The sequence below is a fragment of the Sphingobacteriales bacterium genome (assembly GCA_016719635.1).
Taxonomy (GTDB): domain Bacteria; phylum Bacteroidota; class Bacteroidia; order Chitinophagales; family JADIYW01; genus JADJSS01.
The window spans coordinates 115,344-165,157 of sequence record JADJYT010000009.1; the positions used below are offsets into that span (position 1 = coordinate 115,344).

The window sequence follows — 49,814 nt, forward strand, 5'->3', positions numbered from 1 at the left end:
GGTTGAACTGCCGTACATCCGTCCAGTTTTTGGTGCCGGATACCTCGCAGGAGATTTCATATTCCTCAATGAGTTCTTTGTATCGTTTGAAGTCGGATGCTTCAGCGGCTTTCACATATTCGGTCTCTAAGGTCAATCCTTTTGCATAATCACGGCTGGCCTTTGCTTTCTCTGCTTCGGCTGCCTCGGTCAGGTTTTTCTTGGCCAGTTCCTTTTCACCTTTTTCCTTCAGTTTTTCAATCTTCTCTTCTAGCAACACATCAGCGCGATATCTTTTTTTGGAATCCTTATTGTCGATTAAAGGATCGGAAAAGGAATCCACATGGCCACTGGCTTTCCAGGTGGTCGGGTGCATGAAAATGGCGGCATCGATTCCCACGATATTTTCGTGCATCTGTACCATGCTCTTCCACCAGTATTCTTTGATGTGATTTTTGAGTTCTGCACCAAACGGGCCGTAGTCGTATACAGCGCCTAAATTGTCATAAATCTCACTCGATGGAAAAATAAATCCGTATTCCTTGCAATGCGAGACGATTTTCTGTAGGTTTTCAACTTCAGCCATAATGGGCAAAGATAAGATAATGTGCCCATTACTCAATACGGAAAAATACTAAGAGTTGGTTAAGAAATACCATAAATCACGTATTTACATTATATTTAACTGGCATTTAATTTGATTAGAGATTAAAAACAGACTTTATGAATGCAAAAGCTCCGCTTCTTTTCCTGTTATTGTTAAGCTTGCTCTACGCCCGTGCACAAACCGATTACAAAACTAGCACAAAACATAAAGATGGTTTGGTAACTATTTATTACACTAAAAGCATTCCGGCGACATCAATTTACGGTACGGCTGCTTCCATTTCCAGATACGGACTGATGGAGGAAAAGACCAAAAAAATCATCCTTCCGATGAAATATATTTCTGTTTTTTCATCGTACGAGGAAGGACTGTATATCGTACAGGATTCGTCGGAAAAACATGGATTATTTTCTTCCAGGGATAATAAGTTCCTGGTAGAACCATCGTACAGTAAATTTGATATTTTCAGCGAAGGACTTTCCATTGTTCAGCGGAAGGTTGGGAGCGGCTACAGTTATGATTATTATTACGGAGCCATCGACAAAAATGGCAAAATGGCAATACCGGATACTTTTTCATTTTTAGGGAACTGCAGGGATGGGCTGTTGAATTTCAAACAAGACAATAAGTACGGATATCTCGACAGGCAAGGTAAGGTAGCCATTCCTGCCGTGTATGTTAATGCATCAAATTTTGCAAATGGTCTTGCTCCGGTTCAGTCAGCTGAATATGGGAAATACGGGTATATAAACTCGGCCAATAAAATGGTGATTGAACCCAAATATGTCTTTGCAGACGGTTTTTACGAAGGGTATGCCACTGTTTATGCCGAACGGAAGTTTTACAATATGAAAGGAGGGAATGTAAATACTAATAAGATAGGCCTGATTGACACCAAAGGGAATGAGGTGATTCCCCCTATTTATGAATCAATATCGTTAAAGAAGAAAGGAGGGCTCTTTGTGGTGAGTAAAGAAGGGAAAGAAGGCTTGATTGACAGTACCGGAAAGATGATCTTGCCGGCAGAGTACAAAGATGTCGGAGAATTTTATGATGGGATTGCAAAAGTCGAGAAGACTTCGGGTATGTATGGGGTCATAAATACCAAAGGAAAATTCATGCTGCCTGCTGATTATAAAGAAATCTCTTTTCTGTATTCAAGTGAAGGTTTTTATGCAAAAAAAGATGGAAAGTATGCGGTGTATAATAAAGATATGAAAGTTATAATACCGGCAGATACGGCTAAGAGAGTGCTGGTAAATAAGAAATCCATCGCTTTTATCTTTAGTGACTTCGTAAAGGTGTATGATATCAATGGAAAATTTAAAAAATTGATTACCCAGGAAAATGTTGATATCTACGGAACCACTTACTTCAGCAATGATGATTCCATAAGAGTGCCTTACTTCAAGGTAATCAGTTTGACAGACATATTGACAAAATCCACCCGGAAATTAAACGTAAGCGATGTGTCTGATTTTAATGAAGAGGGCATATTCGTAGGCAAGAATTCTAAATACAGTTTTTATGATTATACAGGCAAAAAGCTGTTTGACCGTTCTTTTGAGAATATAGTCAATTTTTCTGAAGGTATCTGCGGATTGCAGGAAAGTGCTTACAGCAAGCCATATTTAGCGGATAAGACACTGACTAAAATCGCGGAACTGACCACCGTCTATTATGGTCCGTATTCTGAAGGACTGGCTATGTCAAAAAGTCAATATGGCGGCACCGTGTATTATCTGGATAAAACGGGTAAGACACAGTTTTCTGTGTATGCAAATGAAGGGGAGGCTTGTAAAAATGGAAGGATAAAAATTAAGAATTCCGCCAATAAATATTATTTTGTAGATAAAAGCGGAAAAACGATTAACTCAAGTACATATGATGAACTGGGTGATTTTTACGAAGGATTGGCAGGTTTTAAGGATAATAACAAAGTGGGTTATATCGATACATCCGGAAAGGTGGTTATTGCAGCCATTTATGATGAAGTAAGCAATTTCTCTAATGGTGTGGCGATGGTAAAATCGAATAATGAATATTTCCAGATTGATACAAAGAGAAGAGCCCTGAATACGGCTAAGTATCACGGAGCTGCCAACCCAGGTAACGGTACTTTTCCCGTTAAGAATGATTCAAAGTGGGGATTGATAGACAATAAGGGGAATACTATTATAGATTTTAAGTATGATGAAGTAAGGCCGATGGCTGAAAATCTGGTATGGGTAAAAAAAGATAAAAAGTGGGGCTTGTTAACTGCTTCCGGAAATTCTGTAACGGCTTTTGAATACGACGGCTGTACTGATTTTGAAAACGGGTATTCAAAGATTCTCAAGAATAATAAAATCGGCGTAGTGGATAAATTCGGAAAGATGGTGCTTCCTGCAATATATGATAATGTTGGAAAAATATATAAGGGTGCTGCTGTCGTTATCAGAAACAACGGAAGCAATACCTATTCTGTAAAATAAAACCCATTTTAGAACAAGTTTCGAAAAAGTATCCGAATGTCTTTAAAGGGCGTATACTCCTTAGCATAGATGATATGCAGCTTCTCTTTGATGGATTCATTCTCTGACGGGATTCCGCCTGATACGACAAAGACAGCGTTCTGTAAGGGAGGTAGTTGACGGCTGCGTTCCGTATTGATTTTTCTGTCATAGCCTATCCATGTTTTTTTATTTGCTAAAACAGCTATGCAGTTGCTGAGAAAGGAAATTCCCCTTTTTAAGAAAAGAACCAATACCGGATACGAAAGTACGCATGTTATTGCAACAGAAACATCAAACAGCCTCTTCATTCGCCGGTATAGTGGTTTGTTTAAATTGTATCCGATATCAAACGTATACAAATCCCCGGCAGTATCTTTAGAATTGCTTCCGATAATCGAATCCCCGGAGGCAATCTTATATTCCACCCTGCCACCCATCCTGCTCATGGCGCCTATGATGGTCTGGGTACTTACAACATTGCTGCAAAAAATAATTTCCTTCACGTCAAAGATGGAAACCATTTCTTCCATTGTTTCGGGAATGCCCAGGAATTTATCCGATTGGCTGTCTTCCCTGGCACCGCTCAGAAATCCAATATACTTTCTGTCCAGTCCGGTGTGTTGAATGAAATTCCAGACGTCCTCAGCGTCTTTTCCGGTTCCAACAACAATCATGTTTTTAATATCAGAAAAATACCCGGACGTATCCCCGTTAATAGCTCTGTATGTCAGCCGTATAAGGAACAGCAGCAAAAAATTGGTGATATATCCGACCACAATGATGCCTCTGGATGTGCGTAAAAATTCCGGAAAGAAGGCATACAAAATGGATATGATCAGTGTGCCGAGACTGAGGCCTGTTAATAAGCGCAGCCATTTAGCATTCTTGTCATAGACGCCGTTCAGCCACATGGCAAAAAGCCAGGCTGCCACATAAATCGGAGTGTTTATATAAAAATATGTGAGAGGGAAAGTAACGCGATCCTGTACCCGGATATAATTCTCCCATATAAGCTGTAATGCATACAGATTCGCAGTGATTAAAATCATATCCAGAACCGGTGCACCGATTCTCTCGAGCAGTTGCTGCAGAACGGCAAAAAAGGCTCGGATGTAGATGGCGATATGTAACAATAGGGTGAGCAGTTTTCCATTCGTGCCGCTTACATGCTTCCCGGCGAAGATGAGCATGGCATTGTAAAACACCCGTACATAATTTAAGCTCCCTTTTTTGGTGCTTTCTCCTTTGAAATGAATGATGGACGTATCGGCAAAGTAATAGTTTTTATAACCGGCCTTCTTTATTCTGTAGGATAAGTCTATATCTTCCCCGTACATAAAATAGGCTTCGTCCAGAAGCCCCGTCTTTTCTAGCACACATCTGCGCAACAACAGGAAGTCACCTGACAATACATCCACTCCATGTGTCTGGTTGTGGTCTAGATAGGTTAAGTGATATTGGCCGAAAAGTCTGGACTTTGGAAAAATCTTCGCCATGCCGCTCATCTTTGCGAAAGCTGCCATAGGTGAAGGGAATCCTCTCTTCGACTCAGGCAGGAAATGACCGGTGCCGTCATACATCTTTACACCCAGTCCTCCGGCATCGGCATGGGTATCCATAAAATCTACGCATTGCTGCAGCGTATCTTCCTGTATGATAGTATCGGGATTCAGCAGTAATATATATTCGCCGCTTGAAATTTTTATAGCCTGATTGTTGGCTCTTGAAAATCCTGTGTTTTTTGTATTGGTAATGACGTGGACTGCAGGAAATTTTTCAGAAAGCATCTTCAGTGAATCATCCGATGAATGATTGTCTGCTACAAGAATCTCATAATCGAAATTCGCCCTGGACTTGTAAACGGATTGAATCGCCTGTTCCAGAAAGTATCGGACATTATAGTTTACTATGACAATGGATAATTTCATTGACGCGGGATACTGGATAATTTGCTGCACAATATACTTAAAAACCCGTAAAGGCTGTTACCACCAAGGGGTTGTCAGTGGTTCTTCATGTAGTTCTCATAGGGAAGGCGTGCCTGAATAGAGCGTGCCAGCGTAATTTCATCTACATACTCCAGTTCACCGCCAAAAGCGATACCCCTGGCTATGGACGTGATTGTAACTTCAAACTTGGATAATAACTTGGATAAGTAGAAGATGGTAGTATCGCCGTCAATGGTAGGGTTGAGCGCCATAATGATTTCCTTGATTTCCCCTGATTCCAGGCGTTTTACCAGACTCTGGATATTCAGCTGTTCTGGACCAATGCCATCCATCGGGGAAATCAACCCTTCCAGTACATGATACAATCCGTTATAGTGACGGGTGTTTTCAATGGCAATGATATCCCGGAAATTCTCCACGATACACACCACGCTCTTGTCGCGGTAGCCTCCTGAGCAGATACTGCAAATCTCTCCGTCCGATACATTATGACAGACTATGCAAAATTTGATATCCTGTCTCATCTTTAAAACGGATTCTGTAAGATATTTCGTATCCTGCACATCATGCTGCAATAAATGCATCACCAGGCGAAGGGCGGTCTTTTTGCCGATACCCGGCAAGGTGGCAAACGCATGAACGGCATCTTCTATCAGCTTTGAAGGGAATTGCATGGTGCAAAAATAGCAATTAGTCCACAGTCCGCCGTTTATCGTCCATAGTTTTTTTATTTTATGTTGAATAATCTCTTTATTTTTAGAAATTGGTAACAACTACCAGCCACTTAAACAGAACTTATGTCCTCGTTAGTAATACTGTCCTGCATTGTTTTGTATTTTCTGATGCTGATTTTCATTGCTTACTTTACTGGAAAAAATGCCAACAGCGCATCTTATTTTGTCGGCAACAAGCAGTCGCTGTGGTTTGTAGTGGCATTCGGATTAATTGGCGATTCTCTCTCCGGTATCACCTACATTTCTGTGCCGGGTTCTGTAAAAGCGGCCAATTTCAATTACTTCCAGATGGTACTGGGCTACGTTATCGGCTATTGGACGATTTCTTATGTGTTATTGCCATTGTACTATAAAATGGAATTGACTTCCATTTATACCTATTTAAAAAACAGGATCGGTCCCGTCTCTCAGCGAACGGGTGCATTTTTCTTTATTCTGTCCAGGGTGATTGGTGCAGGAGCCAGGTTGTTCCTGGCATCCATTGTGCTGCAACGGTTTGTGTTTGATGCTTTTGGTGTGCCATTTCCGGTAACCGTTGCGATAATTATTTCCTTAATGCTTTTATATACCTATAAAGGCGGCATAAAAACACTGGTTTGGACAGATATGATGCAGTCTACATTTCTGCTGTCCGGGGTAATATTATCTATTCTTTTTATTGCCTCGCAACTGAATCTGTCATTTGGCGGAATAATAAACAGCATAAAAGATTCTGAATACTCTCAGGTGTTTTTTTGGGACTGGAAAGCCAAGAATTATTTCTGGAAACAATTTTTGGGTGGAGCTTTCATAGCTATCTGTATGACAGGCCTTGACCAGAACATGATGCAGAAGAACCTGAGTTGCAAAACACTCCGGGAGGCACAGAAGAATATCAATGCATTCAGTATCATCGTTGTTTTTGTAAACATGCTTTTCCTGGCGCTGGGGGCTCTGCTTTACATCTATGCCTCCACCAGAAATATTGCCGTGCCTGAACGCGGAGATGAATTATTCCCGTTTCTGGCATTCAACCACCTGGGAGCATTTGCAGGGCTTGTATTTGTAATCGGCTTAACGGCTGCTACGTTTAACAGTGCTGACTCTGTTTTAACGACACTGACCACTTCCTTTTACATCGACTTCCTTGGGAAAGAAACGGATGATGCACATGACCATAAGCGATTGAGAATTCTGATTCATATCGGTTTCGCTGTATTCTTATTTTTAGTGGTTTTGCTATTCAGTTTATTGAATGACCAGTCGATGATATTTACTGTTATGGATATTGCAGCAATTACGTACGGACCATTGCTGGGTTTGTTTGCTTTTGGTATTTTGACTAAACGTCAGCCTAATGATAAATTCGTTCCGCTAATCAGTATTGTCAGTGCAGGATTTTGCTGTTTTTTATATCTTTCCACCAAAAGTAAAGCGTCCTGGCTTAATGGCTATGCAATTGGACAGGAATTGCTGATAATAAACGGGTTAATAACATTCATAGGCTTATGGATAAGCAGTAATCCGGGTGTTAAAATAGGTTGCAAAGCGGTAAAGCACTAAATAAAAACGACTAATTGTTAGTATCTTTACAAGTCGTACCCCTGCCAATTTATTGTTACCAATCAATAAGATGGCTGAAAATGTGTTTAAAATAAAAGAGGAAAGTATGTCATTAGAAGATTTTAAGAAAAAGAGGCCTTTTAAACAAAGAAACTGGACACAGGTAAATGCGTCCAACAGCTGGAGTATGTTTCGCATTATGAGTGAATTCGTCGATGCGTATGATAAGATGGATAAGATTGGTCCGTGCATTTCCATCTTCGGCTCGGCTCGCACTAAACCGGATAACCCGTATTACCAGTTGGCGGTAAGGGTGGCAGAACGTTTGTCAGAAGAAGGGTATGGTGTTATCACCGGCGGCGGTCCTGGTATCATGGAAGCCGGAAATTTAGGTGCTCAGAACAAAGATGGGAAATCAGTGGGCTTGAATATCGAGTTGCCGTTTGAGCAGGGTCACAACCCGTATATCGACCATGATAAGTTGATCTCACACCATTACTTTTTTGTGCGCAAAGTGGTGTTTGTAAAATATGCGCAGGGGTTCGTGTACCTGCCCGGCGGCTTTGGTACGTTCGATGAATTGTTTGAAGTCATGACACTGGTTCAAACGAAAAAAATCGACCGGGTTCCGATTGTTCTGATGGGTGCTTCTTTCTGGGCGGGAATGCTGGAATGGATGAGAACGGAAGTGTTGAATAATCAACATAACATTGGTGAAAACGATTTCGACCTGTTTTTAGTAACGGATGATGTGGAAGAAGCGATTACCTATATCAATAACTTCTACGCTGAACATGATTTGGCACCAAATTTCTCTTAGTTAAGATCTCATGCAAATAAAAAGTTTGCAATACTACAGCACATTGTTCTTATGGACAGTATGCTGCTTTTCTTTTTCACAGGACAAGGCATCTGCTTTTTCCAAACCCATGAGCCTGCCGTTCCACCTTGCGGGTTCGTTTGGTGAGCCGCGTCCCGATCATTTTCATTCCGGTATAGATATCAAAACCAATGGTGTGGAAGGGGAGCCTGTTTTCAGTATATACGACGGATATGTTTCCCGAATCAAAGTGTCATCCGTTGGCTACGGAAAGGCGATTTATATTACACATCCGAACGGTTATACAAGTTTGTATGCACATCTTGGCAGATTCAGTGATGTCATAGAAAAATTTGTGCACGGACAGCATTATGCAAAAAAACAACCCGAATTTGATCTCTACCCGGATGCAGGAACGTTTAAAGTGAAGCAAAATGATACCATCGCTTTTTCCGGAAACACGGGCGGCAGCACAGCTCCGCATCTGCATTTTGAAATAAGGGACTCCAAAACAGAACATGCCCTCAATCCGTTGGATTTTTATCCAAAGAATTTTTACACGGATACAATTCCCCCTCAGCTAAATAAAGTAAAGTTGTATACGTTTAACAGCCGTTACTATGAAGCACAAACGGATGTATTGCCATTGAAACGGTCAGAAAATTTCCTGACGACAGATGCTCCGATTGTTATTGACAAGTATAATTTCTTCTGCCTGTCGCTGGAAGGTTTTGACAAGCAGGATACATCAGAAAATAAGAATGGCATTTATAGAATTCAAATGTTTATAAACGATACGGTTTTGTTTGGATACACGATGAATACTATAGATTTTGACAAAACGAGGATGTGTAATGCGTTTGTTGATTATCATGAAATGATGAATGACAGTGGATACTTTTATAATTGCTGCCAGTTGAAAAACAACACATTGGCGGTTTATCAGAACGGTAATGGTTTTATTCGGATAAAAAACAAGGATACGGCGGAGATAGCGATCCATTGTTACGATTATAATGAAAATAAAACCAGTATTCGGCTGAAAGTCATTAGAAATGACTCTGAAGTTCCATCGGATAGCAGAGATATGGCAGGAACCATACTAACAGATAAGAAGGATAGTATACGTTTAAATGGGGTTAAGATTACATTTCCGGATAAGTGCTTCTATGATGACGTTTCCTTAAAAACTGATCTATGGTACCAACCGGATAATTTGTTAGCTCCGGTATATTCCATCAGTCATCCGGGGGGTTATATACCACTGCAGAAATCCTTCAGAATGGAATTTAGTACTGTGATAAAAAAACAACGAAATAAAGTAACAATAGTTCGAACAGATGCTGACGGGCAGGTGACTGCTCTTCCGACAAAAAGCACAAAAACAAGATTTTATACAGAATCCAGAAAACTCGGTACGTTTTTCTTGTCTTATGATACAACTAAACCTGAAGTGAAAATCCTGTATCCAGAAACTGAAAGGGTAAAAAATAAAGTCATTCAGGTAAAGATAGGGGATGCCCTATCCGGCATTGACTCCTACAATGGATACATTGACGGCAAATGGGTTAATTTTTATTATGATGCAAAAAATGACCTGATGGAATATGTCATTGACGGAAACTGTCCCAAAGGTGAACATCTTTTAAAGATAGTTGTTACTGATAAAACCGGAAATAAAACCACTGTTCAGCAAAAATTTGTCTATTAATCTCATTAATTCTAAACTTACTAATTCTGCCACTATGTTAACCGAAGGAACCAAAGCACCTAAAATCAAGGGAGTCGATTTTAAAGACAAGACCACCGTACTTTATTTCTATCCAAAGGACGATACGCCGGGCTGTACTGCCAATGCGTGCGATTTCAGAGACAACTACCAGTCTCTGACCAAGAAAGGATTCACCATCATTGGAGTAAGCCCTCAGGATGAAAAATCGCATAACAAATTTAAGGAGAAATACAGCCTGCCGTTCGAGCTGATTCCGGATACGGATAAAACGATTGCTCAGGCATACGAAGTGTGGGGGAAGAAGAAATTCATGGGTAAGGAATACGAAGGAATACTACGCACTACTTTTGTGATTAACGGAAAAGGGATGATTGAAAAGATAATTGACAAGGTAGATACTAAAAATGCGACCAAACAACTTTTGGAAGCAGTATCTAAATAAATTTATCCCTTATGACACAGAAAGGAGTTATCCTGCGGGATAATTCCTTTTTTTATTTGCACAAAAATAACGGGTGCCTGAAATAGTAATCTGGATTTTATTTCCTATATTTCGTTTAGTGAATTTACAGGAAACAGATATCGATACCATAGCCCTCAGGGAACTGCTACAGGTGAAATACAACCAGCTGAATGCATTGCTGGAAGCCACAAAAGCTATCAATGACAATGTATCGGCAGAAGGTTTGTACCAGATTTATAAGTTTATACTGAATGAACAAATACGGGTAAAGGAAATCGGGTTGTTTATGTTTGATCAGGCCTGGAAGCGTGCCGTATGGGAAAAAGAAGAACAGGATTTCTTCATCCCGATTCAGGCACATTTTCAGAATTATACGACTGCCACTGAACTGACTGCCGACGAACAGAAAATTTTCGGCGGCTTTAAATATATTGTTCCGGTTTACCATAAAACACAGCCTTTGGCGCTGGCATTGCTGGGAGATATACACGAAGATGTGTCGCACCAAAAAAATGAACTGCTGGAATTTGCCCAGATTTTCACCAATATCATTACTGTCGCGGTGGAAAATAAGCGGTTGTTTAAAAAAGAACTGGAGAAAAAACAGTTCGATAAGGAGCTTGATTTGGCCTCTAAGGTGCAGGGTATGTTGATTCCAAAGAAACTGCCCAAAAACAACATGTACGAATTTGCCGGTTTGTACCTGCCATATAAAGGAATCGGAGGCGACTATTACGATGTCATTCATATCAATAAAGATGAGTTTGTTTTTTGCATAGGGGATATTTCCGGCAAAGGCGTGGCGGCTGCTTTGGTGATGGCGAATCTGCAGGCGTATCTGAATGCCACACTGACATTGAGCATGCATGGTAAAAAACTGATAGAGAACCTGAACCAGAAAATTTATTCTATTACCAACGGGGAGAATTTCATCACGCTTTTTATGGCAAAATACAATATCCTTACACGCGAACTGTTGTATTTTAATGCTGGCCATGTACCTCCCATTCTGATTGCAGGGGATGAAGTGGAACTGCTCGAGACGGGTAGTACGCTGTTGGGTATCTTTGAAGAATTACCCAAAATACAATTCGGGAAAAAGATACTGCCACCCAATACCACCATTGTTTGTTTTACAGATGGATTGACGGAGCTGGAAAATGAAGAGGAGGAGCAATTTGGAACCAACCGACTGCTGGCTTTTGCAAAAAGTAATCACCGGATGAGCCCGGATATCTTTAATAAGATGCTGTATGATTACATCGGTAAGTTTAAAGGCAATGTACTTTTTAATGATGATATCAGTGTGCTGACGGCAAAATTTATGTGATTTTCGCCTTTCTGATTCCGCTTATTTTTGATTCTTTGTATTCCTGCACAACTACAACTAATGCGGCGGAAGTAAATTTATTTTTCTGTATTTAAAGCTGATTCAATCTTTATCTGTCCTGTACTGAAATTAACCAATAGCCCCAGGCAGATTAAGAACAGAGAACCCACCTTGTTCGCCTCGACAAGGTCACTGAGCGTATTGTTTAACAGGAATGCTACAATGCATAATGTGACGACAGCGATATATTTCCGGTTTTCTGCATCTGAGACGGTATAAATCTGTTCTGCCGTTAACAATATAACGCCGATTAAAATAATATAGAGGAGCAAAGCAGGTAACCCCTGTTCGGTGAGCAGCAGCAGAAAATAATTGTGTACGGTAGATCGTTCCTCATTGTCGCTGATATATGTTTCATAAGCGGTGACGGTGAATTGCTTGTAGTTCGTGACAAAATTATTCGGACCCACCCCGACGAAAGGATGTTCTTTAAATAATTTAACGGCGGCAATCCACCTGTAAAATCGTTCTACAGTACTCATGTCTTCCATCTCAAAGGTGGAAGTGAGGTGCTCCCCCAATTCGTCGTGGTAAATGGTGTGTTCGAAGTCCGGAGAATATTTTAAGTAATTGTTGTTCGATACCATATATCCCGTGAATGTAATGGCAATCACGCTTGCCGCAAGGAGCACAAGCTTGGTTAGTTTGAATCGCAGAATAAGAATATAGAATGGCATACCAATCAGGGCAAGCCATGCGCCGCGGGTGTAAGACAGAAAAATGGCGGCGATAAACACGGGAATGGAATACCTTAAAACAGTATGTCTGACATAATGCTTCGGGTACCAGCTTTTGGCGAGAAACAGAAACGGAAGAAACATGGTGATGAAAACGGCATAATTGACGTGATTCCGGTAAACGGGGTACACGGCTTTTTGTATGTTGTCAAAGTTGAAGTGTAAGGTGGCATGTTTAATCAGGATAAACAGCACACTGCCAAATGTGGGAATAAATAAACACCAGAAAAGGATACGAATGGATTTTTCATTTCTTATCAGTAAGATCGGTAACAGGAAAAACCCTGACAGATACCAGGACTTTGCCAGCAGGTATTTAACGGACAGAACAGCGTCTGTTGAAAAGAACGTGACAAAGATGCTCCAGCCAAACATGCCGAATAACACCATTAAAATGGGGTGTCTGAAGGATTTTTGGTTCAGTTCGTCAGGGTTGATAAGAAAATAGATAAGGATACTTCCGGTCAAAAGTATCAGGATGGGTTCAGATGGCAAATCGGTACCGAAACTGCCTATATACGTTTCGACTGATAATGGAATGGTAAGCAATAATATAAAAAAAACGAGTCTGAAATTTAATAACGCCAGAACAGAGAACAACAGGCAGAATGGTAGTATCCCAAGTGTATAATCTTCCGTATAGATACCGGTGGAAAAACAGAGGATCGTGAATAGCCCGAATACCCAGAATAAAGGACCGGCATATTTGTCTGCTATCTTAGGTGCGTTGAAATCCGTATTTGTCTGCATGTTTATACAATTCTAACAGGAGTGCAGCGAATGACGCAAGAATAAATGAGATGATTGCCGTGCTTAATAGAATCAACCATCGGATGGGCTTTGCTTTCTTTACTGCCGGTTGCGGCTCCTCCACCACAAAGATGGTTTTAAAATCCTTGGAGGATGAAACGGCATATTGGTCCCGTATGGTCATTAATTTTGTCAGTTCTTCCGATGCCGTCTCTGAGTTGCCGGAAGTCAGCATCAGTTTTTTTTCTGCAATCTGTTTGTCGATTAAATCCAGCACCGTCGATTTGTTTTCAATCAGTATCGACCTGTAAATGGAATCTGAACGCATGACAATATCTGTAACCAGTGTGGACGCAAGCCTGGCATCCGTATCTACAATACTGACTTCAATTGCGCCCAAATCATTTCTGACGGCGTTGAAATTTTCATAAAATTCCTTTTGCGTATAATACGTAAAAAGTGCAGGCGTCTTTGCCCGGATCTTGTAATGCCTGCCTAACTCAAACTTGTGAATCAATGCCAGGCTCATAGGCGCAGAGGATACAATTGTCAGAAACCGGTTGATATCTTCTTTTCCTCCAAACATACTGACGCCTCCGGCTTCCTTTTCATTGAATAAGGCTGCCCTGTCCGTACTCGTAGGATTGGATAAGTAAAATACCATTCTGGATTTATAGTAAGGCGGCATGATAAAGGGCAGCGTAATGATAAAACTGACTGTTACAGCGATTATCGTAAACAGAAGAATCTGCTTATGCCATTTGGCTACGATTTTAAACAATTCCAGCATACAGGAAATATATAATTTAAAGAATCTGCCAAAAGTACGAAAATACAATGAATTTGACTATGTATTAATCCTTTATAGGCATTATTCCTTATAACCCACTTTCAGCTCCAGCGACTTCAAATTGACCAATCCCAGCACATAGGATAGGAATGGGATACAAATGAGGTACAGGCATATATGATAAGCCAGGTCTAACGGAATGCTGGCAGAAAAACGGAATGTCTTTAATATGAAAACCAGGGACAGGCAAATCGATGCAAATCCTGACAACTGTAAGACATATTTATAGTTGAACCTTAGTTTGAAAATACGGAACGTATATACGGAATAACAAGCCAACATATACAGCTGGGTGATTAAGGTGGCTATTCCGGCTCCTTTGGCACCCATCCGTATGATGAGGATGTAGTTTAAAGAGATGTTCAGGATGACCGCCGTCACCAATGTGGCAATCATTAATCTGAAATTCTGATTGGCGGTGAGAAGCGTTCCAATCACGTATAATATGGCTACCGGAAAGAAGTTTAACAACAAATAGCCGAATACCTCGGCGGAATAACCGCTGTCAGCGGTGTTATAAAGCAGCTGCATCAGTTCCGTACGGTACGTAAAAAAACAGACTATCAATGATACGGACAGGCAATAGATGATCGATAGAGACGATTTTAAGAGTGTTTTTATTTCGGACTTTTGGGCAATCCTGTAGGCAAACATCGGCAGCAGGATGGTGGCAAATAGATAACCGATATTGTTCAGCGATTCCATGATTCGGTAGCCCTGCGCATAGATGCCGGATTCCGCTGCCCCATTGCTGCCCTGGAGCCTTTCCAGCATCACACCATCAATGCGGTAGTAGGTGGTCATCAGAAAATGGATAATGGCATAGGGTAAGGTTTGACGGGATATGGAAATAAACTGATTAAGATCGAGAGATAGTCTTAACCGGCGGGTTAATCGGAATGAGAAAAAAAGACAGACCAAAAACGTGATGAAATAAGCTGCCAGTTGTGCCAGTGCGAAATTGAAAACGGTTAATTGAAAGTGGCTGCTGTTGCCCCAGATTAAGAAACCGCAAAAGATGATCATCAGTAATTTATCCAGCACGGACAGCAGAGCATCCTTGATGAATAGCTGATGGGCGGAAATATTGGAACGGAGATAAATGGTGAAGGATAATAGAATCTGATTGACTAGAATGACCCAGATGAAGGGCTTTGCCAAATAGCCCAGCGGATAGGCGACGGCCACACACAACACCAGATAGACAATAAACAGCAGAGTTTTAAAGAATAAGATGTTCGGGAGCAATGAATTGATTTTGCTGCGGTCAGCCGCGACTTCCCGGTTGTTGTAATTCTGCAGCCCGAAGTCCAGTAATATCTGAAACAGATAGGTGAAATTAAAGATGGCAAAATACAAGCCGTATTCCTGTTCGCCCAGCTTATTCTGTACGGTTCTGTCGATACCGAATACCCAGAACGGCTTTATCAGGAAGTTGACAAAGACCATAAAGAATACATTGAACAGAAACGATTTTTTCAAAATTATAGTTTAAAGATGGATTTGAGCTGTACTATCCCTTCTTTGGTAAATGAATTTACATACTTCTTATGGTCAATCTTGAATACGACATATCCCGTACTGTCTTTCCAGTAAACATCTCCGTTTATAACCTGTCCACCCCTGAGCTGCCAGCTGTAGTAGATTTGGGAAGTAAGTGCAGGGATTTCTGTTGCGGCAGTATCTTTTATATAACTCAGAAAGGTATTGCGGTATTTTTCCGGCAAATCGACATGTGCAAATTGAGTGGCATGGTTCAGTTCCAACTTTTCGGTAGTATTGATCAGCTTTATGAAAATACTTTGCGGCATTTTGCCGTCAGACTGTGCAAACAGGCTGCCAGTCCCGCAAAAGAATAGGGCGAGAACAAGCAGGGATATGAGCTGTCTTGGCGGATACATGCTATGGATATACGTTGTTTAAGGCATTCAGAATAATCCGGCAAGATACGCGAATCTCTTCTTCCGTGATGATCAGAGGCGGAGCGATTCGCATGCAGTTGCTGGCAAATAAAAACCAGTCCGTCACCAGTCCGTTTTCAAGGCAGTTGTCTGTCACCTTTTTCAGGTTCTCGAAATTATCCAGATAGACTGCCATCATCAGTCCGCAATGGTTAATCTTTCGGATGGCGGGATGTTTTAATAATTCTTCAAACAATCGGGCTTTTGCGCCTGCTGTTTCATATAGCTTCAATTCCGCTATTTCCTGTAAGGATGCCAGCGCAGCCGCACAGCATATCGCATTGCCTCCGAAAGTGGTGATATGCCCCAATACGGGATGGTGCTGCAATACGCTCATCGTTTCTTTATTTGAAATAAAACATGCCAGGGGCAGGCCGCCTCCGAAGGCTTTTCCGAGCAGTAAAATATCCGGTACTGTCTGCTCTGCCTGAAAGCGGAATAAACTGCCTGTTCTGCCGCAGCCCGTTTGTATCTCGTCAAACACGAGCAATGTGCCCGTCTCGTCGCATCGTTTTCTGACAGCCTGTAAATATCCTTTGCCAGGTACCAGCACACCGGCCTCCGCCTGAACAGTTTCCATAAAAACGGCGGCGGTTCTTTTTGTAATCAAAGAGATATCCTCTGAATGGTTGTATCGGATCTGCCGGGTATCCGGCAATAAGGGACGGTAATTGGATTTGAAATATTCATCTCCCAACAAACTCAGCGCACCCTGCGTGCTGCCGTGGTAAGAATTTTTACAGGAGATGATTTCCGTTCTTCCTGTAAATCGTTTCGCCAGTTTCATGGCGCCTTCAGTAGCTTCCGTTCCGGAATTGGTAAAATAGACGGAGTTTAAAGCAGCCGGCAGCAGGTTGCAAACGTATGTTGCCAGTTGTACCTGCGGTGATTGAATAAACTCACCGTAGACCATGGTGTGCGCATAGCGTGCCGCCTGCTGCTGTATGGCTTGCACGATTCTGGGATGACAATGTCCCAGACTGCTGACACTGATGCCGGAAATAAGGTCAATGTATCGTTTGCCGGATGTATCATATAAATAGACACCTTCAGCATGGTCAATTTCCAGACCGAGAGGCGTATCGCTCGTTTGTGCCACATGTTGTAAAAATAGCTGTCGCTGGGATAACATGGTGCAAAGTTATTAATTAATAATAACTTATTATTTCCCGCCCATAAATTAGCTTATGCATAGATGAAGGACTGTTTTTAGGACTAACTTTACTTCCGTTAAATATAGCATTATGGCATCTAAGAAAGATTTTTCTGTTCTCATTACCGGTACCGGATTCTCCGGGATTTGTGTTGGCATACAGTTGAAAAAGGCAGGATTTCACAATTTTAAGATAGTGGAAAAAGCCGCCGAAGTGGGCGGAACCTGGCGGGATAACCACTATCCCGGAGCGGCGTGTGATGTGAAATCGAATCTGTATTCGTATTCCTTTGAACCAAACCCGAACTGGACAAGAGAATATTCTCCTCAGAAGGAAATCCTGGAATACACCAGAAATTGTGTACAGAAATATGATTTGGAAAAGCATATCCTCTTCAACTGGGAAGTGAAATCCGCCCGCTATCAGGAAGACAAGGCAATATGGAATCTGATCAATACAAAAGGCGAACAATTATCTTCCAATGTGGTGGTATTCGGCAACGGCCCGTTACATCTGCCCAGTATCCCGGATATAAACGGAATTAAAAATTTTAAAGGAACCGTTTTCCATTCCGCGCAGTGGAACCATGACTATGACCTGAACGGCAAGAATGTTTGCGTCATCGGAACGGGTGCCAGTGCCATCCAGTTTGTTCCCGAGATTCAGCCAAAGGTAAAACAACTCTACCTGATGCAGCGCACAGCCCCCTGGGTATTGCCAAAGCCGGATGGGGAATTTACGCCAACCCAGCACACACTATTTGAAAAAATCCCGTTGGTACAGAAGCTCAACCGCGATTTTATCTATTACCTCAACGAGGCGCAGGTAGTCGGCATGATATACAATGAAAATATCCTGAAAATGGGCGAGGTGCTCGGAAAACGACATATCAATAAATATATCAAAGACCCTGACCTCCGTAAAAAACTGACACCTACTTATCGCCTGGGCTGTAAACGGGTATTGTTATCCAATAATTATTATCAGGCACTGGCGCAGCCTAACCTGGAAGTGGTAACGGACGGTATTGAGAAATTTACCAAAGACAGTGTGGTGACGAAAGACGGTACATCCCGAAAGATAGATGCCGTGATATTGGGAACGGGATTCCATGTGGCAGACAGTTTCCAATATTATGATGTGATGGGAAAAGACGGCATCACCTTCCAGAAGGCTTTTGAAAACGGTCCGGAAGCGTACTACGGTACCAGTGTCCATCATTTCCCGAATATGTTCATGATGTTGGGGCCCAATACCGGACTCGGACACAATTCGATGATATATATGATCGAGTCACAGACGAATTACATCATAGATGCGATCAGCAAGATGCAGCAACAGCACATCCGTTCTATCGAAGTGAAGAAAGAGGTACAGGATACATTCAATGCAGAAATACAACGGAAACTGGAAGGTACCGTATGGCAGTCAGGCTGTAAAAGCTGGTATGTGAGTGAGGCCGGAAAGAACCATACCGTTTGGCCGGGCTTTACGCTGGAGTTCAGAAACCGTACCAGACACGTCCACCTCGGCGATTATACCGTAGAAAAAGAAAAGGTGAGACAACAGGAAGCGGAACTGGTATAAGTTACCCAAACCTCGACATCTTAACCTTGATAGCGTTAACGCAGCTAAAGTACAGCTAATGCAGATAAGGTTTGAGACTGGTAAATCTTGTACCTGCAATCCCGTCATCCTATGTTTGCAGAAAACTAATTTGAACTGAGGCATAAATATCTTGTAAAGGTAAAATTTATTAATCACAATCAAACAGAAGAGCAGGAAAGGATAAAGATTAAGTACCGTCATAGGTAGTGTGATCCTATGTTTGCAGAAAACTAATTTGAACTGAGGAATAAATATCTTGTAAAGGTAAAATTTATTAATCACAATCAAACAGAAGAGCAGGAAAGGATAAAGATTAAGTACCGTCATAGGTAGTGTGATACCGTTCGAAATGCTAATCACCTTTCCCTTCTGAGTTGTAAACTTGGACAGTTCATAGTGCCATGAGCACGTATTTAGGATAGATAAGTCAACAACCAGATAGCTCTCCAGTTTGAGAAAACTCAAATTTATCATGACAAAAGTAGTAAATTATGTTGGAGTAGATGTCTCCAAAGAGACTTTAGATGTAGCCATACCGAAAGAAGATGGCTGCTATGTACACAAAAAAGATTAGCAATAATCCACTGGGTTTTAAAAGCATTATCAAATATTTGCCGAAAGATGCCTGCATAGTGATGGAAGCTACCAGTAGTTACTATATGCCGTTTGCGTATTATTTACATTCGCAGCAAATATTGTTAAGTATTGTAAATCCATTGTCAGTAAATCATTTTTGTAAGATGCGAATGAGTAGAGCTAAAACAGACAGGAAAGATGCCGCCATGATAGCACAATATGGTAAGAGTGAAACACCAAGATTATGGCAACCCAAAGCAGAACATCTTTTAGAACTCCAGCAATTACAAGCGATTCTGGATAATCTCACCAAACAAAAAACAAGTTGTAGTAACCAATTAGAAGCTTTTGTCAGTAGTGGGAAGATGAGCAAGGATGTCAGTAAAATTATTAAGAAACAGATTGCTTTTATGATAAGGAGATAAAAAAGTAGAAATAAAAATGGTTGCTATCACAGAAAAACATCATTCAGAACTGTATAAAAATTTACAGACGATACCAGGTTTAGGTAAACGTACTTCGATGTTATTAATAGTTGTAACAGATGGATTTACAAAGTTTGAGAATGCAAAAGAATTAGTAAGTTATATTGGCATCTGTCCAAGGTTATATGAATCAGGTACAAGTGTAAAAGGTAAAAGCAGAATATGTAAAATGGGAATGAGTCGAATGCGACAATTATTATATTTATGTTCTATGCGAGCCATGAGTTCAAATAAACAATGTAAAGAAATGTACGAACGATTAAAACAAAGAGGAAAAAATGGAAAATTAGCATTAGTAGCTTTAGCAAACAAACTTGTCAGACAAGCATTTGCCATAGGCACAGGAAATATAGCTTACAATCCTAATTTTTCTTTAAAATAATTTGGATATTTACACAGTTCATTTCGACCGCAGGGACAAATCTTGCTTATTTCAAAACAACGCCTTATGTAGCGGACTTTACGGACCACTGCAGCATATTCTTTCCTATATTTGTTGTATGCATCATTGGAAAAAAGGGATACTGTTTTGTCTGCTGGTTTGCAGCTTCATTCTCCTGTACAAAAAACCGAATAAGGTACCATGTACGTATTCGCCTTATTTTAAACAACTCAATGAGTCTCTTAAGGTAAACCATAAAGGCGCATCTCATGCCATTTTGGATATGGACAGATTAGATTCGAATATTGTTGTCATCCGACGCAACCTGGACAGCCGTTTTCAGCTTCGTTTGGTCACCAAGTCATTGCCATCCGTCGATTTGCTGAATTACCTGATGCAGCAGGCAAATACAAACAGGCTGATGGTGTTTTCCGAACCATTCATCGCAGAACTGTTAGATAAATGTCCGGCAGATTCACTGGACATCCTGTTGGGAAAGCCGTTGCCGGTGGATGCCGTTGCCCGCTTGTCCGGGAAAGAACATTGGAATACCATACATTGGCTCGTAGATACCGAACAGCGTCTAAAGGAATATGTGGATTTAGCCAAACAGAAAAATACCACCCTGTATATTGCACTTGAAATCAACGTAGGGTTACAGCGTGGAGGATATGATAACCCGGAAAAGATGGCTAAAGCCATTCAGTATATCCAGGCGAACCATGCGTATGTACGGTGTATCGGTTTGATGGGTTACGACGGGCATGTGCCTTTTGTACCCTTTTACATCAACAAGAAAAAACAGATTTTAAAGGCATTCGCGGATGTGCAAAATAGATATAACGCATTTGTAAATGGCTTGAAACCGTATTATACAGAGGACGAAATTAAGGCGATGACGCTGAACAGCGGGGGCAGCCGTACGTATTTTTATTATAAAAATTACAAAGACAGCATGTATGTAAATGATATTGCCATGGGTTCCGGATTTTTAGCACCTGCCCAGTTTCCGGAATTATATACATACGGGCATCAGCCTGCTCTTTATCTGGCATCACCGGTGTTGAAAAAGATAGAAACGGCCTTGCTGCCGCATGCGGAAAAGATTTCACCATTGGTAAATTGGTGGAATCCGAATTTGAAGGTTTCCTATTTCATGATGGGAGGCGGATGGCCCGGTGATATAGCGTCACCTGACGGCATCATAATAAACACATTTTGGAACGAAGATGATAAAGGCTATTCCAATCTGCTGCCAAATCAGAGCATTTTGGGCAGCTCAGATAAAAACCGGATTCAGGTGGATGATTTCATCTTCACGCAGCCGTGGGAAGGCGATGGCATGCTTTGCTTCAGCAAGGTGTTGTTATATAAAAAAACGAAAATCGTGGGTGAATGGACAACCTATGCCGGTGGAAATTGATTCATTTAACAATGATATTAGCTCCCGCTACAGCAAAACAAACGCTGTTAATCGTATCCAGTCATTTCGACCACAGGGAGAAATCTTGCTGATTTAACAGTAGACTTTGCTGTGTTTAAAGTTTGACAAAAGGAAGCGGAACCGGCAAAAGTAACCCGAATCTTGACAGTGTTAGCTCCGGCTAAAGCATGGCAAACGCAGTTAAGGTTTGCAATAAAAAACTACCTGCTGTAATTTGGCGCTTCGTTGGTTATGGTTACATCGTGCGGGTGGCTTTCATTCACGCCGGCAACGGTAATCTTTACAAACTGTGCGGTTTCCTGTAATGCCGGAATATCCCCTGCGCCGCAATAACCCATACCGGCGCGCAACCCGCCTACAAACTGGTAAATGACTTCACTCATCGTTCCCTTATACGGCACACGGCCAACGATGCCTTCCGGCACTAATTTTTTGATATCATCTTCCACATCCTGAAAATAACGGTCTTTGGAACCTTCCTGCATCGCTTCCAGGCTGCCCATGCCACGGTAGGTCTTGAATTTACGCCCTTCGAAAATCACCGTTTTTCCGGGGCTTTCTTCCGTGCCGGCAAACAAAGAACCTGCCATCACCGTATTGGCGCCGGCTGCCAGCGCTTTTACCATATCGCCCGTATATCGGATGCCGCCGTCGCCGATAACCGGCACACCGGTTCCTTTCAGCGCCACCGCCGCTTCGTAGATAGCACTCAACTGAGGTACACCCACTCCTGCCACCACTCTGGTGGTGCAGATAGAGCCGGGGCCAACACCCACTTTTACGGCATCCACACCTGCATCTGCGAGCGCTTTGGCTCCCGCACCGGTAGCCACGTTTCCGCCCACGATATCCAGTTCTTTAAAGGCTTGTTTTGCTTTCTTAATCGTTTCCAATACGCCATGCGAATGTCCGTGCGCCGTATCAATGCAGATAAAGTCCACGCCGGCTGACACCAGTGCTTCCATTCGCTGCATCATATCCGGTGTAACGCCAACGGCAGCAGCGACCCGAAGCCTTCCCGCTGTATCTTTGGTGGAATTAGGATAGTTTTTGACTTTGGTGATGTCTTTGTACGTGATTAGACCCACCAGCTTTCCGTTCTTGTCTACCACCGGCAGTTTCTCAATCCGGTATTCATGCAGGATGTCTTCCGCCTGCTTTAAGGTGGTTTTTTCCGGTGCGGTGATGAGGCGGTCTTTCGTCATCAAATCCTGGATGAGCATATTCCTGTCCTTGCAAAAACGCAAATCACGGTTGGTTAGAATCCCCACCAGTATCCCGGTGTCGTTGGTGATAGGAATACCGCCAATTCTGTTTTCAGACATGAGTGCAAACGCATCCGCCACCTTTGCCGTAGGTTTCAGGGTAATAGGGTCGGTAATCAGCCCGCTTTCAGAGCGTTTCACCTTGCGCACTTCCTGCGCCTGCATGTCAATGGACATGTTCTTATGCAATACACCGATGCCGCCTTCCCGTGCCAGAGCGATGGCCATCACAGATTCGGTAACGGTGTCCATAGCTGCAGACAGTATCGGGATGTTGATGCTGATGTTTTTGGTAACCTGTGTCCGTATATCCGTTTCTCGGGGCAGAACCTGAGAGTAAGCCGGTAACAGGAGGACGTCATCAAAGGTTAATCCTTCGCCGACAAACTTATGATGGGAGGTGAAAAGAGAAGGTGTTTCCATGTGCAAAGATACACAGAACTTATAAGTTGTCAGAAAAAATCAGGAATTTTTTACAATTTTCCCTTGGCTTGTTCCAGCGTATCTTGCAGTTTACCGATATCGTCTAAGGGTAAAATCACCAAAGTTCTTTCGCTGGACAAATTGGTTTGGACGGTGAAATTCCAGTCTAACTTATTGGAAACGTTTAATATGGTGGCTAGCGAAACCTGAAACCCGGATTTGGAGGTGTATTTTATTTCTGTATAATTGCCCGGTATTGTTTGACTTTTAAGGATGGTTTTCATGTATTGCAGAGAAGTAAGCAGTCCGTCAATTTCATCGGCATCGATGTAATTATAGATGGTCTTTAATTCTTTTTTAACCTGAATCTTATGAAGTACCTTAATTCCGGATATAACCGTAAATTTTTCCAGATTGGTGATTTTAACGGCATCCATTCTGAACGCCGGAATATTATCGACGGTATAGACTTCCTGTTTATAGAGAAAGCCTGTTGTGTTTACGGCCTGCTCCAGTTTCGTACGGTAAATGTTATCTTCGGAGAAACCCTGAATGGCACTCCATGTAAGCAGAATAAACGTTATTGATTTTTTCATAGAATTGACTATTATTGAAAACAAACTTACAATTAATTGTGCAGCACACATCGTCTTTTTACAGATAACTTAAATATTCTTTTTCTGCGGAAGCGGCCGCTTTCTTTGCAGGGAGATACGCAGAAACCAGGCTGATACAGACCACAACGGCTGATACGGCGGCAAAGTCCGAGAGTTGCATCTTTACCGGGTAGTAGTTCACCAGGAAGGAAGTGCCCGGCATGGCAACCAGTCCGACTTTCTGCTGCAGGGTGCAAAGAATAAATGCCAGCAACATGCCGATAAATGCGCCTGCACAGGACATTAAGATGCCTTCCAGTAAAAAAATCTTTACGATGTTGTTTTTATGGATACCTAATGCCGTTAGTGTGGCGATGTCCTTTTTCTTTTCCAGCACCAGCATCGAAAGCGCACCGATGATATTAAAGGAGGCTATGATCATAATGAAAACCAGGATGGCAAAGGTGACCCATTTCTCGCTTTTCAAGATTTTATACAACACTTCATTTTGTTCATACCGGCTCTTTACAAGAAAGTCGCTGCCGATCTTATTCTTGATGAACCCGATGGCTGTTTCCGTGTTTTTTGCGTCCTTCAGGCGGATTTCAACTTTTGAGGCTCTTTGATAATTATCGGTCAGCTGTTGAAAGAAATCCAAAGGAACAAAAGCATATTTGGTGTCAAATTCATCCGAAACGGCAAATGCCCCGGAGGTGGTCACATAACTTTTATTGAAGGCATTCTCCATGGATCTGAAAGAAGAGGAGGATTTTCTCGGCATGTAAATCGCAACGGGATGAAAGGCCTGGGCGGCATTCAATCCCAGTTTCTGTTCCACGCCAACACCCACAACGGCATAGTTGATACTGTCGCTCTTCAATAATTTTTTTCCTCCCACCATAAAGGTGTCAAATTGCTTTACGACATTGAAATAATTGGCATCAACGCCTTTTACGGTACAGATATGCTGACGTTCGGTATATTCCAACAAGGCATTTTCTTCCAGTGTAAAGCTAAAGACATCGATGTAATGGATGGATCCAACCTTTTGCCGCAGCTCATTTGTAATGTCAAACGTCTTTCCTTCCCTGGTCGTGATGACTATGTCCGGATAAAAGACCGTGTACAGGGATTTTACCAGGTCTTCCAACCCGTTGAATACAGATAAAACTAAAATCAGGGCGAGTGTGCCAAACAACATAGCCAAACCGCTTACCAGCGAGATGATATTGATGGCATTGGTAGATTTTTTACTGAATAAATACCTTCCTGCTATGTTGAGTTCGAGGTTCATGGATGGAAGCCTAGATGAAACCGGTCATCCGGTATTATGACTCATTGTTCTCTTCGTTTCTCAATTTCTCAATTTCCGCGTCTTTTTCCTTGATTTCTTTAAAGATACGCTCCAGGTTTTGCACTTCTGTCAGTGTATCATCTCTGAAAAACTCCAGTTGTGGAATGGAACGTACTTTATTTCTGATTTTTTTACCCAATAACCCGCGGATGAGTTTGTTGTTTTTGTCGAAATTATCAATAACCATATCCGGCTTCTTATGGTTGTAGATGCTGGTATAGATTCTGGCGGTATATAAATCCGGCGTCACCCGAACGCCTGATACGGTGACCATGGCACCTTCCAAAAGGTGTGATAGGTCCTGCTGCAGGATGTCACTGATGGCCACTTGTATGATTTTGGCTACTTGCCGTTGTCTGATAGATTCCATAAAAACAAAAGTAAATAATATCTTTGCCATATCCAATGAAAGATTTGCGCAGCCTGCTGAAGTATTGCCGTCCATACAAATGGAACGTGCTGATGAATATTGTCTTCAATTTCCTTTCCACCGTATTTTCCATTTTTTCCTTTCTGATGCTCATCCCTTTTCTGAATCTGGTTTTCAATTCGGATAAGATGGTGGCTAGCGATGTGAAAGAGATACCGTTCAGTCTGGTTAATCTCAAAGAATACATTGCGGTTACTTTTAACAACAACGTGATTGATTCCATCCAAAGCAGCCCGACCATTGAAGCGGGAAAGTCCGATGCATTGCTGTTCATCTGTCTTTTTACGGTATTGGTTTTTCTGGTGAAGAATATCTTCCGCTATCTGGCGGTACATTTCCTGGCACCCATGCGAACGGGCATTGCGGGCAATATCCGCCAGCGGTTGTACGATAAGATTTTAGCCCTGCATGTTTTGTACTTTTCTGAGCAAAGAAAAGGGGATATCCTGACTCGCCTGACGAACGATGTGCAGGAGGTGGAATATGGCATCCTGCATTTTCTGGAAGTGGCTTTCAAGGAACCGGTTACCATCATCGCAACGTTCATTACCATGCTGCTGCTGAGTCCGCAGCTGACCTTATTTGTATTGGTGATCTTGCCTGTTTCTGGTTATATCATTGGTAGAATCGGAAAGACATTAAAACAGGCATCGTCCAAATCACAGCAATTGCAGGGGACAATCAACTCTCTGGTGGAGGAAACCATCTCCGGCATCAGAATCATCAAATCATTTACCGCAGAAAAAACCTTGTCTAAACGTTTCAAATCATTAAATGCGCAACATTATCAGATTGGAACAGCCATGATTCGAAAACGTGATTTATCTACGCCGCTGTCCGAGTTCTTAGGCATATCCGTTGTCGTTGTCGTACTTTTTGTCGGCGGCAGGATGATCATTCACCATACCTCACCGCTGAGTGCAGAGGCGTTTATCGCATTTATAGTGATTTTCTCTCAGATGATTCAGCCGGCAAAGGCGTTCTCCAATGCTTTTTATTTCATTCAGAAAGGATTGGCATCTTTAAGGCGGATTGAAGAGGTCTTAAACGAAGAAAATAAGGTGAAAGATGCAGAAGGTACAATAGAAACAGCACAATTTACAGAAAAGATAGAATTGAAAAACGTCTGTTTTTCGTATGATGAAACCGACGTATTAAAACAGATAAACCTTGTCATTCCCAAAGGTAAGAAAATCGCATTAGTGGGCGTTTCCGGTTCAGGTAAATCTACCTTTACCCAGTTCTTGCTTCGATTCTTTGATGTCAGCAGCGGAGCCATATTGCTGGATGGTAAAGATATTAGAGACATCCGTCAGGTTGATTTGAGGAAACTGATGGCACTGGTGACACAGCAGACCACTTTGTTCAATGATACCGTTGCAAATAATATTGCCTTAGGCAAGAAGTCAGACAGGCAGGAGATAGAGATGGCCGCCAGGCAGGCTTATGCAGATGATTTTATTCAGAAGATGCCACAGTCCTACGAGACAAATATTGGAGATAATGGCATCAAATTGAGCGGCGGTGAACAGCAGCGGCTGACCATTGCCCGTGCTATCCTGAAAAATGCACCCATATTAATTTTGGATGAAGCTACCTCTCACCTGGACAGCAATGCGGAGAAACTGGTGCAGGATGCGCTGCAGAATCTATTGAAAGACAAAACGGCCATTATTATTGCACACAGGCTCTCTACCGTTCAATTTGCCGATGAGATCATTGTGCTGAGGGAAGGCCAGATTATAGAAACCGGCACCCATCAGCAATTGTTGCTGCAGAACGGAGAATATAAAAAGTTGGTGGATTTACAGCAATTGTAATACGATAATCAGCCGGATCCGGATTATTCCTTTATTAAGGATTTAGGCTATGGTTTGGTGGTTGAGTAGAATCGCCAAGGAAACCAGATCTCTAAAAAATGACTTGTCCGACCTAGGAGATCGGACAAGCCACAAAAACCATAAAACTATGAAAAACCCAATTGCCTCTCGGCAATCAATAGAGTTCGAAATTAATTAGATGCAAGATTCACTTTAAATTCAATCTCATTTCGGATGGCTTTGTCGCCTAATCCCTCAAAGAAATTAGATGAACCATACCGAACGTCCCACAATGTCCTGTCGATTGTGAATGTTGCATTTCCTTCAAATCCTTTTCCCGCAGTCTTAAATGTAGCAGGGAAAGTGATGCTGTTTGTTATACCTTTGATGGTTAAATCGCCGGTTAGGGTATAAGTATTCGGCACTTTAGTTGCCTTTAATACTTTTGATATTTTCAGATTCGCAGCAGGAAACTCTTTCACATTGAAAAAGTCCGCACTGTTTAAATGACCGATTAATTTCTTATTATAATCTCCATCCGCTAAATCTTCACAAGTAATCGATGTCATGTCTATGGTAAACTCTCCACCAGATAGAACACCATTGTTGATGGATAAAGTTCCCGATTGAATTTTAACTTTTCCGTTGTGTTGACCCAACACCTTTTTACCTGTCCATTGTATCGAACTTTTTTCAGTATTTAAATTAACGGATTCTGCCTTTACATTGGTAAGGAAGCAAATAGCGAGAACTAAAAAAGCCGAAATGGATAATTTTTTTGTCATGTTCGTTGTTTTGTTACTTGTATATACAAATATCGGACCCTTTTGTTTAGTTAGAACGTTAAAATTACAAAAAATGTATATACAAGTATGTTTTTTACATGTGTTTAGTGCATTAATTGATGCAAATCAATACCTTGAGCGCAAATTAAACAGAAAGATGAAAGATTTTAAAAATAAAATTGCCGTTGTGACCGGTGCAGGATCCGGTATCGGACAGGCATTATCCGTAGAGTTGGCTAAGAAAGGCGCACAACTCATATTGTCAGATAAAAATGCAGAAACCCTGGCGGAAACAGAAAAGAAAATCAACACGTACGGAGCTGCTTGTGACACTTACGTTGTGGATGTATCGGATGAAAATGCCATTTATGATTTTGCCAGAAAGGTCCTTAAAAAACATTTCCATATAGATTTACTCTTTAATAATGCAGGTTTCGCGTTAGGAAAGATTGCCCTGAAAGATGTTAGGATGGAAGACTTTCACAAGATCATAGATGTTAATCTCTGGGGGGTTATCAATCACACCAAAGCGTTTATTGATGTACTGCTCACAAGGCCGGAAGCCGCCATTATCAATATATCCAGTTTGTTTGGTATCATTGGCGTTGCGGATCAGGTGCCTTACTGTACGACCAAATTTGCAGTGCGGGGATTTTCCGAAGCGCTGAGGATGGAGCTTTCGGATACGAATGTCAGGGTGCACAGCGTACATCCAGGAGGGATCAATACCAATATCTACAGAGACGCCATTCATTATGAGCGAAATCCCGACTTAGAAAAAAAATTCCAGAAAGCATTGGAACGCACCTCACCGGAAGAAGCCGCCAGAGTGATATTGAAAGGGGTGGAGAAAAAAAACGAGCGGATACTCATCGGAGCTGAAACCTATTTGGCCGACAGTATCGTTCGAAGTATGCCTGAAAATTATACGAAGGTGTTAAAAAAGGTGGTGACACAGGTTACAGGCAAATAAATAATGTTATCTGGCAATCTGTGTGTTTTGTGTACAGACATCCTTACTCTTTGAACTACAATTGATACATTTTTATTTGAATTCCTGGATTTCATTTAGCAGGATGTTTTCCTCCTGAAGAACATATCTGGAGTCGCCAAGTGCCAGAATCGGATAAAAAACCGGAGAGAGCAAAAGCAACCCAAACCCAAAAGCAGTATCTTTTCCAAAGGCTTTTGCCAAATCAAAGCAATTGATGATGGCGGCCACCAGGCTCACAAAGGGTATCAGGTATAATATGATCCACCATCTTGGCCGTTTGACAATGTCGAGAAAGACGATGATGTTATAAATCGGAACGATGCATTCCCATCCCTGCTTTCCTGCTTTCTGATATAATTTCCAGGAACAGAAAATAAAAAAGACGATAAATGCGAAGAAAATGAAAATGAGAATGCCTAATCCGGCAAAGAGTGCCCCGAATGAGGCCGCAGGCTGTGTATCCATAGTTTCTGATTTTAAGACAAGATAATGAAAACTTCTTATACAGTCAATGATGTGCATGTACTATTATTGGCTTAAAATCTTATTTTTGCTTCCCGTTTACAGGGACAATGTATAGTGTATGTTAGACAAACTAGAATTGATTTATTTCCGCTACAAGGATCTGGAGACTCAGCTGAGTGACCCCGGTGTGGTGGGAGATATGCAAAAATTCAAGAAAACGTCTAAGGAGTACAAGGATCTGGAACCCATTGCAGAAGTTTACGAAAAGTATAAAAACCTGCTTTCCAATATCGACTTCAACAAACAGGTGCTGAACGAAGAGAAAGAAGCAGAGATGAGAGAGATGGCTAAGGCAGAACTGGAAGAGCAGCAGGAACTGTTGCCTAAACTCGAAGATGAAATCCGTTTTCTGCTCATTCCGAAAGATCCAGAAGATGACAAGAATGCCATACTGGAAATCCGCGCCGGAACAGGAGGCGATGAAGCAAGTATTTTTGCCGGAGACTTGCTGCGCATGTATCTGAAATATTGCGAAAACAGAGGCTGGACGACGGAGATAATGAATGAGAATGCCGGAACCGCCGGTGGATATAAAGAGGTAGTGGTGGAAGTGACAGGAGAAGGTGTCTATGGAGTATTGAAATATGAATCGGGCGTACACCGCGTACAGCGGGTTCCTGAAACCGAATCACAGGGGAGGGTGCACACATCTGCCGCTTCAGTAGCGGTTTTGCCCGAAGCGGATGAGGTGGATATCGACCTAAATATGGGGGACATCAAAAAAGACGTGTACCGTGCCAGTGGCGCCGGTGGTCAGCACGTTAATAAAACGGAATCTGCCGTTCGTCTGACGCATATACCTACCGGAATCATTGCAGAGTGTCAGGATGGTCGTTCACAGCATAAAAATTATGAGAGTGCCTTAAAGGTATTGCGTACCCGTTTGTATGAAAAGGCATTGAATGAACACAATGAGGCGATAGCCAAACAACGAAAAACGCTTGTTTCCACCGGTGACAGAAGCGCAAAAATAAGAACGTACAACTATCCGCAGGGCCGTGTGACCGACCACAGGATCAACCTGACGCTGTATAACTTAGGAGAAATCATGAATGGCGACCTGCAGGATATCATCGATAAACTTAACTTCGAAGAGAATGCCGAGAAGCTGAAAGTGGGCGGCTTATAAAATCAACCCAAAATTTCGCTTAGGATTACCGGTGATTTCAAATCCGTAAAATCGGCTATGTGCCAGCGAAAATACAACAGTAATTTTCCCAGTAATACCTTGCGTTCGGCGTTTGTCAGTTTCAGCTCATTCTTTTCATAATAGACAGCCATCATCTTTTTGAGCATGGCGGTTTCCTGAATGCTCAGCGATTGCTGTGCCGAAGCGAACGTATCCTCAAATCGGCCGCTTTCCAGGTTAAAATAGGCACCGTTCAGTATGTTGTGCAGGGAAGGTTCAAATCCTAAAATACTGGCCGTTTCCAGCAGAAAAAACAAGGGTTTGTTCTCTACCAGGGTAGTTTGCTTGTCCAGCTCTGTAAGAAAAAACGTCAGATAATCATAGAGCCGTTCATTCACTTCCTGTTCTTTGATGCATTTTGAAACCAATTCAATGCAAAAAACGGCTATGCTTTGTTTGTTGAAATCCTGATGGAGCTCTTTGTAAATGTAGTTGACGGAGTATTCTTTGATGCGATGGAGATTGCGTTGTTCTTTCAGGAAGATTTCGAGATTTAAGATATTCAGGGGCTGAATCAGATTGCCCTTCTGTTTGTTTCTAGAACTGCGAATACCCTGAATGATGAAGCTTAACAGGCCGTATTTTTTAGTGAATAGTTTTGCAATGATACTCGTCTCGGAATATTTGGTGGTTTTGAGTACGATTCCCTGTGTTTTATCGAGCATTCTTTGAACTGTTTATTTCCTGATTAAGACACTAATGCACCATGTCCCTATTCATTTTTTATCAAAAATAGGTGTTAATTATGATTAAATATATCTACCTTTATAACAGATAATTTTAAGTAGATGAAAAAATTAAGATTATATATCGTCTTTTTTCTGTTTGTATTGATGGGAACGACATCCTGTACCACTTATTATTGCGAATGCAAAACCAGATTGGGTATCATAGTGGATGTTACACCTATAAAATCCTTAGGTAAATTAGGAGCAACAAGTGTTTGTGACTCTTATCAGGAACAGAACAACAGAAACGGAGCTGATCAGGTGTGTACCATAAGATAAACTTAAACCCAACCCTTTTCCCTGTAAAGGCTGTATCCTTCTGCCAACGCTTCACTTATATGGCGGAGTAGATTCTTATCTGTTCTTTTGACATGAAAACACGATTTCCCTTTCAAAATTCTCAATAAATCGGGATGTATAACTTTTTTCAGTTTCTCCGGTTCCGAGTAAACTGGCATGAAATAAAATCCGACATAGCTGCTTTGGATAATCAGGGCGGCAAAAGCCATTTCATTTCGTTTCTTACCGAAAGCCTCCAGTTCTTTTTCGCTCCACAACTCATACCGTGATTCAAAATCCATACGTGCTGATATAGAGCCTTTCTCATAGTTCTTCAATAAAGGTTTCAGTTGGTCAAAAATTTCTTTTAATTCGTCCGCTTTCATAGACTCTGAGCATTAATTAGCAGTTGATGCAGGTTTAAGAATTCATCAGATCCTCAATTTCATCCGCCTCAACGGGAATATCGTGCATTAAATCCAATATCCCATTCTCGGTAATCAGGATATCATTTTCGAGGCGGATACCGATCTTCTCTTCCGGTATGTAAATACCAGGCTCACAGGTGAATACATTTCCCACCTGCATAGGGGCATACCGGTCACCGATATCATGTACGTCAATTCCCAAAAAATGGGATGTGCCATGCATGAAATATTTTTTGAACAATGGATTCTCAGGGTCTTGTTTCGATACCTCCGCTTTATTCAGTAAGCCCAGTCCGATAAGTTCGCTTTCCATGATTTTACCTACTTCCTTGTTGTAATCCGCTAAGACAACGCCGGGTTTCAGCATGGTTTTTGCCTCATTCATTACATTCAGCACGGCATTGTAGATTTCTTTTTGTCGTTTGGTAAATCTGCCGTTTACTGGAATGGTGCGGGTCAGGTCAGAAGCATAATTGGCATATTCTGAACCAAAATCCATCAGTACCAGTTCGCCGTCGTTGCAAGGCCGGTTGTTTTCAATATAATGCAGCACACAGGCGTTGTAACCGCTGGCAATGATGGGCGTGTAGGCATGTCCGTTGGCTCGCTGGCGGATAAATTCATGGATGATTTCGGCTTCCACTTCATATTCCATGACTCCCGGTTTCATGAATTTCAATACCCGGGTGAAAGCGTCACGGGTAATTTCGCAGGCTTTCCGGATGAGTTCTACCTCTATAGGATGCTTGATACTGCGCAGCTTAGACATGATAGGCCCCAAACGCTTGATTTCATGTGCCGGGTAACTGTATTTTAAGTCATTGGCAAAACGGATGTCCTTATAGGGTACCGGGTTGTCCGCACGGTCATTTTCATTAATGTTGATATACACCTTATCGCAATGCGCCATCAATCCCTTGAGTGCAGACTCAAAACTTTCTTCCCAAAATATTTGCCGGATACCGGAAGCCTCCTTCGCTTCCTCCATCGTATATTTGTGTCCTTCCCATACGGCAATGTATTCATTGGTTTTTCGCAAAAATAAAACCTCCCGATATATCGGGTTCGGACAATCAGGATACAGAATCAGGATAGTCTTTTCCTGGTCGATGCCCGAGAGCCAGAATAAATCCGGATTCTGACGAAAAACATAGGACTGGTCGGCACTGCGCGGCATTTCATCGCTTGCCAATAAGATGGCCATGGAATTTGACGGCAGTTCTGCAGTCAGCTTTTTTCTGTTGTCAATGAACAGTTGAGCGTCAATCGGTAAATACTTCATCTGTTTAGATTTGTTTAAAATAAGTGTGCTGTATGGCACAATTCTTACGGACAAAGGTAAAATATTTTGTCATCAAAATGACAGATGAGTCAGAATAGCTGACGCGGGAAATCTGCTCTGCAAATAAATGAGGAACAGGTTCAGTAACTATGCCCTTGCCAATTGTTTATTCAGTTCTTTCAGATGTTTTTTAACTTCCTCATTCTTCACCTTCAGCGCATTGGCCCTGCGCAGGTATTCTTTAGCTACCTTTATCTCCCTGCGCTGAGCATAGATGGAGCAGATTTGTATGTAAGCAGTTGCCAGATTATCATCATCAGGAACGCCTTTCTGGATTGCAATCTTAAGATTCTTCAAAGCTTCCTTATTATCTCCCTTTTGCAAAGCAATTCCACCCAGTTGGAGGTAGGAGACACCTTCCTGTGAGGTGCCAAGCATATCGCTTTTGTTGGCAAGGCTCTTTCGGATATTGGCCTCGGCAGCATCCAGATTCTGATTCGCCATATCAAAATTTGACTGCAGCATGTAATATCCCTGTCGAACCGGTTTGATTAATAAATTGGGGAATTTAATCCACGACATGGCTTCTTTTGCGCCTTCTATGTCACCGGCCTCCACCTTCTTTTGCAGATAGCGCATAGGACCGATAAAAATATCAAATAAGATGACACTGATAGAAGCGATATACAGCATTATAGACCATTGCCATCCTTTATGGACAAAAATATGCAGTAATATTCCAATGACTAAAACAACAAAGGCAGCATAAAATCGATACTTGACATATAATTTCCCGAAATCCATAATATAAAATTGAGATGCAAAAATAGTTTATTTAGTGTCAAGATGCAAACACTAAAATCTCGGGTAGAAGCTCAGCGTCCATCGGAATTTGGTAATTCCGGGTTTGTCAAGCTGAGTAAGCCTCCAGCTAAAGTCGACACGTACCAGTTTCAGGATATTTTCAATACCAAAACCCATCTCTGCATAAAAACCGTTTAATCCCGTTACACCTGCCGGCAGGTCGCTGAACGTGCCTGCTTTCTTATTATAAGAACTCAGCGCCATTTTAGTGGTAAATATTTCCCGTAATCCCAGTTTTCTCCATCCTGGAATTTTATTAAAGAAAAATCCATCGAAATGATGTTCAATAAAGAGGGTCAGCGACTGGTCGGCTACATACTCCAGGTCGTCCATGTTTTGGAATCTCTTTGCATCTAACAGAAAGGCCTTGTTACCTCCGGGATGTATGGTCAGAAGAGGGTAAGGAGCCATCCCAAATATTTTGCTGGCGTTCAGCTGTATTTTGGTGTATCCGATGGGAGAAGGTAACCGCTCTTCAATTAAGAGGTCGATTTTCTGATAATTGAAATCGCTGCCTAATTTTTTGAAACTGAACGAAAAGTCAAGATAGATACGGGGAAGGTTACCCTTCAGGAATAATTTCTGACGTTCAGTTTGAAGGAATTTTGCCCCCGGAGTGGCGGTAAAGTTGATATTCGGTGCAAAGATTTTAAATGTTCGGATAGTATCTTTTATACCCCATTCACTTGTTTTGACGAATTCGACACTTCCGGGAAGTGTCTGGTACATTTTAAGGTTAAGGGAGAGATTGGTCGAGATATCTGGCCTCCATTCTCTGTAATAATATAATTTTGCATCTTTCAGATAGACTAAATCTGATATGGCTCTTGTTCTCAATGCAGAGGTGTAGATGTAGTCAAAATCCATATTGGTTCCGTTAACGGACAGACGCTGATAATCATCCTTGAAGGATGCTCCTATCGTGTGATTGATGCTCTTCTTATCCGGCAGAAAGTAAGCAAATTCCACACCGTATTTAAAGCGTTTGTCTTTGATTCCGTAAGCGCCGTAAACTTTAAAGTTTACCCATTTGTTCAGCCGCCAGTTGTTTTTAATATTGACTCTGATTCGGACTTTTTCAAGCTCATTTAAACTGACGAATTGGTAGAGGCTCCCGTAGTCAAGCGTTTTGGTCTTGTAATACCCGCTTACAAAAAAACTTCCAACCCTTGAAATGACTTTATAGAATTTGGTGCTTTTCAGAGAGTCAATCAGAAAATAGACTTTCGCCTCCGGCTGACTGAGTGAATCGTGACGTTGGGCTACCCAGAAAGAATCGGTCTTTTTTCGATGGTCCTTCATGGTAAACGCATCCGGTTGTCCTAATATGCTGTCTGCTATAGGTTCGTCAACAATAATGTTTTTACGGTGCAGATAACGGGCTATCCGGACGGTCTTGGCTTTCTTACGTTTGGTGATTCCAACGTCCGTACTGCGTTCCTCTTCATTCTTAAACCAACCTTTACCGGTATTCTCAAAGCCTTGTTTAAGATGAAAATCATTGATAAAGTTGACATTGGACCGTTTGTCGATTCCCAATTCAATTTTTTGGATGGCAAACGAAGAATCCCGAATGGTAGCCTTTCCGTTAAACAATAAATCAGATTTGCTTTTGGGAACAAAGGCTAAATTGTAAAGCCAGACACTATCGGCGCCTTTGGTGCTGTCTATCAGGTAATAATTGTATAATGCCAATCCGCCATCAGCAAACGGCAGTAAAAAGGTTTTGCCGTTAAGCTGTGCCTGGTTGCCATATATTTCTATATCATCAAAAATCACATCCAGCAATTCAGAAAACCGTAATTGTTCAATTCCGGATATTTTGGTGGCTTTCAGTACGTTCTTGTTCTTTTTGGGGTCTTTGTTGAAATAATGGTCTGTCAGTGTTTCCTTTAATATCAGCGGCACAAACTTCGTCCCATCAGAAGTGCTGTCCTGGTTTTCTAATATGAAACGGAATGGTTTGAAAATTTTCTTGGTGGTGATCTTACTGCTGATATTATATAAAGACGCGACTGTTTTTAGATATTCTTCATAACTGTACGTATCGTATGATTTCGGCTTGTTCTCATCCTTGTGCCGCACCACATTCCTGAAAATACGGATAGCTACCGTATCTTTTGGTATCCTGTTGCGCTTGGCCTTTACTGTAAATTCTTCCAGCATAAAGCTTTCCAGATGCATTTTTACTACAATCGAATCTTTTTTAAAGAACCGTTTCTTTAAGGATTCGTTTTTATAGCCCAAATAGGAAAAGATAACGGAGTCGGTTTTGGCATTGACCATGAAAGAAAACCGTCCGCTGTCATCGGTGGTGCCACCCATGCTGGAGCCTACGCTGTAATTTACGTAAGGCATAGGTTCTTTCGACTTTGCATCAATAACAATCCCTCTCAGTTCAAACTGCCCGAATGCATAACAGGAAACTATTAGGAAGAATATGGATAGGATGGTTTTTCGCACGAGAAGAATAATAACGAACAAAAGTACTATTTATTTCTCAGTTTAATGATTTTGACATTTATCTTAAAGTATTCATAATAAACAATTAGGATCATCACTAATAGGTATAATCTGCAGAACGGTTGGGTTTTTACAGAATTTTCTTCTTGGCTTTTTACATATCCGAATCACGCTTTCGATTATCCGATAATGACCTAAGCGGATCAGCCTTTAAACAAATCAGCTTTAAAGCGAATGTGGAACCTTTCGAAGGGTTATTCGTTTTAAAGTTCTAAGGCCATATATTAAAAAAGCAGTCTATACCATCCGGTCAGAGATTCCATTAATTCATACAGACAGGAGTCTCGAAATATGATGCGGTGAATTTAAATTATTATTGATAATCAATATTTTACTCTTTATTCTTTGTTGCTCTCTTCGGATTCTCCCTCTTAAATGGCTTCCCCAATATATTCTTAACCCCAAATTAATATGCAATAATTTTCCACAATTGGGAATTAGTTTGTATCTTTGCGCCCACTTCAGGAGGAAAATTCCATTCGCTGGATGCATTCTTCTTGTAGTTACTGCCTTCGCAGGGAAGGTAAGACTACAAAAAAATAACTTCTTTTACGTCGTTTATTTGGTATTCTTACCCCTTTTCCCTACCTTCGCAGTCCCAAATTTTTAAAAAAAGTAACGAAAGTAACGAATGCCTACAATTCAACAACTAGTAAGAAAAGGAAGAGAGCAGCTTCAGTATGCCTCTAAATCAAGGGCTTTGGATGCATGTCCTCAACGCAGAGGGGTTTGTACCCGTGTGTATACCACAACGCCTAAGAAGCCGAATTCAGCTTTGCGTAAGGTTGCGAAAGTACGTTTGACCAACAAATTTGAGGTGATTGCATACATTCCGGGTGAAGGCCACAACCTTCAGGAGCACTCTATCGTCATGATTCGTGGCGGAAGGGTAAAAGATTTACCGGGCGTACGTTACCACATTGTACGCGGTGCATTGGATACGGCGGGCGTAAACAACCGCCAGAAAAGCCGTTCCAAATACGGAACCAAGAAAGGAAAAGCAGGTGCTGCTGCTGCTCCGGCAAAAGGAAAAGGAAAAAAATAATTCTATAATTTAGAAGATAGTATATAGATGAGAAAGCAAAAAGCAAAAAAACGATATTTAGCACCGGATCCGGTTTATGGAGATCCGTTGATTACGCGTTTTGTCAACAACCTGATGATTGGCGGTAAAAAAAGTACTGCATATACCGCTTTTTACGAAGCGATGGAGCGTATCAAGAAATCTACCAATGAAGAAGGATATGAAATCTGGAAAAAGGCTATGGACAATGCTATGCCGGCTGTAGAAGTGAAAAGCCGAAGAATCGGTGGTGCGACTTTCCAGATTCCTACTCCGATCCGCGAAGACAGAAAATTATTTATGACTATCCGCTGGCTGATTCAGTTTTCCCGTAAAAGAAACGGTAAATCAATGGGTGATAAGCTGGCAGCAGAGTTAATCGCAGCAGCAAAAGGAGAAGGAGCGGCAGTGAAAAGAAAAGAGGATACGCATAAAATGGCAGAAGCCAACAAGGCATTCTCACACTTTAAAGTATAATAAAAATAAAATTGTAAGGTGCATAAAGCATCTAAATAGGAAAAAAATGGCACGCGATTTAAAATTTACAAGGAATATTGGTATTGCAGCTCACATTGATGCTGGCAAAACAACTACGACTGAACGTATTTTGTACTATGCCGGTGTTAACCACAAGATTGGAGAGGTACACGATGGTGCTTCTACAATGGACTGGATGGTTCAGGAAGCTGAACGTGGAATCACCATTACTTCTGCAGCAACTACGGTCGGCTGGAAGTACAGAAGTAATGATTATCACGTAAATATCATAGATACTCCCGGACACGTTGACTTCACGGTTGAAGTAAACCGCTCGCTGCGTGTATTGGACGGACTGGTTTTCCTGTTTTCTGCAGTGGATGGTGTAGAGCCTCAGTCAGAAACGAACTGGCGCTTGGCAAATAACTATAATGTAGCCCGTATCGGTTTCGTCAATAAAATGGACAGAGCAGGTGCAGACTTCCTGATGGTGGTGGAGCAGGTGAAAAAGATGTTGGGTTCAAATGCAGTTCCATTGCAATTGCCAATCGGTGCAGAAGATACATTTAAGGGTGTGGTGGATTTAATCAACTTCAGAGGTATCATCTGGAATGAACATGACAGAGGTATGACATACAATGTAGTGGAAATCCCTGCCGATATGGTGGAGGAGGCTACCATGTGGAGAGAGAAACTATTGGAAGCGGTATCTGAATATGATGATAAACTGATGGAAAAATTCTTCGAAGATCCAACTTCCATCACTGAAAGAGAAATCTTGGATGCACTTCGTGCAGCTTGCCTGGATATGAAAATTGTCCCGATGCTGTGCGGTTCATCTTTCAAAGATAAAGGCGTTCAAACCATGCTGGATTTAGTAATGGAATTGATGCCAAGTCCGTTAGACAGACCTAATATTGTGGGCACACATCCTGATACAGGCGCGGAAATCGTTCGTAAACCTAGCTACGACGAGCCTTTTACAGGTTTGGCATTTAAAATTGCAACAGACCCTTATGTTGGTCGTCTGGCGTTTACACGTGCTTATTCAGGTGTATTGGAGGCTGGTTCATACGTATTGAATACCAGAAGTGGAAATAAGGAACGTATTTCCCGTATTTTCCAAATGCATGCCAATAAACAGAATCCTATTGAAAGATTGGGAGCTGGGGATATCGGTGCTGTGGTAGGTTTTAAAGATATCAGGACAGGGGATACCCTTTGTGCTGAAGGAAATCCTATCGTGCTGGAGTCTATGAAATTCCCTGATCCGGTTATTGGTTTGGCAATCGAGCCTAAAACACAAAAAGATGCCGACAAATTAGGTATGGCATTGGGCAAGCTGGCTGAAGAGGATCCTACATTCAAGGTGAAATACGATGAAGATACGGCGCAAACCGTTATCAGCGGTATGGGTGAGTTACACCTCGAAATCATCGTTGACCGTTTGTTGCGTGAGTTCAAAGTGGAATGTAACCAGGGAGCTCCTCAGGTAAATTATAAAGAAACGATTACACAGACGATTGACCATAGAGAAAAATATGCAAAACAGTCTGGCGGTCGTGGAAAATTCGCAGATATTCAGATAGAAATAGGACCGGGCGAAGAAGGAAAAGAAGGTTTGGAATTCGTGAATGATATCTTTGGTGGTTCAATCCCACGTGAGTTTATCCCTTCTGTAGAAAAAGGATTTAAGGAGGCGATGAAAACGGGTGTTTTGGCGGGTTATGAAGTGCCAAGTCTGAAAGTACGTTTATATGATGGGTCTTTCCACCAGGTGGACTCGGATTCATTCTCTTTTGAGCAGGCCGCGAAATTCGCTTTCCGCGAAGCATGCAGAAAAGCGAATCCTATCTTGCTGGAACCTATCATGAAACTGGAAGTAATCACTCCGGAAGAAAACACGGGTGATGTGGTAGGTGACCTAAACCGTCGTCGTGGTATGATGGAAGGTATGGAAATGAAAAACAATGCCAACGTAATCAAGGCAAAAGTTCCATTGTCCGAAATGTTTGGTTATGTGACCGATCTGAGAACCATCACATCCGGTAGAGCAACCTCCATCATGGAGTTTTCTCATTATGCCCAGGCACCGAACAACATTACAGAGCAGGTGGTGGCAAAAGCAAAATCTAAAGTAAAAGCTGATTAATAGATAGTATATATCATGGCACAGAAAATTAGAATAAAATTAAAATCGTACGATCACAATCTGGTGGACAAGTCTGCTGAAAAAATCGTAAAAACGGTGCGCAGTGCCGGAGCAGTGGTAACCGGTCCAATTCCATTGCCTACCAACAAGAAAATATTTACGGTGTTGAAATCACCACACGTAAATAAGGTGGCGAGAGAGCAGTTCAAATTGTGTACGTACAAGAGATTATTGGATATTTACAGTGCAACACCAAAAACTGTAGATGCATTAATGAAATTAGAATTACCAAGTGGTGTGGATGTAGAAATTAAAGTGTAATAAGTCATGGCAGGAATAATAGGAACAAAAGTAGGTATGACCAGTATTTTCGGCGAAGGCGGTGCGATAATTCCATGCACGGTTATTCAGGCTGGTCCTTGCGTGGTAACGCAGAAAAAATCGAAAGATAAAGACGGTTACGATGCGGTACAATTAGGTTATGGTGATAAGAAAGAAAAAAACACCACGAAACCAATGAAAAAACATTTCGAGAAATCCGGCGCTGCCCCTAAAGCAAAATTAGTGGAGTTCAGGGGTATGGATAATCTGAATGTCGGAGATGTGGTAACATCAGAAATCCTGGCTGAAGGAGAAAAAGTGGCGATTACCGGTACTTCCAAGGGAAAAGGATTTCAGGGTGTTGTAAAACGTCACGGATTTGGTGGTGTGGGTGGCCAGACACACGGTCAGCACAATCGTCTGCGTGCGCCGGGTTCATTGGGTGCCTGTTCGACACCGGCACGTGTTATGAAAGGAATGAAGATGGGTGGACGCATGGGCAGTGACCAGGTAAAGGAATTAAGCATTAAAATCATTAAAACGCTCCCGGAAGAGAATTTAATCATCGTTAAAGGTGCTATTCCGGGACATAATGGATCTTACGTAATCATCGAGAAAAAAAAGTAAGATATTCAATCCATCCATCGGATAAAAAAAATAGGAAATGAAAGCAGAAGTATATAATATTAATGGACAAGCCACAGGAAGAACAATCGAGCTGCCTGAAGATATCTTCGGTATCGAACCTAATGAGCACGTTATCTACTTGGCCGTGAAGCAGTACCTGGCAGGAAGAAGAAGCGGTACGCATAAGACATTGGAGAAATCTGAATTATCCGGCTCCACCCGAAAATTACACAAACAGAAAGGTACCGGTGGTTCCAGAAAAGGAAGTATCAAGAACCCATTGTTTAAAGGTGGAGCGAGAATCTTCGGACCACGTCCGCGTAACTACGATTTTAAACTGAACAAGAAAGTAAAATCACTGGCTAAGAATTCTGCATTGTCTGTCAAGGCGGCTGATAATGCGATTAAGGTGGTGGAAGATTTTTCCTTTGAAACACCAAAAACGAAAGAATACATCAGATTCTTACAGGCTTTTGGCTTGGAAAACAAGAAATCACTATTGGTATTGCCGGAATTAATTGACAACATTTATTTATCCGGCAGAAATATTCAGGGTGCAGGCATTGCGGTGGCGGAACACTTGAATACCTATGATATCATGAATAACAATACCATCCTGATCAGTGAAAAATCAATTGAAGCAATTGCAAATTCTTAAATAATAAATAGAATGGAAGTTCTGAAAAAACCTTTAATCACCGAAAAAGCATCTGCACTCTCTGAAAAAGCAGGCAAGTATACTTTCCTGGTGGAAAAAAAGGCAAACAAAGTAGAGATAAAAAAGGCGGTAGAGAAAATGTACGGCGTTAATGTGGAAGAAGTAAATACACTGGTGATGGCTTCAAAGCCTAAAAACCGTAATACGAAAACACGCGTAATCTCCGGAAGAAAAGGCAGCTACAAAAAAGCAATCGTCAAGGTAGCGAAAGGTGAAACAATTGATTTCTATAACGAGATTTAATTCTAAAGAAAGTTTAAACGATGTCAACTAAAAAATACAATCCGGTCACGCCCAGTTTGAGATACAGAGTAACAAACTCTTTTGCTGAGGTAACTACCAGTACTCCGGAAAAATCATTGATAGCACCGATAAAAAGATCAGGTGGCCGTAACCAGAAAGGTGAAATGACGATGCGTTATATCGGCGGCGGCCATAAGAGACAATACCGTATTATTGATTTCAAAAGAAATAAATTTGATATCCCGGCTACTGTCAAAACGATTGAGTACGATCCGAACCGTTCTGCATTCATCGCCTTGGTGGTGTACAAAGACGGCGAGAAAAAGTATATCATCTCTCCGGAAGGATTGAAAGTGGGTCAGGAAATAGTCTCCGGACAAAGCGTTCCGCCGGAAGTGGGTAATACATTACCGATTGCAAATATGCCATTGGGTTCTGTAATACATAATATCGAATTGCAACCGGGCAAAGGTGCATCTATCTGCAGAAGTGCGGGTACATACGCTCAGCTGACAGGTAAAGACGGAAAATACGTGGCCATCAAATTGCCATCCGGTGAATCCCGTATGGTGTTGGGTACTTGCCTGGCAACTATCGGTACCGTTTCCAACTCGGATCATAATTTAGGAGTGAGCGGTAAAGCGGGCGCTTCCAGATGGAAAGGCAGAAGACCTCGTACACGTCCGGTAGCGATGAACCCTGTGGATCACCCGATGGGTGGTGGTGAAGGCAGGGCATCCGGCGGTCACCCACGTTCAAGAAGCGGAAAGATTGCTAAAGGCCTGAAAACCAGGAGCAAAAACAAAGCGTCTAATAAATACATTATCTCAAAAAAATCAAAATAACAGGTTAAGAGAATGGCTAGAAGTTTAAAAAAAGGTCCTTACATAGCGTACCATCTGCAGGCAAAGGTAGATGCTATGAATGCTGCAAGTAAAAAAACGGTAATCAAAACATGGTCAAGAGCCTCTCTGATTACGCCTGAGTTTGTAGGGCATACATTTGCAGTACACAATGGCAATAAATTTATCCCGGTGTACATTACGGAAAACATGGTGGGACATAAGCTGGGTGAGTTTTCTCCAACCAGACAATTTAAAGGACATTCAGGTAACAGAAAATAAGTAAACCATGGGAGCTAGAAAAAGATTAGTTGCAGAAGCAAGAAAAGAAGCAAAAAAATCAGTTTGCGATGCCAGAGCTACAGGAGTTCCGACGTCTCCGCGCAAAATGAGATTATTGGCGGATGTCATCAGAAATAAGGATGTGTTCGATGCTTTGAATATATTGACGTTCTCTACCAAACACGCATCTAAAACACTGGAAAAACTGGTGCGTTCGGCAATTGCCAACTGGGAACAGAAGTTTGAGACTAAAGCAGAAGACAGCGAATTATTCATAAAGGAAGTTACCATCGACAGCGGAAGAATGCTGAAACGTTTTCAACCGGCTCCTCAGGGAAGAGCTTACAGGATTCGTAAACGTTCTAACCATATCACCTTACAACTGGCAAGCCGTACTATGGCAAACGCAGAAACGGTAACAGAAGATTCATCTAACGAAAACTAAAATAAAAAGAAATTAATGGGACAAAAGGCTAACCCGATAGTAAACAGATTAGGCATCATCAGAGGATGGGACTCTAATTGGTATGGCGGAAAAGATTTTAGCGATAAATTGATTGAAGATCAAAAGATTCGTAAATACCTGAACGCTCGTATCCAGAAAGGCGGTATTTCTAAAATCGTGATCGAAAGAACATTAAACAGAATTACCATTTCCATCAACACTTCCCGCCCGGGTATCATCATCGGAAAGGGCGGAAACGAGGTGGACAGAATCAAGGAAGAGATCAAGAAACTGACGAAAAAAGATGTTCAGATCAATATCGTTGAAATCAGAAGACCGGAGATTGATGCAGCTATCGTGGGTGAAACCGTTTGCAAGCAACTGGAAGCGCGTGTTAACTTCCGTCGTGCCGTGAAAATGGCGATTGCATCAGCTATGCGTTTAGGCGTGGAAGGTATTAAAATCAAATGTTCCGGTCGTTTGGGCGGTGCTGAGATGGCAAGGAGTGAAGAGTACAAAGAAGGGCGTACGCCATTACATACATTCAGAGCAGATATCGATTATGCCTGGAAGGAAGCGGAAACGATTTACGGAAAGATCGGCGTGAAAGTATGGATTTGCAAAGGGGAAGTATTCACCAAGCGTGACCTGTCACCGAACATCGGCATGGATGAAGGCAGCAAGAAAGGCAGCGATCGCAGAGAAGACAGAAGAGGCGGCGACAGACGTGACGACAGAAGAGGTGGTGGCGACAAACGTGGAGGCGGAGCAAAGCCAAGAGGCGAAAAAACAGAAAGCAGAGGGCCAAGAAAAAAATAGATTGAATTAACTAATTAACAGAAGAAAGATAGAAGATAAAAGAAGGATTTAAGAAATCTTACATCTCAAATCTCAAATCTCAAATCAAAATAAGGTGTCATGTTACAACCGAAGAGAGTAAAATTTAGAAGAGTACACAAAATGAAGATGAAAGGCATTGCGTACAAAGGTTCGCAATTGTCATTCGGTTCATTCGGTCTGAAATCCTTAGACGAAGGATGGTTGACCGACCGTCAGATTGAGGCAGCTCGTATTGCACTGACCAGACACATGAAACGGGAAGGTAAAGTTTGGATTAATATATTTCCGGATAAACCTATTACGAAAAAACCGGCTGAAGTTCGTATGGGTAAAGGTAAAGGTTCCTTAGACCACTGGGTGGCGGTAGTTAAACCGGGAAGAATCCTGTTCGAAGTGGAAGGCGTATCCAGACAGATTGCAGAAGAGTCTTTAAGTCTGGCAGCTCAGAAATTACCGGTATTGACCAAATTTATTGTTAGACGAGATTACGACGGTAACTAATTAAAATACAACTATGGCAACTACAATAGCATATAGCGAAATAGCAGGATGGACGACAGAAGAGTTGAATAACGAATTGTCAGCAACAAAAATGAAACTGACCAAATTGAGATTCAACCACGCTATCACACCATTGGAAAACACCAATGTCTTGGGCGAAACCAAAAGACACATTGCACGTATCCAGACTGAATTGAAGAAAAGACAATTATCTAAACAAGCATAAACAAAGTGCAGATGACAACCGAGTTAACAACGGAAAGAAAATTAAGGAAAACAAGAGTAGGGGTGGTTACTTCCAACAAAATGGAGAAAACCATTACCGTATCTGTTGTCCGTAAACTGAAACATCCCAAGTATGGTAAATTCTTGAAGAAAACCAAGAAATTTCATGCACACGATGAAAACAATGAATGCAACATCGGCGATACCGTAAAAATTATGGAAACACGCCCTTTAAGTGCAACAAAGAGATGGAGATTACTAGAAATCGTTGAAAAGGCTAAATAAAAATGGTACAACAAGAATCAAGACTGAGAGTAGCTGACAACAGCGGAGCCAAAGAAGTACTTTGCATCAGGGTACTGAAAGGCACAAGAGCAAGATATGCATCTATAGGCGACAAGATCGTAGTGTCTGTAAAAGAGGCAATGCCGGGTGGAAACGTCAAAAAGAAACAGGTATCCAAAGCGGTAGTGGTAAGAACTAAAAAAGAAATCAAACGCAAAGACGGAACGTACATTCGTTTTGACGACAACGCCGTGGTGTTGTTGAACAATCAGGATGAGCCACGAGGCACCCGTATCTTCGGTCCGGTTGCAAGAGAGTTGAGAGATAAAGATTTTATGAAAATTATTTCATTAGCACCAGAAGTATTATAACATGAGCACACAAGCACAAAAGCGTTTTGCGCCGAAATTAAAAATAAAAAAAGGAGATACGGTCGTTGTGATCGCCGGGGAATATCGCGGTAAAAGCGGCAAGGTACTCGAAGTATATCCTAAGGAAAACCGTGCATTGGTGGAAGGTATCCGGATCATATCCCGCCATACCAAACCAAATGCACAGAATCAACAGGGTGGTATCGTAAAGAAAGAATCACCCATCCACATCTCTAACCTTATGGTGTCTGTAGGCGGAAAGGCTACACGCATAGGCAGAAAAGTGGAAGAAGGAAAATCAGTTAGAATCGCTAAAACAACAGGGGAGGTAATTAAATAATGAGCTACATTCCTACACTCAAGAAGAAATATACTGGCGAAGTTGTACCGGCTTTGATGTCAAAGTACAATTACAAATCAGTAATGCAGGTACCTAAATTGGTTAAGATAGTAATCAACCAGGGAGTTGGCGCTGCCGTTGGAGACAAGAAACTGATAGATAACGCAGTCGATGAGATCTCAAGGATCGCAGGACAAAAAGCGGTGTCTACCAAATCTAAGAAAGCTATCTCCAACTTCAAACTAAGAGAAGACTTACCAATCGGGGTTCGTGTAACATTACGCGGCGAAAGAATGTATGAGTTTCTGGAAAGATTGATGGCGGTGGCATTGCCACAGGTGCGTGATTTCAAAGGTATAAACGACAAATCGTTTGACGGAAGGGGAAATTATACGTTAGGTATAACGGAACATATCATCTTCCCGGAAATCGATATCGACAAAATATCCCGTATCAGCGGTATGGACATCACATTTGTTACATCAGCGAATACGGATGATGAAGCACATGCATTATTAAAAGAAATTGGTTTACCATTTAAGAAAAAATAGAATATGGCAAAAGAATCCATGAAAGCACGCGACGCGAAGCGTTTGAAATTAATAAACAAGTACAAAGCTAAGCGTGAGCAACTGAAAAAAGCAGGCGACTACGCTGCGTTGGACAAGCTTCCTAAAAATGCATCTCCCGTTCGTTACAGAAACAGATGCAAGTTAACCGGACGTCCCCGTGGTTACATCGGCTTCTTCGGCTTATCCAGAATTCAATTCAGGGATTTGGCGAGCTACGGAAAAATCCCGGGATTAACCAAAGCAAGCTGGTAAGAAAGAAAAATAATTTTAAAAAAAACAGTGAAGGTGGGAAACTGAATTGAAGCCAGTTTAAGTCTCACATCTAAGCGATCTAAAACAAAAAAAATAAAATGGTTACAGATCCAATAGCAGATTTCCTAACTAGAATCAGAAATGCACAACTCGCTGGTCACACCATCGTTGACATTCCTGCGTCTAACATGAAGAAAAAATTAACTGAAATCTTACACGATAACGGTTATATCCTGAAATTCAAATTCGAAGAGGACGGTCCTCAGGGAATTATCAAGATTGCCTTGAAATACAATCCTGAAACCAAAGAACCGGCCATCAGAGAATTGATCAGAATCTCCAAACCCGGCTTGCGCAGATATGCTCACGTGGCAGGTATTCCGAGAGTTAAAAACGGTTTAGGTATAGCTATCCTGTCTACGTCAAGAGGTATCCTGACAGATAAACAGGCTAAAAACCTGAAAGTAGGTGGAGAAATTATTTGCATAGTATCATAAAAAATCAGACATGTCACGCGTAGGAAAATTACCAATAACAATACCGTCAAAAACGGAAGTGAGCGTTGCAGATAATAACGTAGTCACTGTGAAAGGACCAAAAGGAACTTTGTCTGAAAGAGTAGACAGAGATATTATCGTTAAGGTAGAAGACGGTAAAATCACTTTTGAACGTCCGACAGAACAAAAACGTCATAAAGCACTGCATGGGTTGTACAGATCACTTGTAAACAATATGGTCGTGGGTGCAAGTGATGGCTATAAAAAAACATTGGATGTCGTGGGTGTTGGTTTTCGTGCCAGCAACCAGGGACAACTGCTGGAATTATCCATCGGTTACTCTCACCCTGTGTATGTTTTATTGCCGGATGAGATTAAAGTGACGACAGTATCTGAAAAAGGGCAGCCTCCCCGCATTCTGCTGGAGAGCACAGATAAACAATTGATTGGTCAGGTAGCTGCAAAAATCAGAAGTTTAAGGAAACCGGAGCCGTATAAAGGAAAAGGTATTAAATATACGGAAGAGATATTACGTAAAAAAGCGGGTAAATCTGCAGGTAAAAAATAATCGGCAGGTACGAGAGTATCTCCAGTAATTAAAATAAAATTATTGTCATGGCAGTAACGAAACTATCCAGAAGAGAAAAAATCAAATACAGAATTCGCCGTAAACTGGGCGGGACTGCAGATCGTCCGAGATTATGCATTTTCCGAAGCAACAGTGAAATCTACGCTCAGATAATTGATGACGTAACACGTAAAACATTGGTATCCGTTTCATCCCTTAAGGTGAATGGTACTAAGACAGAGCAGGCAAAAGCAGTGGGTACCGCCATAGCTGAAAAAGCGAAAGCAGCCAACATTTCTGCAGTGGTTTTTGACAGGAATGGATTTTTATATCACGGCAGGGTGAAAGCATTGGCCGATGCTGCCAGAGAAAGTGGTTTACAATTTTAATTGCATAACGATAAAAGAATATGTCAAAAGTAAAAGAAAATAAAGTCAGAGCAGCTGCAGAATTGGAGTTGAAAGAAAAAGTAGTAGGCATCCAGCGGGTGGCGAAAGTGACCAAAGGGGGCCGCACATTCAGCTTTTCAGCGCTGGTGGTGGTTGGAGATGGCAACGGAACAGTTGGACACGGCTTGGGAAAAGCACGCGAAGTTCAGGAAGCTATTCAGAAAGGTATCGACGACGCCAAGAAGAACCTGGTGAAAGTGCCTATCTTAAAAGGAACCATTCCTCATGACCAGTTGGCAGAGTTCGATGGAGCTAAGGTATTGATCAAACCTGCCTCACACGGTACGGGAGTAATCGCCGGAGGTTCTATGCGTGCCGTATTGGAAAGCGCAGGCGTACATGACGTATTGGCGAAATCATTAGGTTCTGCCAACCCGCACAACGTCGTAAAAGCTACCATTCACGCTTTAACCTTGTTAAGAGATCCGTTCCGCGTATCAAAGGACAGAGGGATAAAATTGTCTAAAGTATTTAACGGTTAACAATTATGGCTAAGATAAAAATTACGCAGGTAAAGAGTACCATCGACAGGAGTCAACGACAAAAAGATACCATCAAGGCATTAGGTATTCAGAAGGTAAACAGAAGCGTTGAGAAAGAG

At 41.8% G+C, this 49,814-nt stretch carries 56 protein-coding genes (1 of these 56 only partly in view); 37 read left to right on the forward strand and 19 right to left on the reverse strand.

Features of this window, described 5'->3' with window-relative positions:
* Positions 1 to 565, reverse strand: partial view of a glycine--tRNA ligase gene (locus tag IPM95_13085; protein ID MBK9330204.1) — the 5' portion only. 959 nt of this gene lie to the left of the window's left edge; only the first 565 of its 1,524 coding nucleotides appear in the window; its start codon is at positions 563 to 565; its stop codon lies beyond the left edge, outside the window.
* A gap of 137 nt (positions 566 to 702) precedes the next feature.
* Here IPM95_13085 and IPM95_13090 point away from each other — a divergent pair, with 137 nt between their 5' ends.
* A complete protein-coding gene (locus IPM95_13090; GenBank protein MBK9330205.1) occupies positions 703 to 3,060 on the forward strand; it encodes a WG repeat-containing protein in 2,358 nt (785 codons plus the stop codon).
* Positions 3,061 to 3,068: 8 nt separating this feature from the next.
* On the opposite strand, the gene IPM95_13095 is transcribed toward IPM95_13090, so the two are convergent.
* Together IPM95_13095 and recR are read right to left on the reverse strand one after the other, a co-directional pair.
* Positions 3,069 to 5,009, reverse strand: coding sequence for a glycosyltransferase (locus IPM95_13095; GenBank protein ID MBK9330206.1), 1,941 nt, complete (start codon positions 5,007 to 5,009; stop codon positions 3,069 to 3,071).
* A 74-nt stretch (positions 5,010 to 5,083) separates the two neighbouring features.
* A complete protein-coding gene (gene recR / locus IPM95_13100) occupies positions 5,084 to 5,704 on the reverse strand; it encodes a recombination protein RecR (GenBank protein ID MBK9330207.1) in 621 nt (206 codons plus the stop codon).
* Between the two features lie 123 nt (positions 5,705 to 5,827).
* Here recR and IPM95_13105 point away from each other — a divergent pair, with 123 nt between their 5' ends.
* The 5 genes from IPM95_13105 (at position 5,828) to IPM95_13125 (ending at position 11,651) form a co-directional block, all read left to right on the forward strand.
* On the forward strand, positions 5,828 to 7,306 hold the full coding sequence (locus tag IPM95_13105) for a sodium:solute symporter (protein MBK9330208.1): 1,479 nt from the start codon (positions 5,828 to 5,830) through the stop codon (positions 7,304 to 7,306).
* Between the two features lie 70 nt (positions 7,307 to 7,376).
* Complete coding sequence (locus IPM95_13110) at positions 7,377 to 8,126, forward strand: TIGR00730 family Rossman fold protein (protein MBK9330209.1); 750 nt, start codon at positions 7,377 to 7,379, stop codon at positions 8,124 to 8,126.
* A gap of 25 nt (positions 8,127 to 8,151) precedes the next feature.
* Positions 8,152 to 9,837 carry a M23 family metallopeptidase gene (locus tag IPM95_13115; GenBank protein MBK9330210.1) on the forward strand — a complete coding sequence of 562 codons (1,686 nt, stop codon included), beginning with the start codon at positions 8,152 to 8,154 and terminating at the stop codon, positions 9,835 to 9,837.
* A 34-nt stretch (positions 9,838 to 9,871) separates the two neighbouring features.
* Positions 9,872 to 10,300 (forward strand): thioredoxin-dependent thiol peroxidase, encoded by a 429-nt coding sequence (gene bcp, locus IPM95_13120; GenBank protein MBK9330211.1) that lies wholly within the window; start codon positions 9,872 to 9,874, stop codon positions 10,298 to 10,300.
* A gap of 73 nt (positions 10,301 to 10,373) precedes the next feature.
* Entirely contained in the window at positions 10,374 to 11,651 is a 1,278-nt protein-coding gene (locus tag IPM95_13125) for a serine/threonine-protein phosphatase (protein MBK9330212.1), read from the forward strand.
* Positions 11,652 to 11,728: 77 nt separating this feature from the next.
* On the opposite strand, the gene IPM95_13130 is transcribed toward IPM95_13125, so the two are convergent.
* From IPM95_13130 to IPM95_13150, 5 genes are all read right to left on the reverse strand, one after another.
* A complete protein-coding gene (locus IPM95_13130; protein ID MBK9330213.1) occupies positions 11,729 to 13,198 on the reverse strand; it encodes an O-antigen ligase family protein in 1,470 nt (489 codons plus the stop codon).
* On the reverse strand, positions 13,167 to 13,988 hold the full coding sequence (locus tag IPM95_13135; GenBank protein MBK9330214.1) for a hypothetical protein: 822 nt from the start codon (positions 13,986 to 13,988) through the stop codon (positions 13,167 to 13,169). The genes IPM95_13130 and IPM95_13135 overlap by 32 nt, the downstream gene beginning before the upstream one ends.
* Before the next feature lie 81 nt (positions 13,989 to 14,069).
* Positions 14,070 to 15,530, reverse strand: coding sequence for an oligosaccharide flippase family protein (locus IPM95_13140; GenBank protein MBK9330215.1), 1,461 nt, complete (start codon positions 15,528 to 15,530; stop codon positions 14,070 to 14,072).
* A gap of 2 nt (positions 15,531 to 15,532) precedes the next feature.
* Complete coding sequence (locus IPM95_13145; protein MBK9330216.1) at positions 15,533 to 15,949, reverse strand: hypothetical protein; 417 nt, start codon at positions 15,947 to 15,949, stop codon at positions 15,533 to 15,535.
* 1 nt (position 15,950) lies between these two features.
* Complete coding sequence (locus tag IPM95_13150; GenBank protein ID MBK9330217.1) at positions 15,951 to 17,141, reverse strand: aspartate aminotransferase family protein; 1,191 nt, start codon at positions 17,139 to 17,141, stop codon at positions 15,951 to 15,953.
* Positions 17,142 to 17,253: 112 nt separating this feature from the next.
* Between IPM95_13150 and IPM95_13155 the strand changes: the two genes are divergently transcribed.
* The 4 genes from IPM95_13155 to IPM95_13170 all read left to right on the forward strand — a co-directional run bounded on the left by IPM95_13155 (position 17,254) and on the right by IPM95_13170 (position 21,637).
* Complete coding sequence (locus tag IPM95_13155) at positions 17,254 to 18,750, forward strand: NAD(P)/FAD-dependent oxidoreductase (protein ID MBK9330218.1); 1,497 nt, start codon at positions 17,254 to 17,256, stop codon at positions 18,748 to 18,750.
* Between the two features lie 566 nt (positions 18,751 to 19,316).
* Entirely contained in the window at positions 19,317 to 19,772 is a 456-nt protein-coding gene (locus IPM95_13160; GenBank protein ID MBK9330219.1) for a transposase, read from the forward strand.
* 16 nt (positions 19,773 to 19,788) lie between these two features.
* Positions 19,789 to 20,214 (forward strand): IS110 family transposase, encoded by a 426-nt coding sequence (locus IPM95_13165; protein MBK9330220.1) that lies wholly within the window; start codon positions 19,789 to 19,791, stop codon positions 20,212 to 20,214.
* Positions 20,215 to 20,332: 118 nt separating this feature from the next.
* On the forward strand, positions 20,333 to 21,637 hold the full coding sequence (locus tag IPM95_13170; protein MBK9330221.1) for an alanine racemase: 1,305 nt from the start codon (positions 20,333 to 20,335) through the stop codon (positions 21,635 to 21,637).
* Positions 21,638 to 21,858: 221 nt separating this feature from the next.
* On the opposite strand, the gene guaB is transcribed toward IPM95_13170, so the two are convergent.
* The 4 genes from guaB to rbfA are packed head-to-tail and all read right to left on the reverse strand — an operon-like array spanning position 21,859 to position 25,666.
* Entirely contained in the window at positions 21,859 to 23,346 is a 1,488-nt protein-coding gene (gene guaB, locus IPM95_13175) for an IMP dehydrogenase (GenBank protein ID MBK9330222.1), read from the reverse strand.
* A gap of 50 nt (positions 23,347 to 23,396) precedes the next feature.
* The gene (locus IPM95_13180) at positions 23,397 to 23,942 is read right to left on the reverse strand and encodes a hypothetical protein (GenBank protein MBK9330223.1); all 546 of its coding nucleotides are present in this window, start codon (positions 23,940 to 23,942) and stop codon (positions 23,397 to 23,399) included.
* A 58-nt stretch (positions 23,943 to 24,000) separates the two neighbouring features.
* On the reverse strand, positions 24,001 to 25,236 hold the full coding sequence (locus tag IPM95_13185; protein ID MBK9330224.1) for an ABC transporter permease: 1,236 nt from the start codon (positions 25,234 to 25,236) through the stop codon (positions 24,001 to 24,003).
* Positions 25,237 to 25,270: 34 nt separating this feature from the next.
* Positions 25,271 to 25,666, reverse strand: coding sequence for a 30S ribosome-binding factor RbfA (gene rbfA, locus IPM95_13190; GenBank protein ID MBK9330225.1), 396 nt, complete (start codon positions 25,664 to 25,666; stop codon positions 25,271 to 25,273).
* A 35-nt stretch (positions 25,667 to 25,701) separates the two neighbouring features.
* Between rbfA and IPM95_13195 the strand changes: the two genes are divergently transcribed.
* On the forward strand, positions 25,702 to 27,546 hold the full coding sequence (locus IPM95_13195; protein ID MBK9330226.1) for an ABC transporter ATP-binding protein: 1,845 nt from the start codon (positions 25,702 to 25,704) through the stop codon (positions 27,544 to 27,546).
* Positions 27,547 to 27,737: 191 nt separating this feature from the next.
* Here the strand turns inward: IPM95_13195 and IPM95_13200 are convergent, their stop codons facing one another.
* Positions 27,738 to 28,331, reverse strand: a complete 594-nt coding sequence (locus IPM95_13200; GenBank protein ID MBK9330227.1) for a YceI family protein — start codon at positions 28,329 to 28,331, stop codon at positions 27,738 to 27,740.
* A gap of 157 nt (positions 28,332 to 28,488) precedes the next feature.
* Here IPM95_13200 and IPM95_13205 point away from each other — a divergent pair, with 157 nt between their 5' ends.
* Complete coding sequence (locus IPM95_13205; protein MBK9330228.1) at positions 28,489 to 29,304, forward strand: SDR family oxidoreductase; 816 nt, start codon at positions 28,489 to 28,491, stop codon at positions 29,302 to 29,304.
* A gap of 72 nt (positions 29,305 to 29,376) precedes the next feature.
* On the opposite strand, the gene IPM95_13210 is transcribed toward IPM95_13205, so the two are convergent.
* Positions 29,377 to 29,790, reverse strand: coding sequence for a signal peptidase I (locus tag IPM95_13210; GenBank protein MBK9330229.1), 414 nt, complete (start codon positions 29,788 to 29,790; stop codon positions 29,377 to 29,379).
* Positions 29,791 to 29,908: 118 nt separating this feature from the next.
* On the opposite strand from IPM95_13210, the gene prfA reads away from it, so the two are divergent.
* A complete protein-coding gene (gene prfA / locus IPM95_13215) occupies positions 29,909 to 30,979 on the forward strand; it encodes a peptide chain release factor 1 (GenBank protein MBK9330230.1) in 1,071 nt (356 codons plus the stop codon).
* Between the two features lie 2 nt (positions 30,980 to 30,981).
* Here the strand turns inward: prfA and recO are convergent, their stop codons facing one another.
* Entirely contained in the window at positions 30,982 to 31,704 is a 723-nt protein-coding gene (recO, locus tag IPM95_13220; GenBank protein ID MBK9330231.1) for a DNA repair protein RecO, read from the reverse strand.
* Positions 31,705 to 31,827: 123 nt separating this feature from the next.
* Between recO and IPM95_13225 the strand changes: the two genes are divergently transcribed.
* Entirely contained in the window at positions 31,828 to 32,046 is a 219-nt protein-coding gene (locus tag IPM95_13225; GenBank protein MBK9330232.1) for a hypothetical protein, read from the forward strand.
* Positions 32,047 to 32,048: 2 nt separating this feature from the next.
* Here IPM95_13225 and IPM95_13230 read toward each other — a convergent pair whose 3' ends face one another.
* The 4 genes from IPM95_13230 to IPM95_13245 form a co-directional block, all read right to left on the reverse strand.
* Positions 32,049 to 32,432 carry a DUF1801 domain-containing protein gene (locus tag IPM95_13230; protein MBK9330233.1) on the reverse strand — a complete coding sequence of 128 codons (384 nt, stop codon included), beginning with the start codon at positions 32,430 to 32,432 and terminating at the stop codon, positions 32,049 to 32,051.
* A 34-nt stretch (positions 32,433 to 32,466) separates the two neighbouring features.
* Positions 32,467 to 33,756 carry an aminopeptidase P N-terminal domain-containing protein gene (locus IPM95_13235; protein ID MBK9330234.1) on the reverse strand — a complete coding sequence of 430 codons (1,290 nt, stop codon included), beginning with the start codon at positions 33,754 to 33,756 and terminating at the stop codon, positions 32,467 to 32,469.
* Between the two features lie 147 nt (positions 33,757 to 33,903).
* Positions 33,904 to 34,560, reverse strand: a complete 657-nt coding sequence (locus IPM95_13240) for a tetratricopeptide repeat protein (GenBank protein MBK9330235.1) — start codon at positions 34,558 to 34,560, stop codon at positions 33,904 to 33,906.
* A gap of 51 nt (positions 34,561 to 34,611) precedes the next feature.
* Entirely contained in the window at positions 34,612 to 37,083 is a 2,472-nt protein-coding gene (locus IPM95_13245; protein MBK9330236.1) for a carboxypeptidase-like regulatory domain-containing protein, read from the reverse strand.
* A gap of 691 nt (positions 37,084 to 37,774) precedes the next feature.
* Here IPM95_13245 and IPM95_13250 point away from each other — a divergent pair.
* The 23 genes from IPM95_13250 to IPM95_13360 all read left to right on the forward strand — a co-directional run.
* Positions 37,775 to 38,188, forward strand: coding sequence for a 30S ribosomal protein S12 (locus IPM95_13250; protein MBK9330237.1), 414 nt, complete (start codon positions 37,775 to 37,777; stop codon positions 38,186 to 38,188).
* Between the two features lie 27 nt (positions 38,189 to 38,215).
* The gene (gene rpsG, locus IPM95_13255) at positions 38,216 to 38,683 is read left to right on the forward strand and encodes a 30S ribosomal protein S7 (protein MBK9330238.1); all 468 of its coding nucleotides are present in this window, start codon (positions 38,216 to 38,218) and stop codon (positions 38,681 to 38,683) included.
* A gap of 46 nt (positions 38,684 to 38,729) precedes the next feature.
* Positions 38,730 to 40,835 carry an elongation factor G gene (gene fusA, locus IPM95_13260; protein MBK9330239.1) on the forward strand — a complete coding sequence of 702 codons (2,106 nt, stop codon included), beginning with the start codon at positions 38,730 to 38,732 and terminating at the stop codon, positions 40,833 to 40,835.
* 15 nt (positions 40,836 to 40,850) lie between these two features.
* Entirely contained in the window at positions 40,851 to 41,156 is a 306-nt protein-coding gene (gene rpsJ / locus IPM95_13265; GenBank protein MBK9330240.1) for a 30S ribosomal protein S10, read from the forward strand.
* Positions 41,157 to 41,162: 6 nt separating this feature from the next.
* The gene (gene rplC, locus IPM95_13270) at positions 41,163 to 41,783 is read left to right on the forward strand and encodes a 50S ribosomal protein L3 (GenBank protein MBK9330241.1); all 621 of its coding nucleotides are present in this window, start codon (positions 41,163 to 41,165) and stop codon (positions 41,781 to 41,783) included.
* Positions 41,784 to 41,820: 37 nt separating this feature from the next.
* Positions 41,821 to 42,441: a 50S ribosomal protein L4 gene (gene rplD / locus IPM95_13275; protein MBK9330242.1), complete on the forward strand. Its 621-nt coding sequence runs from the start codon at positions 41,821 to 41,823 to the stop codon at positions 42,439 to 42,441.
* A 12-nt stretch (positions 42,442 to 42,453) separates the two neighbouring features.
* Positions 42,454 to 42,744, forward strand: coding sequence for a 50S ribosomal protein L23 (gene rplW, locus IPM95_13280; protein MBK9330243.1), 291 nt, complete (start codon positions 42,454 to 42,456; stop codon positions 42,742 to 42,744).
* 20 nt (positions 42,745 to 42,764) lie between these two features.
* Positions 42,765 to 43,589 (forward strand): 50S ribosomal protein L2, encoded by an 825-nt coding sequence (rplB, locus tag IPM95_13285; GenBank protein ID MBK9330244.1) that lies wholly within the window; start codon positions 42,765 to 42,767, stop codon positions 43,587 to 43,589.
* Between the two features lie 12 nt (positions 43,590 to 43,601).
* Entirely contained in the window at positions 43,602 to 43,868 is a 267-nt protein-coding gene (gene rpsS, locus IPM95_13290; GenBank protein MBK9330245.1) for a 30S ribosomal protein S19, read from the forward strand.
* A 7-nt stretch (positions 43,869 to 43,875) separates the two neighbouring features.
* Entirely contained in the window at positions 43,876 to 44,313 is a 438-nt protein-coding gene (gene rplV / locus IPM95_13295) for a 50S ribosomal protein L22 (GenBank protein MBK9330246.1), read from the forward strand.
* Positions 44,314 to 44,328: 15 nt separating this feature from the next.
* Positions 44,329 to 45,132 (forward strand): 30S ribosomal protein S3, encoded by an 804-nt coding sequence (gene rpsC / locus IPM95_13300; GenBank protein MBK9330247.1) that lies wholly within the window; start codon positions 44,329 to 44,331, stop codon positions 45,130 to 45,132.
* 99 nt (positions 45,133 to 45,231) lie between these two features.
* A complete protein-coding gene (gene rplP / locus IPM95_13305) occupies positions 45,232 to 45,654 on the forward strand; it encodes a 50S ribosomal protein L16 (GenBank protein MBK9330248.1) in 423 nt (140 codons plus the stop codon).
* Between the two features lie 13 nt (positions 45,655 to 45,667).
* Positions 45,668 to 45,880 (forward strand): 50S ribosomal protein L29, encoded by a 213-nt coding sequence (gene rpmC, locus IPM95_13310; protein ID MBK9330249.1) that lies wholly within the window; start codon positions 45,668 to 45,670, stop codon positions 45,878 to 45,880.
* A gap of 11 nt (positions 45,881 to 45,891) precedes the next feature.
* On the forward strand, positions 45,892 to 46,164 hold the full coding sequence (gene rpsQ, locus IPM95_13315; protein ID MBK9330250.1) for a 30S ribosomal protein S17: 273 nt from the start codon (positions 45,892 to 45,894) through the stop codon (positions 46,162 to 46,164).
* Between the two features lie 2 nt (positions 46,165 to 46,166).
* Complete coding sequence (gene rplN, locus IPM95_13320; GenBank protein MBK9330251.1) at positions 46,167 to 46,535, forward strand: 50S ribosomal protein L14; 369 nt, start codon at positions 46,167 to 46,169, stop codon at positions 46,533 to 46,535.
* A 1-nt stretch (position 46,536) separates the two neighbouring features.
* On the forward strand, positions 46,537 to 46,875 hold the full coding sequence (gene rplX, locus IPM95_13325; protein ID MBK9330252.1) for a 50S ribosomal protein L24: 339 nt from the start codon (positions 46,537 to 46,539) through the stop codon (positions 46,873 to 46,875).
* A gap of 8 nt (positions 46,876 to 46,883) precedes the next feature.
* On the forward strand, positions 46,884 to 47,426 hold the full coding sequence (gene rplE, locus IPM95_13330; protein ID MBK9330253.1) for a 50S ribosomal protein L5: 543 nt from the start codon (positions 46,884 to 46,886) through the stop codon (positions 47,424 to 47,426).
* Positions 47,427 to 47,429: 3 nt separating this feature from the next.
* Positions 47,430 to 47,699 carry a 30S ribosomal protein S14 gene (gene rpsN, locus IPM95_13335; protein ID MBK9330254.1) on the forward strand — a complete coding sequence of 90 codons (270 nt, stop codon included), beginning with the start codon at positions 47,430 to 47,432 and terminating at the stop codon, positions 47,697 to 47,699.
* A 98-nt stretch (positions 47,700 to 47,797) separates the two neighbouring features.
* On the forward strand, positions 47,798 to 48,196 hold the full coding sequence (gene rpsH, locus IPM95_13340) for a 30S ribosomal protein S8 (GenBank protein MBK9330255.1): 399 nt from the start codon (positions 47,798 to 47,800) through the stop codon (positions 48,194 to 48,196).
* Positions 48,197 to 48,206: 10 nt separating this feature from the next.
* Positions 48,207 to 48,764, forward strand: coding sequence for a 50S ribosomal protein L6 (gene rplF / locus IPM95_13345; GenBank protein MBK9330256.1), 558 nt, complete (start codon positions 48,207 to 48,209; stop codon positions 48,762 to 48,764).
* A 47-nt stretch (positions 48,765 to 48,811) separates the two neighbouring features.
* Positions 48,812 to 49,153 (forward strand): 50S ribosomal protein L18, encoded by a 342-nt coding sequence (locus tag IPM95_13350; protein ID MBK9330257.1) that lies wholly within the window; start codon positions 48,812 to 48,814, stop codon positions 49,151 to 49,153.
* A gap of 20 nt (positions 49,154 to 49,173) precedes the next feature.
* The gene (gene rpsE / locus IPM95_13355) at positions 49,174 to 49,695 is read left to right on the forward strand and encodes a 30S ribosomal protein S5 (GenBank protein MBK9330258.1); all 522 of its coding nucleotides are present in this window, start codon (positions 49,174 to 49,176) and stop codon (positions 49,693 to 49,695) included.
* Positions 49,696 to 49,700: 5 nt separating this feature from the next.
* A partial coding sequence (locus IPM95_13360; GenBank protein ID MBK9330259.1) for a 50S ribosomal protein L30 occupies positions 49,701 to 49,814 on the forward strand: 114 nt, incomplete at its 3' end.

Bases quoted from the DNA above. Each gene is read 5' to 3' on its own strand.
- rpsS (MBK9330245.1), top strand. From the start codon at position 43,602: ATGGCTAGAAGTTTAAAAAAAGGTCCTTACATAGCGTACCATCTGCAG.
- IPM95_13200 (MBK9330227.1), bottom strand. From the start codon at position 28,331: ATGACAAAAAAATTATCCATTTCGGCTTTTTTAGTTCTCGCTATTTGC.
- rpsG (MBK9330238.1), top strand. From the start codon at position 38,216: ATGAGAAAGCAAAAAGCAAAAAAACGATATTTAGCACCGGATCCGGTT.
- IPM95_13230 (MBK9330233.1), bottom strand. From the start codon at position 32,432: ATGAAAGCGGACGAATTAAAAGAAATTTTTGACCAACTGAAACCTTTA.
- recO (MBK9330231.1), bottom strand. From the start codon at position 31,704: ATGCTCGATAAAACACAGGGAATCGTACTCAAAACCACCAAATATTCC.
- IPM95_13155 (MBK9330218.1), top strand. From the start codon at position 17,254: ATGGCATCTAAGAAAGATTTTTCTGTTCTCATTACCGGTACCGGATTC.
- IPM95_13130 (MBK9330213.1), bottom strand. From the start codon at position 13,198: ATGCAGACAAATACGGATTTCAACGCACCTAAGATAGCAGACAAATAT.
- rbfA (MBK9330225.1), bottom strand. From the start codon at position 25,666: ATGGAATCTATCAGACAACGGCAAGTAGCCAAAATCATACAAGTGGCC.
- rpsQ (MBK9330250.1), top strand. From the start codon at position 45,892: ATGACAACCGAGTTAACAACGGAAAGAAAATTAAGGAAAACAAGAGTA.
- IPM95_13090 (MBK9330205.1), top strand. From the start codon at position 703: ATGAATGCAAAAGCTCCGCTTCTTTTCCTGTTATTGTTAAGCTTGCTC.
- guaB (MBK9330222.1), bottom strand. From the start codon at position 23,346: ATGGAAACACCTTCTCTTTTCACCTCCCATCATAAGTTTGTCGGCGAA.
- IPM95_13105 (MBK9330208.1), top strand. From the start codon at position 5,828: ATGTCCTCGTTAGTAATACTGTCCTGCATTGTTTTGTATTTTCTGATG.
- IPM95_13350 (MBK9330257.1), top strand. From the start codon at position 48,812: ATGGCAGTAACGAAACTATCCAGAAGAGAAAAAATCAAATACAGAATT.
- rpsC (MBK9330247.1), top strand. From the start codon at position 44,329: ATGGGACAAAAGGCTAACCCGATAGTAAACAGATTAGGCATCATCAGA.
- rplB (MBK9330244.1), top strand. From the start codon at position 42,765: ATGTCAACTAAAAAATACAATCCGGTCACGCCCAGTTTGAGATACAGA.
- IPM95_13210 (MBK9330229.1), bottom strand. From the start codon at position 29,790: ATGGATACACAGCCTGCGGCCTCATTCGGGGCACTCTTTGCCGGATTA.
- IPM95_13195 (MBK9330226.1), top strand. From the start codon at position 25,702: ATGAAAGATTTGCGCAGCCTGCTGAAGTATTGCCGTCCATACAAATGG.
- rplD (MBK9330242.1), top strand. From the start codon at position 41,821: ATGAAAGCAGAAGTATATAATATTAATGGACAAGCCACAGGAAGAACA.
- IPM95_13170 (MBK9330221.1), top strand. From the start codon at position 20,333: ATGCATCATTGGAAAAAAGGGATACTGTTTTGTCTGCTGGTTTGCAGC.
- IPM95_13150 (MBK9330217.1), bottom strand. From the start codon at position 17,141: ATGTTATCCCAGCGACAGCTATTTTTACAACATGTGGCACAAACGAGC.
- rplV (MBK9330246.1), top strand. From the start codon at position 43,876: ATGGGAGCTAGAAAAAGATTAGTTGCAGAAGCAAGAAAAGAAGCAAAA.
- rplC (MBK9330241.1), top strand. From the start codon at position 41,163: ATGGCAGGAATAATAGGAACAAAAGTAGGTATGACCAGTATTTTCGGC.
- rpsJ (MBK9330240.1), top strand. From the start codon at position 40,851: ATGGCACAGAAAATTAGAATAAAATTAAAATCGTACGATCACAATCTG.
- rplN (MBK9330251.1), top strand. From the start codon at position 46,167: ATGGTACAACAAGAATCAAGACTGAGAGTAGCTGACAACAGCGGAGCC.
- rpsH (MBK9330255.1), top strand. From the start codon at position 47,798: ATGGTTACAGATCCAATAGCAGATTTCCTAACTAGAATCAGAAATGCA.
- IPM95_13185 (MBK9330224.1), bottom strand. From the start codon at position 25,236: ATGAACCTCGAACTCAACATAGCAGGAAGGTATTTATTCAGTAAAAAA.
- IPM95_13165 (MBK9330220.1), top strand. From the start codon at position 19,789: ATGGTTGCTATCACAGAAAAACATCATTCAGAACTGTATAAAAATTTA.
- rplX (MBK9330252.1), top strand. From the start codon at position 46,537: ATGAGCACACAAGCACAAAAGCGTTTTGCGCCGAAATTAAAAATAAAA.
- rplW (MBK9330243.1), top strand. From the start codon at position 42,454: ATGGAAGTTCTGAAAAAACCTTTAATCACCGAAAAAGCATCTGCACTC.
- rplP (MBK9330248.1), top strand. From the start codon at position 45,232: ATGTTACAACCGAAGAGAGTAAAATTTAGAAGAGTACACAAAATGAAG.
- rpsN (MBK9330254.1), top strand. From the start codon at position 47,430: ATGGCAAAAGAATCCATGAAAGCACGCGACGCGAAGCGTTTGAAATTA.
- IPM95_13180 (MBK9330223.1), bottom strand. From the start codon at position 23,942: ATGAAAAAATCAATAACGTTTATTCTGCTTACATGGAGTGCCATTCAG.
- IPM95_13135 (MBK9330214.1), bottom strand. From the start codon at position 13,988: ATGCTGGAATTGTTTAAAATCGTAGCCAAATGGCATAAGCAGATTCTT.
- rpmC (MBK9330249.1), top strand. From the start codon at position 45,668: ATGGCAACTACAATAGCATATAGCGAAATAGCAGGATGGACGACAGAA.
- IPM95_13095 (MBK9330206.1), bottom strand. From the start codon at position 5,009: ATGAAATTATCCATTGTCATAGTAAACTATAATGTCCGATACTTTCTG.
- IPM95_13225 (MBK9330232.1), top strand. From the start codon at position 31,828: ATGAAAAAATTAAGATTATATATCGTCTTTTTTCTGTTTGTATTGATG.
- IPM95_13160 (MBK9330219.1), top strand. From the start codon at position 19,317: ATGGCTGCTATGTACACAAAAAAGATTAGCAATAATCCACTGGGTTTT.
- IPM95_13240 (MBK9330235.1), bottom strand. From the start codon at position 34,560: ATGGATTTCGGGAAATTATATGTCAAGTATCGATTTTATGCTGCCTTT.
- rplF (MBK9330256.1), top strand. From the start codon at position 48,207: ATGTCACGCGTAGGAAAATTACCAATAACAATACCGTCAAAAACGGAA.
- IPM95_13250 (MBK9330237.1), top strand. From the start codon at position 37,775: ATGCCTACAATTCAACAACTAGTAAGAAAAGGAAGAGAGCAGCTTCAG.
- fusA (MBK9330239.1), top strand. From the start codon at position 38,730: ATGGCACGCGATTTAAAATTTACAAGGAATATTGGTATTGCAGCTCAC.
- bcp (MBK9330211.1), top strand. From the start codon at position 9,872: ATGTTAACCGAAGGAACCAAAGCACCTAAAATCAAGGGAGTCGATTTT.
- prfA (MBK9330230.1), top strand. From the start codon at position 29,909: ATGTTAGACAAACTAGAATTGATTTATTTCCGCTACAAGGATCTGGAG.
- rpsE (MBK9330258.1), top strand. From the start codon at position 49,174: ATGTCAAAAGTAAAAGAAAATAAAGTCAGAGCAGCTGCAGAATTGGAG.
- IPM95_13110 (MBK9330209.1), top strand. From the start codon at position 7,377: ATGGCTGAAAATGTGTTTAAAATAAAAGAGGAAAGTATGTCATTAGAA.
- recR (MBK9330207.1), bottom strand. From the start codon at position 5,704: ATGCAATTCCCTTCAAAGCTGATAGAAGATGCCGTTCATGCGTTTGCC.
- IPM95_13145 (MBK9330216.1), bottom strand. From the start codon at position 15,949: ATGTATCCGCCAAGACAGCTCATATCCCTGCTTGTTCTCGCCCTATTC.
- IPM95_13235 (MBK9330234.1), bottom strand. From the start codon at position 33,756: ATGAAGTATTTACCGATTGACGCTCAACTGTTCATTGACAACAGAAAA.
- IPM95_13205 (MBK9330228.1), top strand. From the start codon at position 28,489: ATGAAAGATTTTAAAAATAAAATTGCCGTTGTGACCGGTGCAGGATCC.